This is a genomic window from Pseudomonas sp. RIT-PI-r, assembly GCF_001297015.1.
GTDB lineage: Bacteria > Pseudomonadota > Gammaproteobacteria > Pseudomonadales > Pseudomonadaceae > Aquipseudomonas.
Window position 1 is genome coordinate 57,672 of sequence record NZ_LIGE01000011.1, and the last position, 57,671, is coordinate 115,342.

Here is a 57,671-nt window from a genome sequence, read left to right on the forward strand (position 1 = left end):
TGAAGTTGTATTTCAGAACAAGGATGGACCGGATGTGCCGACCGGGTTGAGCGTCAATGGCAAATTGACGTTCACGACCGAATCTATCGGCAACAAGTATTTCAAAGTCGAGGTGATATTTGCTGTTGAGGGTTTGACTAAGGGTAAAAGGCCGCGCCAGCACGGGCACTGATCAGCGGCTGCCTTTGTGTATCGCATTGGCCAAGTGTGGGAGCCTGCTCGGGAAGATGTTGGTACAGCCACTATTTATGTGGCTACCATCTGCTGCAGTTGACCACCCAAGCGCGCCAGTCGAAATGAGAGTGGCCGCTTATACGATCACCGATTTTTAGCCAGAAAGGATGTGCTAGCCTGCAATCAATGATTTCATTGATTGCAGGGGGCATCATGGCCAGCATTACAATTCGAAACCTTGATGAAAAGCTCAAGGAACAACTGCGCATCACCGCGGCTCACAATGGGCATTCCATGGAGGAAGAAGCTCGACTCATTTTAGGCCGAGCTCTGACGACGATAGACCGTACCGGTGGTCTTGGCAGCCGAATCCGCGACAGATTCAGTGCTGTCGGCGGAGTAGACCTCGATTTGCCGGAGCGTTCAGAGAAAGCCACTGCGGTGGATTTCTTCGAATGATAGTGCTTGATACCAACGTTCTATCAGAGTTCATGCGAACCGAGCCTGAGACCCGGGTGCTCGCCTGGGTTGATGCACAGCCTGCGATGGAACTGGCTGTGAGTGCCGTGACGGTGGCAGAAATATTTCACGGTATCGCTCGGCTGCCTTCCGGAAAGCGCAAACAAAAACTTGAGGCCCATGCGATGGCGATGTTCGAAGAAGACTTTGCCGGACGTATTTTGTCTTTCGACGCTCATGCCGCTGTCGAGTACGCGACGCTTGTTGCAGATTGTGAATCAAAAGGCCGCGCGGTTTCGATGGCCGATGCGCAAATTGCTGCGATCTGCCGAACCCATGGCCTCCCCATAGCTACCCGTAACGTGAAGGATTTCGAGTTTAGCGGTGTAGAGATGATTAACCCGTGGGCAGCTTGAGCATCACAAAAGCGAAGTAGATAGCCCCTGAAAAAGCTCGCTACCCACATGGCACTGTAGGAGCTGCCGAAGGCTGCGATCTTTTGATCCTGCTTCAGATTGTTCAAAAGCGAAGATCAAAAGATCGCAGCCTGCGGCAGCTCCTACATGATGCGAGTTTTCCGGGACATCCAGGTGAAAGGCCTGACGCAATCGCGGGCAAGCCCGCTCCCACAGTTCATGAGTCGAACACAACATCTGTGAACGACTCAAAACCCTGTGGGAGCGGGCTTGCCCGCGATTGGTTTTTTGCTTCAGCGCTGTACGAAGATCAAACGCGGAAGTGGCTGACCATCTGCTGCAACTGACCACCCAAACGCGCCAGTTCAACACTCGATGCAGCCGTCTCATCACTCGCCGCAGCGGTCTGTTCAGACACATCGCGTACGTTGATGATGCTGCGGCTGATCTCTTCAGCCACGGCGCTCTGCTGTTCTGCAGCAGCAGCGATCTGCTGGTTCATCGCCTGGATGTTCGACACCGTACGGGTGATGTTTTCCAGTGTCGCGCCAGCCTTGCGCGTCAGGGCGACGCTGCTGTCGGTCAGCGCGCGGCTGTTGCTCATCACCGCCGAAACCTGCTGGGTGCCGATCTGCAGACCGGCGACCAGGCCTTCGATTTCTTCGGTGGATTTCTGTGTGCGCTGGGCCAAACCACGATCCTCGTCGGCGACCACGGCGAAACCACGACCGGCCTCCCCGGCGCGCGCTGCTTCGATCGCGGCGTTGAGCGCGAGCAGGTTGGGCTGTTCGGCAACGGCCTTGATCACGTCCATGACGCTGCCGATCTTGTCGCTTTCCTGTTGCAACACGCTCATGGCTTCGGTCGAACGCACCACTTCGCTGGCCAGACGCTCGATCTGGGCGATGGCTTCGTTGACCACTTTGTCGCCTTCACGGGCTTCGCCGTCAGCGGCGGCAGCCGCTTGCGAGGCTTCTTCGGCGTTGCGCGCGACTTCCTGCACGGTGGCAGTCATCTCGTGCATCGCGGTGGCGACCTGATCGGTCTCGACTTTCTGGCTGTTCACACCGGCGCTGGTCTGCTCGGTCACGGCCGAGAGTTCTTCGGCGGCGCTGGCGATCTGGGTGACGCCGTCGCGGATGCCGCTGATCAGGTCGCGCAGGGTCACGCCCATGCGCGCGATGCCTTGTTGCAGCACACCGAGTTCGTCGCGGCGGGTAACGGTGACGTTCTGGGTCAGGTCGCCGCTGGCGATGCGCTCGACCACAGCCAGGGTTTCCTGCAGTGGACGGGTGATCTGACGGGTGATGATCACCGCAGCAATCACGCCAACCAGCAGGGCGAGCAGGGTGCTGATCAACTGGAAGGTGCGCGCCTGGGCACTTTCGATGTCACGACGGTCGAGCTGGATCTGGTACAGCTGCTCGCTCGTGGTGACGATGGCGGCGCCTTGATCGGTCATTTCCTTACGGGCTTGCACCGCATCGGTGTTGGCGTTTTTATAGGCCATCAATGCGCTGCGATAGTTGACGAGTGCGGTTTCCAGCTGACGCAGCGCTTCTTGCTGCGAGTCAGCAAAATGCACGTTCAGTTGCTTGAGGCTGGCAATGGCGGCGTCAATCTGGCCGATGGCTTTCTGTTCGGTTTCGGCATTGGTGGTGGCGGTGTAGCCACGCACTTCGTAGCGCGCGAGGATGAACGCTTCCTTGGCGGCGGTGATCGCCTGGAACTGTTCGAAACGCTGTTCGCTCATGTCCATCTGCTGCACGCGTTTGCTGATCGACTCGATCTGGTTGTACGCGGTCTCGGCACTCACGCTCATGCTGTCGCGGGCGCTGTTGCCGGTGCGATAGGCGTTGCGCATTTTGTTCAGCGACGTCTGGTATTCAGCGATGGTCGCTGCCTGCTCCTTGAGCAGTTTGACGTTTTCCGGGCTCTTGAAACTGTTGATGAGCTTCTGCTGCTGCGCGGCAAAGCTTTCGAGGGTGGTCTGCACATTCTGTGCGGCGGTTTCATCGCCATTGGTCAGCATGTACTGCAGGCGCACCACGCGCAGTTTGGTCAGACCGGCATTGAGCTGGGTGATATCGCTCATCCAGTTGCTGCGGTCGATCAGGCCACCGAGGCTGGTCCAGCCTGTCAGGGCCAGCACGCAGGTCAGGGCCAGCACCAGGCCGAAGCCCAGGCCCAGTTTCATGTTCACGCTGATGTTGCCGAACCAGCTATTCATCAAAAATCCTCCAGAAACGTTGGGTTTCTTGTCGTCGGTTAGGCTGGAAGATTGTTGTTTTTTTGAGCCAGCAAGGGTGTTAGCAGGTTTGTATCGGCCGCATTTCCCAGAGCTGAAAGGTTTTTGTCCGACAGAATTTGTAACAGCCCCGCTGAGGCTCTTTTTCATTGAGGGTTCAGGGGCGTGCCTGCACGAGATGATCGTGTAGCGTCTACCTCAATAACCGACGAAGTAATAAGCCTGCCGCCCGACCCTCAGGGTCTTGAGCACTTTCAACGGTGCGACAGGTTCGCGGTCTGCCGCCATGACGGCGACGTGGGATGGCGAGGCTGCGAGGAAGTCTTTCAGTTGCGCGTCGGTATCCAGACCTTTCAGCACCTGTCGGGTGTAAAAAACGCTGGCGCCGCCGACGCGTTCATTGGCTTGAAACAACGCAACTTGTCGACCTTCGGCTTGCAGCATTTGAATGTGTTCGTTCAACGGCAGGAACGATAACTTTTTGTCGGCGTGGGGCAGCGCCCATTGCGCAGCCGCGAGATAACTGCCGATCACCAGCGTGAGTACGCCGACTGCCAGTGTCTGACGGTGCCGGGCGATTCGGCCTACCAATCGATTACCGGATTCGTACTGCTTCAATCGCTCGAACAGCACGCAGGCATACTCCGCTGCGATCACTGCGGCGGCCGGTGTCATCGACATCAGGTACACCATGCGTTTGCTCGAAGCCAACGTCAGCATGACGAATTGCGCAACGACCCACAGGCTGAAAAACAGCAGATAACGATTGGCCTTGAGCTGTTTGCGGAAATGCCACAGCCCCAGATACACCAGAATGTTCCACGGCAAAAACGCTTGCGGCAACTTGGCGAGGTAGTAATGGAACGGCTCGTAATGCCCGGCCTCGACGAACGACCCGCTGAAGCGTCCGACGCTGTTGGTCAGCAACACTTCTCTGACCGCTTGCGCACCGTCATGCTGATAAAGCACAACCAGCCAGATCAATAGCGGAATCAGCCCGATCAAGGTCAACAATCCCGGTCGCAACCAATCAGCGATCTTCAGGCGTTTATCGATCAAGGTATCGGCCAACAGATAAGCAAAAATCACCACCCCCGGCATCGCCAGCCCCAGGACACCCTTGCTCAATGTGGCAATGGCGATCCCGATGACAAACAGCAGCGAGTTGCCGGCGGTCGATGCACGTTGCGCCTGAAAAAACGCCAGCAATGCCATCGTCACGCCGAGGGCCAGCAGCGCGTCTTCGCCGACGCCGCGCACGTTGCTCCAATAACTGGCCATGGTCGCCAGCAAAATCCCCGCCGTCCACGCGATTCGCTTCGGCCGCTCGAAACCGCGCAACATGCCGTAGAGCACCATCACGCTGAGCAATCCGGCCACCGCCGACGCCAGCCGCACCGACCACGGCGATACGCCGAACACGCGCATGGCGCCAGCGTCGAGCCACAGACTCAACGGTGGTTTTTCCAGAAATGGTTCGCCGAACAGGCGCGGCGTTACCCAGTCATTGTCCAGGTGCATTTCCATGGCGATGCCGGCGACGCGGGCCTCGGTGGAGCCTTGCAACTGATGACCGCCCAGCGCGAAGAAAAACAACAAGGCGGCAAGCAGAAACAGCAAAGGGGCGGCACGCGACATGGTTTCAGGCTACCGAAGGGGGCGGGAGCCTCGAGCATACGTCGCCATTGCTGAACAAATCGTGAAGCTCACACCATGGGGCGTGACCAGCGCTTTTCCGGCGTTTCGAATGCGGGATTGACCAATGACGTCAGCACATGATCCTGCCAGCGCCCGGCAATGTTCAGGTAGGCCTTGGCATAACCCTCCCGCTCAAACCCCAGCTTCTCCAGCAGCCGCGCGCTGCGTTCGTTGCCGGGAATGTAGTTGGCCATGATCCGGTGCAGGTTCTGCGTGTCGAACATGTAGCCAATCCCGGCCTCCAGCGCTTCACGCATCAAACCCTGGCCCTGATGGGCTCCGTCGATGTGATAACCGAGGTAGCAGGCCTGAAACGCGCCGCGAATGATGCCACTGAAATTGCACGCGCCGATCATCTGCTCGCCATCCGGAGTCAACAGCGCGAAATGCATCGCCAGCCCGGCCTCAAAGGCGCTGGCCTGAATCTCCAGGCGGCGGCGAATCTGCTCGGTGGAAAAATATTCAGTGGTGCGGATCGGCGACCAAGGGGCGAGGTGGCGCAGGTTGCGTTGGTAGAACGCACTTTCGAGGCCGGCCTGATCCGGAGCGAGAATCGCCAGCGTCAGGCGTTGGCAGGGCAGGGACAGCAGCGGCATCGGGTGCTCCTGGGCGAAGGATCTACCGGCAGCGTCGCGCAATTGTCCGGGTGACGGCAAGTCGTGATGAATTTCAGGCAAAAAAAAGCCCGCGGGAGAGCCGCGGGCGAACCGTAGTTTCTTGAATGAGCGGGTGGACTTTACAAGGTTGGGACGCGTAGCTGCAGTGAAGAAAAATTCATATCGATGTGCGGTCTCGACGCTGTTGCGCCGGTATAAAAAGGCAGACCGGCAGCCAGTCGACCTGCGCACGTTTCACCCAGCAATAACGACCTTGAAAAGCGAGTTCCCTGATCAGTCCCTGACAGGGGTACAAAAATCAGCTGAAATCTCATTTGATAATGTTTGTCGAGGGCACTAATGTCGCGACGCTTTGTGGGTGGTCATCAAAACCCGCGAACGTCATGACAGGTGTCTCTGCCAAACAGGATCAGCCGTCGCAAACCCGGAGGATGGATCTACAAGGAGTAGTAAAAATGATGCATGGCGCGTATCCCCAGGTCCTGGCAACAGCGTGTAGCACCGGGACGGTGGTTCAGCCCCGGCGTTCAAGGCAAAGCCGGCGCTGGCGCCTCTTTGCCGCGCTGCTGCTGTCAACCGCCATGGCAGTCTGCAGCGCACCGACGGTTCAGGCACAGGCACAGACTCGGGCACCCGACGCTAGAGGGTTGATGCACGAAGCTCAACGTCTGAGCCGCGATGGCTTGCTGGCGGATGCCACGGTCGCTGCCCGGGCGGCGATGGTTGCTGGCCGAAAAGGCAGCGCCCTCGATTTTATCGAACTCGACGCGGGTGCCTTGCTCGTTGATCTGCTGCACAAACAGGCCCGATATGACGAGGCCCGCCGTGCCGCTGAGGAGCAGATTGCGTATTGGGAAAAGCAAGCCGCCGACAACGGTGCATCGGGCAAGCGCGACGCTCGGAGCACGGGCATGCTGGAGCGGGCAATCGAGGCGAGCATGATGGCGGGTGAAAGGACAGAGGTCGCCCGCCTGCAAGAAAAGCTGTTCGCGGTGACCAGCCCCGATCCCGCTTCATGGCGTTTGTCGCCGGACGAGCCCCGCTTGCGTTACGACCTCGCTGACTTTTCGATGCCCCTCACGGTGGGGGCGTGGACATTGACCAGGTTCCAGCCGGCCGAACAACGCGACTTCAACACTCTTGTTCTTTACACGCAGGCGCTCCCGGGCGGTCGCCTGACTGCCGAGATTGCCGTGTCCTATGACGAGCATCAACGCAAGATCAGCGCTGCCGAACGGCAGGCATCGCTGCAGTCCTATCAGGCGCGGCACAAGCCAAGTGCGCTGGAAATGACCATGCCCGATCTCGCCTACGACGGCCTGACCGCTTTCAAGCGCGCAGATCAGAGTGAATGTGAGGACAAGCAGTGCATCAATGCTCATTGGCTTATCTTCCGCGGCGACTGGCGGATGGATATCGATGTCAATTTCGGATTGCAAGACGAGGCCCAAATCGCGCAGCAAGTGCGCCAATTGTTCGCCGCGCTGAACTGGCGCAGCGCACCGCCGCTGTTTCGTGAACGGCCACTGGCTCAGCAGGTGCGGGATATCGAGGTGGCCGCTTCACTGCCGGACGGCGTAGCCAAGGCTGCGGCACTGGCGGAAAAGGCGCTGCCCGACGCGCACTTCCCGGACGAGATTGCGCGGATGCAGACTTACATCGGCATCGATCAATATCGGCGCGCAGATCTCGAGGCCGCACGTCGTGCACTGGGTTTGGCTGTGTCAGCCTGGGACGAACGGGTCGTCGATGAACTGCTTTTTCGCAGCGCGTTGGACTTCGCCGCGGACATCGATTATCGGCAAGGCCGAAACGAGGACGCCGTGGCGCTGAACCGCAGATTCATCGAATGGCAGATGAGCGATGCGACACTGGGCTGGCATATACCGAAGGATGAAAACGCCTTGGTCAATGAACGCCAAGGCGTGCATTTGCCGCTGCGCGTGGGCGATTACCGTCTGCGACCGAACACCCATGGGCGCTTTTACTACGAAAACCTGCAGAGCGGGGCCCAGCTCGGCCTGACCGTGGGCATGCCAGCCTCTTCTGATCAGGAGCTGGAGTCCATGCTGCGCTCCTTCATGACGAATAATCTCGGCCTGCAAGCTGCGGGTCTGAGCAAAACAGGGTTTTCAGCCAAATCGGCAGCCCATGAAGACATCCCGGCAGTCGGCCATAAATGGGAGTTCGAGGTGACGCAGTCGCCGGATGGACAAGGTTTCTCCAGCGCAGATCCTGAGACGGGCGCCTCGCGCAAAACGCCGACGAAGATGGCGTTCTGGATCGTCGATCGCAAAGAGCAACGGTCGATGTTGCGGGCACCGATTACAGACAGTGGTCGATCCAGGACTGAAGCGGAGCACGTTGCGAAAGCGTTATCGTGGTAGAGAAGGGCATGGTTCAGGGCATGTGATCGGTAGCGGCATCTGCTTGCGCACGTGCCCGCACCCACTCCTTGCGGCGGCCATGATCATGTCAATACTCCGCCACTTTGCCTGCACGTAAAACCCATCCCGCCTCTCCGGGCACCAACTTGTACTGAACCTGGCGCATCTTCCCCGTGCGACCGGTTCCGGCGTCCGCGCTGCCATACACAGGGAAGCGCTGAATGAGCGTGTTCTCCACGACAGCAAATGAGTCCTCACCCTGATAACCCTCGGCGGTTTTCGGGTTGTCGCTGATGGGCGGCAGATAGATTTCGCTCAGGGATTTTTTGTTATTCGCCGAGTAGGCGATCAGTTCACCGGGCATCCCGCGACCGGGCGAGCGAGTGAAGACGTAGAGCTCAGGCGAGCCGTCATTATTCAGGTCGCCGACCTCGGCGCGGATGATATCGCCGTTGAGTGGGCGGGTGATCACTGAGTTGTCGATCTCCAGGCCTTGGGGGTCGATACGCAATGTGGGTTTGCCATCGAGCAGATCCGCTTTCACATGAAAATCGATGCCCTGCAACGCCACGTGTTGATCGAAAGGTCGCTGGTTATCCACTGCGTCGCCGTTGGCGAGAGTGAGGGAAATCTCGTAGTTGGCCACTTCATCGCGTCGGGCAGCACTGCGCATGAGATAGACCTGCACCGTGTAATCGCCATCGGCCGGCAACGAGCCGAGGAAATGATTGCCCATGACCGAACCGTTGAACAGCGCGTAATCAGCACCTTTGGTGGCGAGGTTGAAGGCGGCGGAAAGGTTGGCAGATTTGAAGCCCACCGTCAGGATCTGCCCGGCTTTGCCGCTGAGCGTGTACTCCGCAGTTTTATAGCCCTTGATCGACTGCTTGAATTGCACGCTGCCGGGGCCACTCTTGTAGACGACCTGCTGGACTCTTGGGGGGATGTCGGTGGTCGCGGCGTGCGCAGACAGTGAAACGAGGGTAGCCAATAGGACACGCAGCCAAACGTTCATGAAAGTCCTTGGGTCATTGCCGATGGCTCAAAGCATAGTTCCGGCGCAGCACGCCAGTCCAATCGCGCTGATCCGGAAAATCCCGAACTTCAGATGCGACAAAGCCCGCACTTGGCGGGCCTTGTCGTTGAGAGTTGGTGGGCCGGGGGCATTTGAACCCGATTGTAAAATCCCCGTACTCATTGGGTTTCAGCGGGTCTGATTTTTATCGGGATACAGCAGGGGATATATGCTCCAGTCTGCTCATCAACGGTTTACCCAACCTGTCGTTCAAATGCCGTACTTGTCTCACCCGATAAAACTATTCTCAGTGTCCTTTTCGCTTGAGTTTCACAAGCTCCTCAGCAGGTTTTACCTGGAAGGGAGGTGGGCCTCCAGAGACGCGATGATGCGACTCGGGATGCTTTTAACGTACGCCATTACCTCGTGTTTAGCCTTCTTGACCATACGAAAATCCTCCATAGTGAGAGTTGATAGATAAGAGATGATTTCTGAAATTACAAAACCTGCGATGAAACCTGTAGGACCTATAACCAAAAAAACAGAGCTCGCCATCATCAGTCTCAGGAGGCCACCTCTGAGAGACATACTTGCTAAGTACGTTTCGGCATAGAGATGCTAACCGAAAACTGCGGGGGCCCCTAGGAACATTTGAACGTCACGGGGTCGGAAACCCGCGAGGTTTCGTTAGTGGGAGGACTCAAGAGTTACTGAAATTTCAGTCATTGAAATTGAAAGAATCACGTTGAAAAACAGCCATCGTTACCGTTTCGGTAATGGTGAACCCAAAGACGTCATTCCGTAGGGCAAATGCACAGGTGAATCGGCAGTTCACCGGGTTCACCTGTTCACTAAGCTGGGAGTTCTCCCGCTAACAAGGTCCTGCGGGTTTCCGACCCCGTGTCTAAAGGAAAACCTCAGGGGCCCAGGCGCACGGAGGGACACACACCTGACGTTCGCTGGTGGGATTGATGCTTCCGGGGTGCGGGGGATACATCCCTCCAAATGTGGTGTAACTCATGTAACTGGTGTAACGAGTACTGTTAAGTGATTGTATTTGTTTAGTATTTTGTAAGTTACACCGACTTCGTACACCAGTCGTGAGGCGTGTAACTCTGCTATCGGGTGTAACACTTTTGATGCATGAGAAATGAATGAGCGAAGTCATGCATATGATGCAGAAGGACAGAGTGTTCCCGCTCCCGGCCTGCCCGATAGACACGGTTAGCGGTCTTTAAATCATCAGGTCGCCAGCTGTGCGAGCGATTAGTTGGTAGGAGCAACAGGCCGCTTTCGGCCAGAAGCAGTCCCTTACAATCGACCGCTTGTGTCCAAACGTATGCGAGGCCGTAGGTCGCAGTTCGTAGATGGTCATTCGGGAAATCAAGGACGGTCCAAGTTATTCATTTTAAAAACCTAGATGTTCAGGTGGGTTTTGTTAATGCGACCTGTACTCACAGAACGTAGTTTGGGCGCTTTGTCCGCTATGGGCAGATAGCCAGTAAGCACGTATTCTGGCGTACATTGGCCACGCGGTGAGGGCCTCAAAAGGTGCAAGGGACTGATGGATATCCTAAATTTTCAGAGTGAAAACCCTTCGGGCGTTGATGTGTTTAAAGGCGAGAGCCACGATCGCGTCGCCCAAGCTATGCACGATTACATCAAGTGCAAGAAGAATCACCGTGTAATCGGCCTTGATGGCGAATTCGGATCAGGAAAAAGCTCGATCTTACAGATGCTTGAGAAAAAAATATCCTTAGAAGGGTCAAACACAAAGTTGTGGATATTTGACTGCGAGCAAAATTATCAGGGCTCGATCAAAAGTAATTTCATCGAATTATTTACAGACCAAATCACGTCCCTGCTCAAAGACCTGCACCGAGAAAATGATGTCGTCGACGTCGTAAAGAATCGCGACATTGCGCTGGGTCGACACTTCAGTTACACGAAAGACACTCGAAGCCACATAAGCATATGGGCAGTATTGTTGATTGCAAGCGGAGTCTTAAGCCCCACGTTTATTCGAGACTATCTTCCACAATTACGCGGGAGTATCGAGCTCGAATGGTGGAAACACATGTCTTATCTGGCTGCCAGTTTGGCTCCTGCCATCATCTTGGGCTTAGCATTTTTCTTTAATCGCAAAAATCAGCCTGGAAAAAAACGATGGAACATATCCAGTCTGCTGAAGGGTAGTTCTGATGACCATATCAGCGAAACTATTGAGATAAGTAAAGAAGTTAGCCCGCTAGATTTGAAGCGTGCGTTAGCTAAGCATCTGCACTCGGTGAAGGATCACCATTTCATAATCGTGATTGATAATCTGGATCGACTGCCTCGCGACGTCCTGCGGTCGGTATGGAGCGATCTGGAAATATTTACATCAGTGACAGGCACTGAAAATCTCAGCGTCATCGTCCCTTTCTGCTCTAGTAAGGTCTCGAAGTACCTGAATGGTGAGGGCGAGCAAAGCTATGACTCAAAGGACTTCATAGCCAAGAAATTTCCAGTGGTTTTCAGAACACCACCGATCATCACGTCTGGCTGGAAAGATGCATTCAGAACACTCTGGTCTCAAAGTTTCGGCGCGAACAATATAAAAGACGCTGATACCTGTAGCGTAATCCTGCAGAGACACAGTCCGATGGCCGGAGGGCTGGTCACACCTCGCCTACAAAAGCGATTCATCAACGATATTGCTACTACTCTATTGGTTACTGCCGACAAGCCGAGTGTTGTGTGCATCGCCGCGTACATCGCTATCTGCAAGTACAACAACATATCCATCGAGGCTATGCTAAAGAGGCCAGATTCAGCAAAGTCAGACAACAATGTGCCAATCGGCGAGACTGAAGCGGCACAGGTCGCAGCGTTGAATTTGGTACTCAGCATTGACAAGACCAAGCTGACGCTCAAGGCATTGTTGGGCGAAGATATGAAGGCAGGGTGGCCGATCCAGATTTTGCAGATCCACTTCCAGACATCTGCCGACATTGCAATCGCCGAATTGATCGACCAACCGTTGGCAAATGCTTTTGAGTCTCAAGACGGTAAGAAGCTTGCCTCATTAATTCCTTACTTTGGATTTATGGATTCTTTCGTTCGTGGTCTGGATGGGGGGGGGGCGCCCAGTAATATTTTTCAGACTCTTTATCAGGCATCCAAAATTGAAGACTGTAGCATTGATGCCTTACTTCCCTACGTCAGCGATAAATTCAGCAGCAGCGATCAATTGACAAAAATATCGCCGGAAAACGGTTATTTTGACGCGATCAAGGGATTGATTAGTCTGGGTCTGCGAAAGTCGATATTTGAAAGCTCACTTGCAGATGCTAAGAGGGCGTTCGAACAGATCAATAATGAGGCGTTTAATGTAGAATCGGTCGACTCATATCAAGCAACAATTTCGCGATATGATCACTATTTGGATTCAATGGGTAATCGCTTCGAGCCGTTGACTCTGGATAGTTCGGAAGTATTGTTTCACATGATTGTGCCAGATCCAGATCTTAAAGTTATCAATCCCAATAATATTGCTTTCAGTAGTAAAGGTCTCAGAGATGCTGTATTACAAATTGCATCTACTGAGGCAGTAGATTTTGTTATGACTCCATTGAATGAGGAAGACTGGCAACATTGTCTAGTCGCCTATTTTGGCAAAGTTCGCTTGTCATTAGCGGCTAGGAACTACTTCCTTAATGATGAGCAGACTGCTTCTGTAACGACAGCAATAGATATAAATCCTGCAGAAGAAAGGCTCTGGCTGGCAGCAGTATTTTTCAAAGAGTACACCAGTTCAGTCCCAGTTATGATTCAGAGGCATTTGTCTGCGGTTACGTCGCCCTATATCAAAATCGCGATGGCCGTAATCTATATGCGGCAGAACTTAGGAGCGCCCCTTAGCGAGATCCCTGCGATCGAGAAGGCATTTGAAGAGGAACCTGAGTTTCTGGAGGCTTTAGTACGAGCAGCCACCACATCTGACAATCTTTTGAAATTAACACTTCAAGGGGAATCCTCTCATTTGGTTGCTCCAATACTTGCGAAACTTATTAAGGACGAAGCGATCGCCAACGTCTACTCTCGCGAGATATTCGCAAGCTTCACAGAACTCTGTGAGATCCTTTTTGAGTACGATATATCAAGAGATGAGTTTTTGAGTTGGTTTACATCATTCCACCTAAATCCAACTAATCTGCCATCGCTTGGAAGTCTGGATTCACTGATCCTGAAAGAAATTCTTGTTGCTTCCAACGCCACACTTCTTCAGTTGCGAGGAGCGTTGTTGGACAAGCACTTTGGGCCACAAGTCGATGCGGCTTCATGGTTGAAAATAATTGAAAATGCCGACGCGAACGAGGAAGCAGTTCTTAGATTCATGGTCGACATGAAACTAGATTTTTTAGGTGAGAAATTCTCTCGCATAGCTGTGTCCTCTTTTCTATCAACCACTGTAAAGACTGTGCCATTCGTAGCTCCTTCGGTGGCAGCGGTCAGCAACACAAAATCAGTGCTACAGCTTTTTGATAATGACACTTGTGCCGTTTTGGGAACGGAACTTCGGGCCTTTGTTTTTGACCAAAGCACTAGTGTTGAGTCCTCTATTTTTATTCTATCCGAATTTGGCGCACTGCTGTCTAGTGTTACGCCAAGGACGGCCGTAGAGGAGGAGAGGCTTCTTCAAATATTGGCAGCTATGCACAGCAATCCGGAAACAACGTCTGCGACTTCAGACTTTCTGGACTCGAGAGCCGCACAACTTGCAAACTGGACAATCTCTAAGGATTATAAAGATACCTACGCATCTCTCGTGACAAAACTCAAAGCACGTATGCCAAAAATCTATGAGGATCTATCAACTCGGCACGGATTTAGAACTCGGATGAACGATTTGGCAAAAGCAATATTAGGTAAGTAATGACAAGTTTCTATACTGTCTATCATTATAAAGAGTCTAGAATTGTTTGGTATGGGGAATTAGCATGGAAGTTAAAGAAGTAAATTTGATTTTGCGCTTGGAAGGTGGGGTTGCTGATGAAGGGCTTCTGGATATTTATGACGCTGCGAACACCATTACAGGATTGGCCAGAGCCGTTAACTTGGTTGCGCATTCTTTTGTCAATGACGAGGAGGTAAGGACAAAAAATCAAAGTGCAAAAGGCGCTCAAGCATTTGTCCATTCATCGAGGAAGGGTTGTTTTGAGGAGCAGGTGGATATCAGATTTTGTGAAAAGACCGCTAAGAAGGTTGGCAACACAGTTCTGGTAAATGTTTTTTGGGATTATTTAACTTGGGTTTTATCTAGTGCTGTGGGATTAGAGGTTGAGCCTACGACTTCATATGTTAAAAAAATAGCTTCGAAGAATGAGCTGTTTATTCATGAGGTATCCGATGCGCTTGAATCTCCCATGCTCTTGATACATAGAGCAATTGTTCGTGATGATAAGGTCAAGGTTTTTTTTAATCGGCCTAGAGTGGGTGATGCTTTAGTTTTGGGGAGCGAGACGCTAGATTATGTGACGACTAGAGAAGTTCAAATTGGAAGTGAATATATTGTGGGGAATGTTACTAAGGTAAATGTGCTTAGCCATTTTGGACGCCTGTTTTCTGATGAGGAAGATAAAGTTGTATCGTTTGCTCTCGCACACCCCGATGACCACAGGCTCAAAGGTCTTTCATTGAAGTCTATGCAAGAACATAATGATGGTCTGCCAGGTAAGGTTCACCTTAAAGTTAAGAAGATTGTAAGTGCGCACGGTGTGGTAAAGCGTTACATTGTTGAAGATATATTAGAGATTTTATAATGTCCGAACCTTCGCGCTATTGTATGGCTTTGATTGATACTTGTTTGACGATGGCGGAATGGGCCTCTTGTTGGCAGGCAGTGGGCGTCATTGCGATGGTGTTTTTTGGAACTATTGGTCTATATAAGATTTATCAGGAGCTGCGCAGGCTTGATGAGCAAAGGCTCAAGGACCTACATGATAAAGAAATTTCTGCGCGCCTAAAAAGAACAGAGTTTTTTTTGGCGCAACATCGGCGTTTATTTGATGATAAAGATCTTTACGAGGTCTTATGTCTTATTGACTCTGATGACATTCGGTTAGCGGATGAAGATATGTGGGATAAAAAGCGTAAACTCATGGCGTTCTTTGAGGAGATAGCGCTGCTTGTTCGATCCAGGCAGATTGATGAGTGCGTGGCATTTTACATGTTTGGATACTACTCTTATTGTGCTATGTATGGCGAAAATTTCAAACATGGTATCAATGTTTGCGAGGAGTATTGGGGGCTTTTTTTTGAGTTCGCTACAAATGCTAAAGTTCACAATGACAGTATGAGTGGTCCTCCACCATCTATGTCTTTGTGATATTTATGCAGTAGTCGTTTGGTCAGATTTTATGAATTATTTATACCATATCGAATTTGGTTAAGTGGCAAGGTTATTTGCTACCAACAACGGCATTTGGTCGAAAGTAAACCCGCGGGCGTCATATTGAGCCGAAATCCGCCAGTGTTTAGATGGTTGGCGCGTGAGGCGGATTTTGCCTCGGTCTGGCTATTTGCTATCACTCGACTAACTCACCGCAGCGGTTATCCTCTCTCATCGAAATTATTACCCTGCAAATGTGCTGGCTCGGCGGCCTGCCTTGCTGCTCACCGCAGTGTTTCGCCTGCACCATGCTGTCTTTCAGATGAAAAGGATTCAGGAATCAAGGAATGAGTGGATACGTCCCTAACCCACCGAAGGGTTACCGCAATATCGGCACCGAGCCCGTCGATATACACGCTCAGCGCTGGGCTGAATACAAAGATCTCCCGACGAAGAACGAGACGAAACCTGCCAGCAAAGGCTGTGTATTCGCCAAGAGCTGCGATCTCGCGGACGGTGTGATCGATCCCAAAAAGCCTGCCGGATTTATCCCCGTCGGGAGCCTGGCCAACTACGGAGAGTTCTCTCTCCTCGGCGGTCGCGAGACTGATGCCGCAGGAAATATCCCACTGAAAAAATCAGCGGTAATGCCTTACCCGCCACCCTGGGAACTCTCCTATTGGGTGGCGCGGGCGCTGCGGCTGCCTCTTGTGGCGGGCTGTGTACGGCTGGAGCTGCTGGAGGCGCGAGTGTTGCAACCGGCTCTGCTGCAACGGGGGCTACTGGTGCTACCGGCGTTCTCACAGCCGGTGTGGCCGCTGGTACATTGGCGGGGATAGTCGCTTTACTGTGGCCGTCGAACCTTGGTGACAGCTCCCTCTACACGGAAGACCAGCTTCAGTCGCTGGAGAAGGCCCGTACTCGCGTCCGCCTACACGTTGAGGAGCAGGATGACGGAACACTGAAGGGGTACCCTCGCGAGGTCGTAAATCTCACGACACATTCCTCTTACGCGGCTGGTCTGCTCAATGATTCCTTTCCGCTCCATTGAGCGAAGAAAGTCCATCCATTCCATTGGAAGAATTTCGCGGTACGAGCGAGTTCCGAAAACCGGGAAGACATGCAGCTCCAGTGCGCCGATGGTTCGGACTGCTGTTCCTGCGGTCCAACCTTTACGTTTCGACGCATACCATTCCCGAGCAAGTTTTTCGAAGGTATTACTGGCGCTTTCCAACGCAGCGGCTTTTTTGGGCCCGCATTGTTGCCAATGGGTTGCTCCCATCAGCAGTGCTTGCCCGCAGGTCGACTGCTTTCTGTCGCGCAGCAGATCCGGAGACCGTTGGATAACTGCCCAACCCTATCCATGACCACTTTCCGTCAGCTTTCTTGTAGCGAAGCTGCCACGACTTCTTCCCGTCTGGCCGGACACGGAGGTACACGTTGTTCCCATCGTGCTCGCGGTACTCTTTGGAGTCAGCTTCCAGGCTCGCTATGACTGTCAGCGAGAGGGCGCCGTTTGATTTCAGTCCTTTTCATTTCCTTGTACCCATCAGTTTCAATCTGTATCCGAGGTACACGAAAGGATACAGCGCACATTGGGATAGGGGTAGACAAGGACGGATAGCCAGAAACAAGAAAGCCCGCACAGGGCGGGCTTCTTGGGGTGTTTCGTAGACTGTCTGAGACAGGTCTAGATTGCTATTTGGTGGAGCCGGGGGGATTTGAACCCCCGTCCGCCAGTACTCCGCTGTCGGTACTACATGCGTAGCCGTTTCTATTAAGTTAACCCTCAGCGACCCGAAGGGCAGGGTGCTTTGGGCGAGTTGTGTAAGTTTTAGCCGCTTCGTCCACAACGTACTGCACGGCGATTCTGTTCTATATGACAATCATTTTGGGTTTACAGACATCCCCTGATGATTGCTGGACCCGAAGGTACCAGGAGCATTGTCAGCTGCAATTAAGCAGCGAGAGCAACACCGTATTGGTCGTCATTGGCAACTATAAGTAGTTGCAACAGTGGATTTACGACTTCTGTTACCAAGTCGGCATGCACCTAGAGTTTCGCAACCGGCGTCGAATCCTAAACGGCCCCGAACTCATTGCTCAGTACATCTGTTTGAGCAACAAGCCTGCGCAGTGTACGCCAATCAGCCCACAAGGCCAACCCGAAGGTTGGCCTGGACGCTGATCAGTTGTTGGTGCCGGTGGCTTTGCGCAGTTCGACGATGGTTTGCGAGGTTTCCGCTACACAGTCATCGATCTTGCCCTCGGCCTTGAGCGACTGAGCTCTGGTCACACTGGCTTCAGCGCGCTGGCTCAGCTCTGGATTCGCAGACAACTGCGCCTTGCCACTTTGAATGGTCTGGATATTGGCATCGCACAGGTCCGCAGGTTTGTCCGCGGCAAACGAAGTGGACGCCATCATCGATGCAGTAACGAACAGACCTAACAGTACAGAACGTTTCATGTGTATCTCCTTGAACCGAGTGGGTCCAGACTTCGCTGGCCGTCAGGACGGGCAACCGAATGGATGAAAAACCCCGATCAGTCGGGGTTAATCTGTGGACTACAGTCGAACTCAAGGGTTCTATTTTTCTTCAGCAGGCCTTTGCCCGGGTCACTCGATCCACCAGATAGACCAGCCCGTGATAGTCGATTCCGCCATGTTGTGTCAGGCCGATCTCACAGGTTCGGCTGGTGGAAATTCCCTCGCTGCAATGCTGCACGGCCTCCTTGAGCGTGCGCAGTGAGTGGCTGTTCAACTCTGGCGTGGTAAAGCCCTTGTCACCGGCAAATCCGCAACAATGAATGCCCTCCGGGATCACCACGGTCTTGCTGCACTTGCGCGCCAGATCGATCAACGCCTGGCTTTCGCCCAGATGTTGCGTGCTGCAGGTCACGTGCACGGCAATCGGTGCGTCTTGCGGGGTGAAATCCAGTCGTTCGAGAAGATGCGTACGGATGAAACGCACCGGGTCGTACAGATCCAGACGGGTTTCTCCTACGTCCTGCACCAGCCGCAACGTGCATGGGCTGGTGTCGCAATAGATCGGGTCGAGCCCGCCGCGACTGGCGTGCAGCAGTGCGCTGATCAGCTCCTGGCGTTTGTGTTCGGCTTGCTCGGCATAGCCTTTGGAGGCGAAAGGCTGACCGCAGCAGAGGTTGTCCTGGTTGTCCGGGAAGACCACTTGGTAACCGGCCTTTTCCAACAGGCCAAGGGTTTTGTCGTACAGCGACATCTGCTCTTTATCACCCGCCGCCGGGCCCATGACCCGCGACACACACGCGGCCAGATACACCACGCGCGGGCGTTCGTCCGACATGCTCGGACTAAAGCGAATGGCTTTCTCCGGTTGTGGCATCGCATTCGTCCACAGTGGTACCTGGCCCTTGGACAGGCGCGTAATCGTTGCCGAAAGTTTCGCCAGGCGCGGTGCGCCGAGCATCATCCGTGCACCGTTGGCCACATGCAGGGTGAAGCGTGCGCCTTGCAAAGTCTTGGCGAAGTTTCCTTCGATCCAGTCAGCGGTTTTCTGATGCTTCGCGTGTCGGCCACGGAGCTTTTTCACCAGCTCGCCGGTATTGATGCCTACAGGGCAACGCTGTGCACACAGACCCGTCGCGGCGCAGGTGTCGATGCCTTGATACTCGTAGGCTTTTTCCAGTTCGGTGGTGTCGACGCCGGCACGTTTCTTCGCCTGTATATCGCGCCAGATCACGATGCGCTGGCGTGGACTCAGGGTCAGGCCTTTCGACGGGCAGACCGGCTCGCAGAACCCACACTCGATGCACTTATCCACAATCTCGTCGGCCGCCGGCAGCGGTTTCAGGTGTTTGAGGTGGATCTGCGGATCTTCGCTGAGCACCACGTCCGGGTTGAGAATGCCGTTCGGATCGAGCAGACGTTTGAGCTGCCACATCAGTTGATAGGCGTCGCTGCCCCATTCCAGTTCCACGAACGGCGCCATGTTGCGTCCGGTGCCGTGTTCGGCTTTCAGCGAACCACCGAATTCCACCGCCACCAATTGCGCGACGTCGTCCATGAACGCTTGATAGCGGGCGACTTCTTCCGGGTTGTTGAAGCCTTGAGTGAAGACGAAGTGCAGATTGCCTTCCAGTGCGTGTCCGAAAAGGATCGCTTCATCGTAGGAATGTTTGTCGAACAGCTCGATCAAGCGATTTACGCCGATGGCCAGTTGTTCGACCGGGAAGGTCACGTCTTCGATGATCACCGTGGTGCCGGTTTTTCGCACGGCGCCGACGGCGGGGAAGGTGTCTTTGCGGATCGCCCACAGCTTGGCGTTTTCCACAGGGTCTTCGCTGAAGTCGACTTGCTTCTCCACCGGGAAACCGCTGAGCGACGCCATGATCTGCGCCAGTTGTTCCTGTAGCAAAGAAGAAGATGCAGCGCGGGATTCAATCAGCAGCGCGCAGGCATTATTCGACAGCTGTTGTACGAAAGCGGGCATGCCGGGTTTGTCCTGCACCGAGCGAAGACTGCGCCGGTCCAGCAACTCTACGGCGGAAACCGCTTGGCTTTTCAGCACGGTGACTGCGTTGCAGCAGGTTTCCACATCGGGAAACACAATCAGCGCCGAGGCTTTGTTCGGGTGATCGATCACGGTGTCGTACGTCACCGCGCTGATGAAGCCGAGCGTGCCTTCGGAGCCGACCAGCAAGTGGCTCAAGATATCCACAGGCTCATCGAAGTCCACCAAGGCGTTGAGTGACAAGCCGGTGGTATTTTTCAGACGGTATTTGTGGCGGATTCGTGCAGCCAGTTCGGCGTTGGCGCGGGTTTCGCGGCCCAACGTCGTCAGGCGTTCGAGCAGATCGCCGTGACTGCTGCGAAACGCCGCAACACTGGCGGCATCTTCGGTATCCAGGCGTGTGCCATCGGCCAGCACCAGACGAATGCCGGCCAGCGTGTGATAGGTATTTTGCGCGGTGCCGCAGCACATGCCGCTGGCGTTGTTGGCGACGATGCCGCCGATTTTGCAGGCGTTGATCGACGCCGGATCCGGGCCGATCTTGCGTCCGAACGGCGCCAGCCACGCATTGGCTTGCGCACCGATTACCCCCGGTTGCAGACGGATCTGCGTACCTTGGCCACGAATCTCGCGCGCGTTCCAGTTATCCCCAAGCACAATCAACACCGAGTCGCTGATTGCCTGGCCAGACAGACTGGTACCCGCCGCGCGGAACGTCACCGGAACATGATCGCGCTGAGCCAGTTTCAGCAGTGCCACCACTTCATCTTCAGATTCGACGCGAATCACCAGTTGCGGAATCAGCCGATAAAAACTCGCGTCGGTGCCGAAAGCCAGTGTCGATAACGGATCATCAAAGCGGCGCTGGGCCGGAATCAATTGCTGCGCATCACGCAGGAAACTCACTGGGAGCATCATTGGTCCTCCAGAATCAGTACCACCAGATCTTTCGGACCGTGGGCGCCGTAAGCCAGTACTTGCTCGATGTCTGCAGTTTTCGACGGGCCGGACACCAGCAACGCGTTGGTCGGCATGCCTTGCGCCCATTCGAATTGCTGTTGCACCTGATAGAAGTTGTCGCGGATTTCACTGGCCTTGAGCAAAGCGAAATGCACCGGTGGCACCAGGCTCATCAAACGCGGTTCTTCGCGGGTTGGCCACAGAATCAGGCTGCCGGTTGCGGCGATGGCGCCGAGGGTTCCGGTGATACTTGCCGGGGTATCGTTGAACAGTTCGGCTTTCCACTCTTCCATTGGTCGGTCGTAGGATTTCAGCGTCGGCAGCTCGGGATTGTTCGCCCAGTGCTGTGTGATTTTCTGCCCGTGGGCGGTAGTCGGTGCAATCAACAGGCTCGGCAACTGACGATCGCGGAGCAATTGTGCGAGCAGTGCCGGCCATTCTTCGCCCGAGGTCAGGTGGATTTCGGTGTGCACTGCTTCCATCAATTTGCGCAGTTGCGGAATGCGCTGTTCGGCAGTGTAGGTGTAAGGCTGCGTCACCAGATCGACATCGAAGTCGTCGGCAATCGGCGTGGTGCCCGTCAGACTTTTCCGCAGTTTGCCGAGGATATTTTGCTTGGCGCTCATCAACGGTCTCCCTGTTTGGCCAGATGCTCACGGGCCATGTCGTGCAGTGAGCGCGCGGCGGGTTTCGGTGCGCTGTGATTTTGCGTCCACGGGCCGACGTTATTCGGAGTCAGCGCACGCAGGCGCGTGGCGAAGAAACCGAACAGTCGATACAAGGTTGGCGAGCTGTTGAGTCTCGCCCAGGCGTTCCAGATAAAGCGTTCCTTGCGCGAATACTTGCTGCCCTGACCGCGCATCACTTGATTCGGGCTGTCAGGGGCTTTGACGTTCTCTTCGCGCAGGCGCCGCAGGATCGCGGGGATAGGAATTTTTACCGGGCACACTTCACCGCAGGCGCCGCACAGCGACGAAGCGCTCGGATGATCCGGAACCTTGGCCAGACCAACCATGTGCGGGGTGATGATTTTGCCGATCGGTCCAGGGTAAACCTCGCCATAGGTGTGGCCACCGACGCGGGTGTAGACCGGGCAATGGTTCATGCAGGCGCCGCAGCGGATGCAGTTCAGGGTCTGGCGCAATTCGCTGTCGGCGAAAGCCTGGCTGCGACCGTTGTCGAGCAGCACCAGATGCACTTCCTGCGGGCCGTCGAGTTCGTGCTCCTTGCGCGGGCCGGAGATCATGTTGACGTAAGTGGTGATCGGAATGCCCAGCGCCGAGCGGGTCAGCAGTGACAGCAGCGGCACCACGTCTCGGAGGTTTTCCACGACTTTTTCGATGCCGGTGACGGCGATGTGCACCGGCGGCACGGTGGTGGTCATGCGGCCGTTGCCTTCGTTTTCCACCAGCAGCAAGGTGCCGGTTTCGGCCACGGCGAAGTTGACACCGGAGACGCCGATGTCCGCTTCGAAGAATTTCTGCCGCAGGACTCTGCGACCGATCTGAATGAGTTGGTCAACGTCCTTGGTGTATTCCACGCCAAGTTTGTCGTGGAACAAGGACGCGACCTGACCGGCATTCTTGTGGATCGCCGGCATAATGATGTGTGAAGGCTTCTCGTGGTCGAGCTGGACGATGTATTCCCCCATATCGGACTCCAGACATTCAATGTCCCGAGCCCCGAGGAAATGGTTCATCTCCATCTCTTCGCTGACCATCGATTTGCCCTTGATCACTTGCCGCGCCTCGTGAGCGCGGATGATCGATAAGACGATGCCATTGGCCTCGTCCACCGTTTCCGCCCAGTGCACTGTCACACCGTTGCGGGTCAGGTTCTGTTCCAGTTGCTCGAGCAGGTCGGGCAACTTGGACAGCGCGCGGGCTTTGATCGAATTGCCCAGTGCGCGCAAATGTTCTCTTTCATGGGGATCACTGAAAGCGGCTGCCCGCTTGACCATCAGTGAATCCATGGCAGTGCGGAAGTTGTTCCGCAACTGCTGATCACCCAGGGCATTGTGTGCCCGGGTGCGGAAATCTTCTTCTACGGCGACCGTAGGAATAATCGCGGAAGTGCTCATTGCGCACCACCGGTTCGTTGCCACAAGAAGCTGGCGAGATGTTGCCCGCGCAGCGCTTCTTTTTGTTTCTCCAATGCGCCGTTGATGTTCATCAAACAGCCACAGTCGGCGCTCAATACCTTGTGCGCGCCGGAATCCTTCAGCGCTTTGGTCTTGTCAGCCACCATCGCGCCGGAAATGTCTGGCATACGGACGCTGAATGTTCCGCCGAAGCCACAGCATTCGCTTTCATGGTCATGATTGACCCGTTCCACGTTGCTCAACTGCGCCAACAACTCGCGGCCGTGCAGGTGGGTGTTCATTTCGCGGCGTGCCGAACACGAAGTGTGCAGCGCGACTTTGACCGGTTCGCCGCTGTCCTTGAGCTGCACCTTGCAGACGAACAGCAGAAACTCGGCCAGTTCATAGGTACGGGCTGCGAGGGCCTGAACCTGTTTCAACGTGTCCGGCTCGTCCTTGAACAAGTCGGCGTAATGCTCACGCAGCATGCCGGCGCAGGAACCCGACGGCACCACCACCGGAAAATCCCCGGCAAACAGCGCCAGTTGCGAGCGCGCTACCGTCCGCGCCTGCTCGGTATAACCCGAGGTGTAGGCCGGTTGGCCGCAGCAACTCTGCCCTTGCGGATACTCGACCCGAATGCCTTCGCGCTCCAGCAAGTGGATCGCGTCCATCCCGGCTTCGGGGTAGAACAGGTCGACTACGCATGTGCCGAACAGGTAGACCCGTGGCGGTTTCTCGCTAGGGTATTGCCGAGGTTCGGGCAGTGGCGGTGCCACGCGGGTCGCGTTTGGCACGGCGTTGTAAAAAAGCTCGCTCATCAGGCGTGTCTCCGGGTGGGCCCGGTTATCCGTCTGTTGCGGCTGCTGAATATAGAGAGCAATGCTTTCAGCAGCCTTACAGACCGGGTTGTGAGTTGCTGACGCCGGCATCACCAACCGGCGTCGGTTTTTTCTGTGCTTCTTGTAGGCGTCTTGCAGGTTTAGTGCACCAGCATGCCGGTGAACCAGTAGGCCTGAGCCAGGGTGATCAGGCCGACAATCGTTGCAAAGAATAGGCTGTGCTTGAGGGTGAAGCGGAACAGATCCGATTCCTTGCCCACCAGGCCGGTCGCTGCGCAGGCCACGGCGATCGATTGTGGCGAGATCATCTTGCCGGTCACGCCGCCACTGGTATTGGCCGCCACCAGCAAGGTGTCGTTGACGCCGATTTGATGCGCAGTGGTCGCCTGCAACGAACTGAACAGGGCGTTCGAAGAGGTATCCGAACCGGTGAGGAACACGCCCAACCAACCAAGGAATGGCGAGAAGAACGGGAACGCCGCGCCCGTGCCGGCCAATACCAGGGCCATGGTCGAAGACATGCCGGAGTAGTTGGTGACGAAGGCAAACGCCAGCACCATGCCGATCGACAGGATTGGCCAGCGCAGTTCGTAGAAGGTTTCTTTGAAAGTGGTAAGACCAGTTTTGAAATTGATCTTCAGCACCAGCATCGAGATCAGCGCAGAGAAGAAAATAGCGGTGCCGGTCGCGGAAATCGGGTCGAGTTTGAACACGGCCGGGATTGCTGTTGGAGCAGCTACGATCGGTGCGGTTTTGATCACCAGTTGATCAAGGTGCGGAATCGCGAAGTTGAACACCCAGCTGTACATCGAGCCGCCGGCGGCGAACATCGCTTTGAAAGGTTTCAACGTCCAGATCGTTACCAGCACGGTGAGGATCAGGAACGGCGACCAGGCCTTGAAAATTTCCCCGAGACTGTAAGGCGACGCCACGGTCGTACGCTTCTGGCCGAAGCCACCGACGCTGGCGGTGATTGCAGCACTGGATGTGGCGCCAGCGATCTGCGCACCTGCTGTGCGTTTCGGCTGCCAGACTTTCAGGAACAGGGTCAGGGAGATCAGGCTCGCTAGCGCCGAAGTGATGTCCGGCAGCTCTGGGCCGATGAAGTTCGAGGTGAAGTATTGAGTGATGGCGAAGCTCAGGCCGGCAATCAGTGCCGCGGGCCAGGTTTCGCGCACGCCACGCAGACCATCCATCATGAACACCAGCCAGAACGGCACGAACAGCGACAGCAGCGGCAACTGGCGACCGGTCATGGCGCCGATTTTGAATGCATCGATGCCGGTCACCTGGCCTGCGACGATGATCGGAATCCCCAAGGCGCCGAATGCAACCGGCGCGGTATTGGCGATCAGGCACAGGCCGGCGGCGTACAACGGATTGAAGCCCAGCCCGACAAGAAGTGCGGCAGTAATCGCCACCGGAGCGCCGAAACCGGCGGCACCTTCCAGGAACGCACCGAAGCAGAAACCGATCAGCAGCACTTGCAGGCGCTGGTCGTCAGTAATCGATAACACCGAGCTGCGAATGACCTCGAACTGACCACTTTTGACCGTCAGTTTGTAGAGGAACACCGCTGCGACAATGATCCAGGCAATCGGCCACAGACCGTAGGCGAAACCATAACCGGCGGCGGCGAAAGCCATGTCCACCGGCATCTGAAACGCGAAGATCGCCACGGCAATCGACAGGGCGAGGGTAATGCTGCCGGCCACGTGGCCTTTGAGGCGGAACACCGCCAGCGCGAGAAAGAAGAAAACGATGGGAATGACGGCCGCGAGTGCGGACACGCCGAGACTGCCGAGCGGGCTGTAGAGCTGTTGCCAGGTTTGCATATGGGGTGGCCCCTAATTGTTGTTGGTCAGGCACTGTCAGCGTTCTTGGATAATTGGTAAGACCAATTTACAATCGCTGTTGGCTAGGGTAAAAGCCTTGATGTCGGTGTGTCAATTTGCCGCGCTGAAACTTTTGTCGAACAAGCGGTGCAGATGGCAACTGATCCGGTTTCGGCAAGTGGCGTCTGGTAGGTGTCGACAAGGCGCCGATAGGCCAGAATAGAGAGCCCGGCGAGCGGTCGGGATCGTGGAGAAATGAGTTATGGGGTTTGATCAGATTCGGCAGCGCCGTTTGTCTGACGATATTGTTGAGCGGCTTGAGGGGATGATCCTTGAGGGCACGCTGAAGTCCGGTGAACGGCTTCCGGCTGAGCGCACGCTGGCCGAACAATTTGGCGTATCACGGCCGTCGCTGCGTGAAGCGATCCAGAAACTGGCGGCGAAAGGCCTGCTGGTCAGCCGGCAGGGCGGCGGCAATTACGTGGTCGAGAGTCTGGGCTCAACGTTCAGCGATCCGCTGCTGCAATTGCTCGAAAGCAACCCCGAGGCACAGCGTGATTTGCTCGAATTTCGCCACACCCTGGAGGCATCGTGCGCCTATTACGCAGCATTGCGTGCGACTGATGTTGATCGCGAGCGGCTGACGGCGGCGTTTGAAGAATTGCAGGATTGCTACTCGCGTCACGACGAAGTCAGTCGAGCGGAAGAGGGGGCGGCAGATGCGAAGTTTCACCTGGCGATTGCTGAAGCCAGCCATAACGCAGTGCTGCTGCACACCATTCGTGGCTTGTTCGATCTGCTCAAGCGCAACGTGGTGACCAACATCGGCGGCATGTACAAGCAGCGCACGGAAACCCGTGACATGCTGATCACTCAGCATCGGGAATTGTATCTGGCGATCGTCGAAGGACGCGCGGAGCAGGCGCGGGAAGTCTCTAGCCGACATATTTTGTATGTGCAGGAAGTGCTGGAAGAGGTGCGCCAGGAGGTTCAGCGCATGGCTCGAGCGGAGCGGCGCAAGGGGATGTGATTTTTTAAAGCAAAAGATCGCAGCCTGCGGCAGCTCCTACACAGAAATTTGCGTTTCCCTGTAGGAGCTGCCGAAGGCTGCGATCTTTTAGTCTTCCTTGCCCTTGTTGCGTACTGCACGCTGCAGTTCACGACCGGCATCGCGCTCACGTTCGGTATCACGCTTGTCGTATTCCTTCTTGCCCTTGCCCAGAGCAATCTCGCACTTGACCATGTGCTTGCTCCAGTACCAGGACAGGCAGACGCAGGCGTAACCCTTCTGCTGCACCATCGCTGCAAGCTTTTCCAGCTCGCGGCGGTTGAGCAGCAGTTTGCGTGTGCGCACCGGGTCGGCGATGACGTGGGTGCTTGCGGTCATCAGAGGCGTGATGTGGCTACCCAGCAGCCACGCTTCGCCATCCTTGAGCAGGACATAGCTGTCAACCAGCTGTAGCTTGCTTGCCCGCAGACTTTTTACTTCCCAGCCGGCCAGGACCAGACCAGCCTCGAACTTGTGCTCGATGAAGTAATCGTGTCGCGCCTTTTTGTTCTGCGCGATGGTCCCTGTTGGGTGTTTCTTCTGTTTAGCCATAGGGGCGGCATTATATGGAGATAAACGGCTGTCGGCTACGGTGATGCTGCGTGCTTGAGCAGGTTGAGTGAATCCCGGACAATGCGGCCTCTTTTTCTAACGCTTGGGCGTGATAAACGATGTCGACAGACAAGGTTTCTGTCCACGGCAGTTGGGCTAGCCGCTGGGTATTCATACTCGCCGCGACCGGTTCGGCCGTGGGACTGGGTAGTATCTGGAAGTTCCCCTACATGGTCGGGGTCTACGGCGGCGGTGCGTTTGTACTGATGTTTCTGGCGTGCATCGCACTGATCGGCATCCCGGTCATGCTCGCTGAAACCCTGATCGGTCGGCGCGCCCGGCAAAGTCCGGCGAACGCCTTGAAGGTGCTGGCGCTGGAAGCCGGGCACTCGGGCAAATGGTCGTGGGGGGCGTTTGCCGGGATGATCACGGCGTTGCTGATCCTGTCTTTCTATAGCGTGGTTGGCGGTTGGTCGCTGGACTACATCGTCGACATGGGCCGCGGTGATTTCCAGGGCGCGACGGCCGATCAGGTCGGCGCTTATTTCGGCAATGTCATCTCCAACCCATGGCGCCTGACACTTTGGCATACGATTTTCATGCTGTTGTCGGCCTTCGTCATCGCCAAAGGCGTGGTCGCCGGGCTTGAGCGCAGCCTGCGCATCATGATGCCGCTGCTGTTCGTGATGATCCTGGTGCTGCTGGGTTACAGCATGACCACCGGGCATTTCATGGAGGGCGTGCATTTCATGTTCGACTTCCACCCGGAAAAAGTTCTCGATGGTCTGTTGCCAGCGATGGGGCACGCGTTCTTCTCGCTGAGCGTTGGTGTCGGCTCGATCATGATCTACGGCGCTTACATGCCGAAGAGTTCGTCGTTGTCGGGCACGGTTGTCGGTGTAGCACTGCTGGATACCTTTGTGTCGCTGGTCGCCGGTCTGGCCTTATTCCCGATTGTGTTTGCCGGAGGCCTGAATCCTAGTGAAGGGCCTGGCTTGATGTTCGTCAGTCTGCCATTTGCCTTTGGTAATGTGGCTTTCGGTCAGTTGATGGGCGTGGTGTTCTTTGTGCTGGTGGCGATTGCGGCATGGAGTTCGGCGATTTCGTTGCTCGAGCCGATGGTTGCCTATCTGGTTGAGCGCACGAAAGTCAGTCGCGCATGGGTGACTTTCTGGCTGGCGTTCATCTGCTGGTTCGTCGGTCTGGGCACGGTGTTCTCCTTCAATATCTGGAAGGAAGCCAAATTTTTCGTGAACGAAGGCGGGATGTTCCACCTCTACCAATGGGGTGCGCAGGGTGGTCTGGACTTCTTTGGCGTGATCGATTTCTTCACCTCGCGGATCATGTTGCCGCTCGGTGGCCTGTGTTTTGTGCTGTTTGCCGGATGGGTGATGGGGCGTGAAGCGGTACGCGACGAACTGTCGATCCGTAACCCGGCGCTGTTTGCCCTGTCTTTGTTCTTGATGCGCTACGTGGCGCCCATCGGCATTCTTGTAGTGTTTGCCGCTCAGCTCTGGAAGTAACGCTTACATGACGACACATATTCAACGATCAGCGCTGCTGCCGTACCCGGCGCAATTTCTCTATGACCTGGTCAACGACGTGGCGCGTTACCCGGAATTTCTGCCGTGGTGCTCTTCGGCTGAGGTGCTGGAAAGCTCGCCGGAGCATATGCGCGCCAGTGTTGGCGTGGCCAAGGGCGGTCTCAGTCAACATTTTGTGACGCGCAATACGTTGGTGCCGGGGCAGTCGATCGAAATGAACCTGGAAGAAGGGCCGTTCAATCAACTGCACGGCGTCTGGGTGTTCAAGGTGTTGAACGAGAAGGCCTGCAAGATCAGCCTGGATCTGTCGTTCGACTATGCCGGGCCGCTGGTGCGCGCGACGTTGGGGCCGCTGTTCAATCAGGCCGCGAATACGCTGGTGGACGCGTTCTGTCAGCGCGCCAAGCAGATGCATGGTTGAGTCAGTGATCGAGATAGAGGTGGTATACGCGGCTGTGAATCGTCAGGTTTTACGCGCTGTCAGCGTAAAAGAAGGCGCGACGGTGCGGGCTGCGGTGTTTGCATCGGGTATTGATAGCGAATTTCCTGAGCTGAATCTGGCGGAGTGCCCGCTGGGCATCTTTGGAAAAGTAGTCTCTGACCCGGGTTCGCGGGTGATTCAGGCGGGAGATCGCATCGAGATTTATCGCCCATTGCTCGCCGATCCTAAAGAGGTTCGACGCTTGCGAGCGGCCAAGGCTGCCGAAGCCAAGACTAGAAACGCGTAAAAAGCCAAATCGCAGACAATAAAAAACCCGGAGTTTCCGGGTTTTTTATTGCGTCGCAAATTATTGCGGCGAGGTGTCCAGGGGCTCTGGCGTTGGAACCGGAACGGTTTCCACGCCATCGACGTCCTTCTGGATCTGATCCAGCAAGGAACCTGGCTTGACCGGTTTTTCCGGTTCTGGCTTCTCGGCGTTTTCAGCAGGAGCGGTCACAGAAGTGCCGCTGTCCTTGCCGAGAATGGCTTCGTCACGGCTGACGCCGGGCATGAAGTCACCCGACAGGCTGACAAGCTGGTCGTTTGAGTTGAAAATAACGCTGACGCGTTCCTGTTGGCGTTCACCGCCACCCGGTTGCAGGCTGTACAGATAATCCCAGCGATCGGCATGGAACGTGTCGGTCAGCAGGGGGTTACCCATGATAAACCGTACTTGCGGCCGGGTCATTCCCGGGCGTAACTGGTCTATCATATCCTGCGTGACGACATTGCCCTGCTGGATGTCGATTTTGTAAACCCCGGGGAATGAACAACCGGCGAGTGCGAGCAGTCCCACAAAGGTGAAACTGGTTAGCAAGAGCTTGGTGTTTTGCATCGGTGGGCGACTTCCACTATCTTGGCTGGGACAACGTAAACGCCGATCATACCCGCATTAAGAGAAGCTGCGAAGCAGCATCGCGAGAAAGCTGACCATGGTTGAAAATAGCGAACTACGCAAAGCCGGCCTTAAAGTGACCCTGCCACGGGTCAAGATCCTGCAAATGCTCGACTCCACCGAGCAGCGTCACATGAGTGCCGAGGACGTCTACAAGGCGTTGATGGAAGCTGGCGAGGACGTCGGTCTGGCCACGGTTTACCGTGTTCTGACCCAGTTCGAAGCGGCTGGCCTCGTGGTCCGTCACAACTTCGACGGCGGCCACGCGGTCTTCGAGCTGGCTGATGGCGGTCACCACGACCATATGGTCGATGTGGAGACCGGTGAGGTTGTCGAATTCGTCAGCCCGGAAATCGAAAAACTCCAGAAGGCAATTGCCGAGGAGCACGGTGTCGAGTTGGTGGATCACAACCTGGTGCTGTACATCCGCAAGAAAAAGTAAGCATGTCGCGCGAATTTCAGATTCGCGAAACGAACGAAGGCGACCCCAGGGTCGCCTTCGTGCTTTCTGTCGTTTTCAAACCTTCGCGGTAATGACCATCTTCTTCGCATGGGCGAGTGATTCCTTGGTCAGATCGATACCACCAAGCATCCGCGCAACTTCTTCTATGCGATCGTTCTTGCTCAGTTTGGATACGGCAGTGTGCGTAGCCTGTTCGCCGCGCACCTTGTGCACAAACAGATGCTGATGGCCTTGCGCCGCGACTTGCGGCAAGTGCGTCACCGTCAATACTTGTCCGCGCTCACCGAGTCGACGCAACAATTGGCCGACAATTTCAGCGGTCGGGCCACCGATACCAACGTCGACTTCGTCAAAAACCAGCGTTGGAACGCGGGACGTCTGCGCGGTAATCACCTGAATCGCCAGGCTGATCCGCGACAGTTCACCGCCGGAAGCGACTTTCGCGAGCGCCTTTAGAGGCTGGCCCGGGTTAGCGCTGACGAGCAACTCGACCTGCTCCAGTCCATTGGGCAGCAACTCGTCGCTACTGTTGGCCTTCAATTCGATAGTGAATCGACCGCCAGGCATGCCCAGTCGCTGAATCTCCTGTTCAACCGCGCTGGCGAGACTGCCAGCAGCCTGGTGGCGCAGATCGCTCAGTTCCCGAGCCTTTTCTTGATAGTGCCGGGCATAGGAGGCCAGCTCTTCACCCAAGCGCTCAATGGATTCGTCATTTGCGTTGAGGGTTTCGATTTCATCCAGCAACTTTTGCTGCATTTCTGCGACTTCTGCCGGTTGAATCCGGTGTTTGCGCGCCAGGGTATAGATAGCGTCGAGGCGCTCTTCCAGATACTGCAGACGCGCCGGATCGGCATCGAAGTTATCGAGGAAACGATTGAGTTCGCCGACGGCCTCTTCGACCTGAATCTGCGCGCTGGTCAGCAGGCTGCTGGCCTCACCCAGTGCGCCAACCGAGTTATTCACGCTCGACAGGCGATTGAGGCTCGCAGTCAGAGCGTTCAAGACATTGCCGGAATCGCTTTCACTGCATTGCTCGACCACTTGCCGGCAAATGCCCAGCAAGGTCTCAGCGTTGGTCAGGTTTTTGTGTTCCTGCTCCAACTGCTCAAGCTCGTTATCGCCGAGGCCGAGGTTTTCCAGCTCTTCGAGCTGGTAGCTGAGCAGTTGATGGCGCGCGCGTTGTTCGTCGCCGGAATTGGAGAGACGCTCCAGCTCCTGGCGGGTCTGGCGCCAGCGCTGGGCGGCGAGGTGCACCTGGCGCGCCAGATCGGTGGCACCGGCGTATTCATCCAGCAAGCGCCGATGGGTATCGGTTTTCAGCAGGGACTGGTGTTCGTGCTGGCTGTGGATATCTATCAACAATTCGCCGAGTGCTTTCAGATCGCCAAGCGGGCAGGGTGTGCCGTTGATATAGCCGCGCGAACGACCTTCGCTGGTAATGACGCGGCGCAGGATGCACGGCCCGTCGATGTCCAGATCGCGCTCGGCCAGCCAGGCGCTGGCTTCGGGAATGTCGACCAGATCGAAAGTCGCGAGAATGTCGGCCTTGTCAGCGCCGGGGCGAACCACGCCACTGTCGGCGCGATCGCCGAGCGTCAGGCCCAGCGCGTCGAGCATGATCGACTTGCCGGCGCCGGTTTCCCCTGTGATCACGCTCATCCCGCGATCAAGTTCGAGATCGAGATGTTCAACGATGGCGTAGTTGTGTACGGACAGGTGCACCAGCATAAAGGCCGCTCCCAGGCTTTAGGTCTGGTTATTTATACAGTGTTTTGTTTCTGGCTGACAATGCCTGCCCTTAGCTCGATTTGCTTGAACTGAAAATGTTCTTAGTGCATCGGGGAATGAGAATGCGGCACTTTTTTGTAGGGTTAATGCTTGAAGACCCTTGAAGCCTGATTTTGCGGCCCCATATATCGGGGCAGAAGCGCGAGTCAGGCTCGCGGACGAAATTGAAAGGAGAATTCTATGGCTGACGAACAGACAGTAGATACGCAAAACCCAGAAGCCAATCAGGCGCCCGAAGGTTCGGGTGATGACCTGGCGACCCGTGTACAAGTGCTCGAAGAGCAATTGGCCGCCGCGCAGGATCAGTCTCTGCGTGTAGCTGCCGATCTGCAGAATGTCCGTCGTCGGGCCGAGCAGGACGTCGAAAAGGCGCACAAGTTTGCCCTGGAAAAATTTGCCAGCGACCTGCTGCCGATCGTCGACAGCCTGGAGCGCGGCCTTGAGCTGTCGAACCCGGACGATGAAAGCATCCGTCCGATGCGCGAAGGCATCGAGCTGACGCTGAAAATGTTCCATGACACCCTCAAGCGTTATCAGCTTGAAGCGATCGATCCGCATGGCGAACCGTTCAACGCCGTTCACCACCAGGCGATGGCCATGCAGGAAAGCGCCGACGTAGAACCGAACAGTGTTCTGAAGGTGTTTCAGAAGGGCTACCAGCTCAACGGTCGCCTGTTGCGCCCGGCCATGGTTGTGGTCAGCAAGGCGCCTGCGCCAATTTCGCCTTCGATTGACGAGAAGGCTTGAAATTAGCCGCAAGGCCCCCATTTAGAAGTCAAGCGTTTAAGTATTACCGCAGTTAGCCACCACTGCTGCGGCAACAAAATCAAAAGTTTCGGGAGAGTTAACATGGGCAAAATTATCGGTATCGACCTGGGGACCACCAACTCCTGCGTCTCCGTGCTGGAAAACGGCAAAGCAAAAGTTATCGAAAACGCTGAAGGCGCGCGTACCACGCCGTCGATCATCGCTTACGCCAACGATGGCGAAATCCTCGTAGGTCAGTCGGCCAAGCGTCAGGCCGTGACCAACCCGCACAACACTCTGTACGCAGTAAAGCGTCTGATCGGTCGTCGTTTTGACGAAGAAGTTGTGCAGAAAGACATCCAGATGGTCCCTTACAAGATCGTCAAGGCTGACAACAACGACGCCTGGGTAGAAGTGAACGGCCAGAAAATGGCACCGCCACAAATCTCGGCTGAAATTCTGAAGAAAATGAAGAAGACCGCCGAAGACTACCTCGGCGAGCCAGTGACTGAAGCGGTGATCACCGTTCCGGCCTACTTCAACGACAGCCAGCGTCAGGCGACCAAAGACGCCGGCCGCATCGCCGGTCTGGACGTAAAACGTATCATCAACGAACCAACCGCAGCTGCTCTGGCTTACGGTATGGACAAGGCCAAGGGCGATCACACCGTGATCGTTTATGACCTGGGTGGCGGTACGTTCGACGTTTCCGTGATCGAGATCGCTGAAGTTGATGGCGAGCATCAGTTCGAAGTACTGGCGACCAACGGTGACACGTTCCTCGGCGGTGAAGACTTTGACATTCGTCTGATCGACTACCTCGTCGACGAATTCAAGAAAGAAAGCGGCATGAACCTCAAAGGTGACCCGCTGGCCATGCAGCGCCTGAAAGAAGCCGCTGAGAAAGCCAAGATCGAGCTGTCGTCCGCTCAGTCGACCGACGTCAACCTGCCGTACATCACTGCAGACGCAACCGGTCCTAAACACCTGAACGTGAAGATCTCGCGTGCCAAGCTCGAAGCACTGGTTGAAGACCTGGTTCAGCGCACCATCGAACCTTGCCGCATCGCCATGAAAGACGCCGGTCTGGATGTTGGCGCGATCAACGACGTGATTCTGGTCGGTGGTCAGACCCGTATGCCGCTGGTACAGAAGCTGGTTACTGATTTCTTCGGTAAAGAAGCGCGTAAAGACGTTAACCCGGACGAAGCTGTTGCCATGGGTGCTGCGATTCAGGGCGCTGTTCTGGCCGGTGACGTGAAAGACGTTCTGCTGCTCGACGTCAGCCCGCTGACCCTGGGTATCGAAACCATGGGGGGCGTGATGACCGCGCTGATCGAGAAAAACACCACGATTCCTACCAAGAAATCGCAAGTGTTCTCGACTGCCGACGACAACCAGGGCGCTGTGACCATTCACGTGCTGCAGGGCGAGCGTAAGCAAGCCACTCAGAACAAGTCCCTGGGCAAGTTCGACCTGGCCGACATTCCACCTGCTCCACGTGGCGTGCCGCAGATCGAAGTGACCTTCGACATCGATGCTAACGGCATCCTGCACGTTGGTGCGAAAGACAAGGCCACCGGCAAGACTCAGTCGATCGTGATCAAGGCCAACTCCGGCCTGTCCGACGAAGAAATCGAGCGCATGGTGCGTGACGCCGAAGCCAACGCTGAGGAAGATCGCAAGTTCGAAGAACTGGCCGCTGCCCGTAACCAGGGCGACGCACTGGTTCACTCGACGCGCAAAATGATCTCCGACGCGGGCGACAAGGTCACCGCTGAAGAGAAGACTGCGATCGAAGCTGCTGTGGTTGCTCTGGAAGCCGCTGTCAAAGGCGACGACAAGGCCGCTATCGAAGCGAAGGTTGAAGAGCTGTCGAAAGTCTCCGCTCCGGTTGCTCAGAAGATGTACGCCGAACAGGCTCAGCCAGCTGATGGCGCAGCCCCGCAAGGCGAATCGGCTGAGAAGGCTGACGACGTTGTCGATGCAGAGTTCGAAGAAGTCAAAGACCACAAGTAAGTTGTTGGTCGGCCGGTTGACTGCCTTCAGGCAGTGACTGGTAGGATGTCGCCGCGCGGGAGCTAGCTCCCGCGTTGGCGTATCTGGAATACGCGAATTTTTACAGCATGCGACAACGTTCGGATGCTGGCGGTATGGCTGAAGATGCTCCTGCTTTTCACGCCGAAAGTACCGCAGAATCAAAGACCAGGATCGTTGAATTGACGTGAGTTGGGTCCGGGCCTGTATTGGGGCTCAACGAGTTTGGCGATCCTCAGGAGGGGTTTGCCGAACGTCCTCAAGAGTGCAGAAGACTTATGGCAAAGCGTGACTATTACGAAGTGTTGGGTGTTGAGCGTGGCTCAAGCGATGCGGACCTGAAAAAGGCTTACCGTCGTCTGGCGATGAAGCACCACCCGGACCGTAATCCCGATGACAAAGCGTCGGAAGAACTGTTCAAAGAGGCCAATGAGGCCTATGAAGTGCTGTCTGATTCCAGCAAGCGCGCAGCGTACGACCAGTACGGTCATGCCGGCGTCGACCCGAGCATGGGTGGCGGCGGTGCCGGTTTTGGCGGCCAGAACTTCTCGGACATCTTTGGTGATGTCTTCAGTGATTTCTTCGGTGGCGGTCGCGGCGGTTCCCGTGGCGGTGCTCAGCGTGGCAGCGATTTGCGCTACACCCTGGAACTGAATCTGGAAGAAGCGGTGCGCGGCACGACCGTGAATATCCGCGTTCCGACATTGGTCAACTGCAAACCGTGCGATGGCTCTGGCGCGAAGAAAGGCTCGTCGCCGTCGACTTGCCCAACCTGCGGCGGCATTGGTCAGGTGCGCATGCAACAAGGCTTCTTCTCGGTGCAGCAAACCTGCCCGCGCTGCCATGGCCAAGGCAAGATCATTTCCGATCCGTGCGATTCCTGCCACGGTGACGGTCGCGTCGAAGAGTACAAAACCCTGTCGGTCAAAGTGCCGGCTGGCGTCGATACCGGCGACCGCATTCGTCTGTCTGGCGAGGGCGAAGCGGGTACGCAAGGCGGTCCGACTGGCGACCTGTATGTGGTCATCAATGTCCGCGAGCACGCCATCTTCCCGCGTGACGGCAAGCATCTGTTCTGCGAAGTGCCGATCAGCTTCGTCGACGCGGCGCTGGGTGGCGAGCTGGAAATCCCGACCCTCGACGGTCGCGTCAAACTGAAAATCCCTGAAGGCACGCAGACCGGCAAGCAGTTCCGTGTCCGCGGTAAAGGCGTGGCGCCGGTGCGTGGCGGCGGGGCGGGCGACTTGATGTGCCGCGTTGCGGTCGAGACGCCGGTCAACCTGAACCGTCGTCAGCGTGAATTGCTGGAAGAGTTCCGCAGCTCGCTGGCGGACGACAACAGTCATTCGCCGAAAACCACCGGTTGGTTCGACGGTGTGAAGCGCTTCTTCGGCGATCTGTAAGGAGTCGGCATGCGACGTATAGCTGTGATGGGCGCTGCTGGGCGCATGGGTAAGATTCTGGTCGAGGCCGTGCAGCAGCGCGCGCCGCTGACCGGTTTGACCGCTGCCGTGGTTCGTCCTGGCAGCACGCTGATCGGCGTCGATGCCGGTGAGTTGGCCTCGCTGGGTCGCATCGGCGTGCCGCTGTCCGGGCATATCGAGGCGGTTGCTGAAGAGTTCGACGTACTGATCGACTTCACCTTGCCGGAAGTGATGCTGAAAAACCTCGCCTTCTGCCGCAAGGCTGGCAAGGCCATGGTTATCGGCACCACCGGGCTGGACGCGGCGCAGAAGCAGTTGCTGGTCGAGGCGGGCAAGGACATTCCGATCGTATTCGCGGCCAATTTCAGTGTCGGTGTCAATCTGTCGCTGAAGCTGCTGGATATGGCGGCGCGCGTACTGGGCGATGAAGCGGACATCGAAATCATCGAAGCCCATCACCGTCACAAGATCGATGCGCCGTCGGGTACGGCCCTGCGCATGGGTGAAGTGATCGCCAGTGCGCTGGATCGTGATTTGCAGAAAGTTGCGGTCTACGGTCGCGAAGGTCATACCGGTGCTCGCGAGCGTGAAACCATCGGTTTTGCCACCGTGCGTGGTGGTGATGTGGTGGGTGATCACACCGTGCTGTTCGCCTGCGAAGGTGAGCGTCTGGAGATCACGCATAAGGCGTCGAGCCGCATGACGTTCGCCAAGGGCGCGGTGCGTGCGGCGCTGTGGCTGGACGGTCGTGAACCAGGTTTGTACGACATGCAAGACGTGCTCGATCTGCGCTGATTCATTGCTGAACCCGGCGCAAACGCCCTGTTTGCGCTGGTTTTTCTCCGCTTGCCGACGTCCTGTCGCATTCTCCGGCCTTTTAGGCTCTTTAGCGGTGGACCAAAAAAGCCTTTTTCTGTAAGCTACAGCTTTAGTGTGTCCACTAAAAGCGCGCAGAATAATTCAGTGAAGAAGCGGGGTGACGTGTCCATACGTCACTCCGCTTTTTTACAACCTGCGATCGCCCTTTCATGCGTTATTTACGGGAGGTCTTCTTGACTAAGCCAGCCATACTTGCCCTTGCTGATGGCAGCATTTTTCGCGGCGAAGCCATTGGTGCCGACGGTCAAACCGTTGGTGAGGTGGTGTTTAACACCGCAATGACCGGCTATCAGGAAATCCTTACCGATCCTTCCTACGCCCAACAGATCGTTACCCTGACTTACCCGCACATCGGCAACACCGGCACCACGCCGGAAGACGCCGAGTCCGACCGCGTCTGGTCCGCTGGCCTGGTCATCCGTGACTTGCCGCTGGTGGCGAGCAACTGGCGTAACACGATGTCCCTGTCCGACTACCTGAAAGCCAACAACGTTGTGGCAATCGCCGGTATCGACACCCGTCGCCTGACCCGCATCCTGCGTGAAAAAGGCGCTCAGAACGGCTGCATCATGGCCGGCGACAACATCTCCGAAGAAGCGGCCATCGCCGCTGCGCAAGGCTTCCCGGGCCTGAAAGGCATGGACCTGGCGAAAGTCGTCAGCACCAAGACCCAATATGAATGGCGCTCGACTGTCTGGGATCTGAAGACCGACAGCCACGCGACCATCGACGCTTCCGAGCTGCCTTACCACGTGGTTGCCTACGACTACGGCGTCAAGGTGAACATCCTGCGCATGCTGGTCGAGCGCGGCTGCCGCGTCACCGTGGTGCCGGCTCAGACTCCAGCTGCCGACGTACTGGCACTGAAGCCGGACGGCGTGTTCCTGTCCAACGGCCCGGGTGATCCGGAGCCGTGCGACTACGCGATCAAGGCGATCAAGGAAGTGCTGGAAACCGAAATTCCGGTATTCGGTATTTGCCTCGGTCACCAACTGCTGGCACTGGCCTCCGGCGCCAAGACCCTGAAAATGGGTCATGGCCACCACGGTGCCAACCACCCGGTGCAGGATCTGGATACTGGCGTTGTGATGATCACCAGCCAGAACCACGGTTTTGCGGTAGACGAAGAAACCCTGCCAGCCAACGTGCGTGCGATCCACAAATCGCTGTTCGACGGCACCCTGCAAGGCATCGAGCGCACCGACAAGAGCGCGTTCAGCTTCCAGGGTCACCCTGAAGCGAGCCCGGGCCCGAACGACGTCGCGCCACTGTTCGACCGCTTCATCAACGAGATGGCCAAGCGACGCTAAGCGTTCGCCTTGAGACTGTAGAGAGAAGCCCTCGAGGGCGGCCCCGGCACCGGCGGCCCCTTCGAGACTTCAGAAATCGATCAAGACGGCTTGCCGACTGACCTGCGGATTTGAGTGACAAACCCATGCCAAAACGTACAGACATTAAAAGCATCCTGATTCTCGGCGCTGGCCCGATCGTTATCGGCCAGGCCTGCGAATTCGACTACTCCGGCGCCCAGGCCTGCAAAGCCCTGCGCGAAGAGGGTTACCGCGTCATCCTGGTGAACTCCAACCCGGCCACCATCATGACCGACCCGGACATGGCCGACGCCACCTACATCGAACCGATCAAGTGGCAGACCGTTGCCAAGATCATCGAAAAAGAGCGTCCGGATGCGGTGCTGCCAACCATGGGCGGCCAGACCGCTCTGAACTGCGCCCTGGACCTGGAGCGCGAAGGCGTTCTGGAGAAGTTCGGCGTAGAAATGATCGGTGCCAACGCCGACACCATCGACAAGGCTGAAGACCGTTCGCGTTTCGACAAGGCGATGAAATCCATCGGCCTGGCGTGCCCGCGTTCCGGCATCGCCCACAGCATGGAAGAAGCCAACGCGGTCCTCGAAACCCTGGGCTTCCCGTGCATCATCCGTCCTTCCTTCACCATGGGCGGCACCGGTGGTGGTATCGCGTACAACCGTGAAGAATTCGAAGAAATCTGCGCCCGTGGTCTGGACCTGTCGCCGACCAAAGAGCTGCTGATCGACGAATCGCTGATCGGCTGGAAAGAATATGAGATGGAAGTTGTCCGCGACAAAAAGGACAACTGCATCATCGTCTGCTCGATCGAAAACTTTGACCCGATGGGCGTGCACACCGGTGACTCGATCACCGTGGCTCCAGCGCAGACCCTGACCGACAAGGAATACCAGATCCTGCGTAACGCCTCCCTGGCGGTACTGCGCGAGATCGGCGTCGAGACTGGCGGTTCCAACGTGCAGTTCGGTATCTGCCCGAACACTGGCCGCATGGTCGTGATCGAAATGAACCCGCGCGTATCGCGTTCCTCGGCGCTGGCTTCGAAAGCCACCGGTTTCCCGATCGCCAAAGTCGCGGCCAAACTGGCTGTAGGCTACACCCTCGACGAACTGTCGAACGACATCACCGGCGGCAAGACCCCGGCGTCCTTCGAGCCGTCGATCGACTACGTCGTCACCAAGCTGCCACGTTTCGCCTTCGAGAAATTCGCCAAGGCAGACGCGCGCCTGACCACTCAGATGAAGTCGGTCGGTGAAGTCATGGCTATCGGCCGTACTTTCCAGGAATCCCTGCAGAAAGCTCTGCGCGGTCTGGAAGTCGGCGTTTGCGGTCTGGACGAGAAGCTTGACCTGAGCAACCCGGAAAGCATGAGCGTGCTCAAGCGCGAACTGACCGTGCCGGGCGCCGAGCGTATCTGGTACGTCGCTGACGCTTTCCGCGCCGGCATGACTGTCGAAGAAATCTTCGGCATGAACATGATCGATCCGTGGTTCCTGGTGCAGATCGAAGATCTGATCAAGGACGAAGAGAAGGTCAAGACCCTCGGTCTGTCCGCGATCGACCGCGATCTGATGTACAAACTCAAGCGCAAAGGCTTCTCCGATCAGCGTCTGGCCAAGCTGCTGGGCGTGACCGAGAAGAATCTGCGCACGCACCGTCACAAGCTGGAAGTGTTCCCTGTCTACAAGCGCGTTGACACCTGCGCCGCCGAGTTCGCCACCGACACCGCTTACCTCTATTCGACTTACGAAGAAGAGTGCGAAGCCGCGCCGTCGGGTCGCGACAAGATCATGATTCTGGGCGGTGGCCCGAACCGTATCGGCCAAGGCATCGAGTTCGACTACTGCTGTGTTCACGCTGCTCTCGCGCTGCGCGAAGACGGCTACGAAACCATCATGGTCAACTGCAACCCGGAAACCGTTTCCACTGACTACGACACCTCCGACCGTCTGTACTTCGAATCGGTAACCTTGGAAGACGTGCTGGAAATCTGCCGCGTCGAGAAGCCGAAAGGCGTAATCGTCCAGTACGGCGGTCAGACTCCGCTGAAACTGGCGCGCGCTCTTGAAGCCGCTGGCGTGCCAATCATCGGCACCAGCCCTGATGCGATCGACCGCGCTGAAGACCGTGAGCGCTTCCAGCAAATGGTTGAGCGTCTGAACCTGCGTCAGCCACCAAACGCCACCGTGCGCAGCGAAGATGAAGCGATTCGTGCTGCCAGCAAGATCGGTTATCCGCTGGTGGTGCGCCCATCCTATGTACTGGGTGGCCGCGCAATGGAAATCGTCTACGAAGAAGAAGAGCTCAAGCGCTACCTGCGTGATGCGGTGAAAGTGTCCAACGACAGCCCGGTGCTGCTCGACCACTTCCTCAACTGCGCCATCGAAATGGACGTGGATGCGGTCTGCGACGGTAAAGACGTCGTCATCGGCGCAATCATGCAGCACATCGAACAGGCTGGCGTTCACTCCGGTGACTCCGCGTGCTCCCTGCCGCCGTACTCGCTGCCTGTGCATATCCAGGACGAGATGCGCGAACAGGTCAAGAAAATGGCCCTGGAGCTGGGTGTTGTCGGTCTGATGAACGTACAGTTGGCGCTGCAAGGCGAAGACATCTACGTCATCGAAGTCAACCCGCGCGCTTCGCGTACCGTACCGTTCGTATCGAAGTGCATCGGTGTTTCCCTGGCCATGATCGCTGCTCGCGTGATGGCTGGTAAAACCCTGAAAGAAATCGGCTTCACCAAAGAAATCATCCCGAACTTCTACAGCGTGAAAGAGGCGGTCTTCCCGTTCGCCAAATTCCCTGGCGTTGACCCGATCCTCGGCCCAGAGATGAAGTCGACCGGTGAAGTGATGGGCGTGGGTGACACCTTCGGTGAAGCATTCGCCAAAGCCCAGATGGGCGCCAGCGAAGTGCTGCCGACCGGCGGTACTGCATTCATCAGCGTGCGCGACGACGACAAGCCACTGGTTGCAGGCGTGGCCCGTGATCTGATCAACTTGGGTTTCGAAGTGGTTGCCACTGCCGGGACTGCCAAGCTGATCGAAGCCGCAGGCCTGAAAGTGCGCCGTGTGAACAAGGTGACCGAGGGTCGTCCGCACGTGGTCGACATGATCAAGAATGACGAAGTCACCTTGATCATCAACACCACCGAAGGTCGTCAGTCGATCGCTGATTCGTACTCCATTCGTCGTAATGCCTTGCAGCACAAGATTTACTGCACCACCACCATTGCTGCTGGCGAAGCTATCTGTGAAGCGCTGAAGTTCGGTCCGGAGAAGACCGTGCGCCGCTTGCAGGATCTACACGCAGGATTGAAGGCATGAGCATAACCAAGTACCCAATGACTGTTCAGGGCGCTCGCGCCCTGGAAGAAGAGCACACTCACCTGACCAAGGTCGTACGTCCGAAGCTCAGCCAGGACATCGGTACGGCCCGCGAGTTGGGTGACTTGAAAGAAAACGCTGAATACCATGCTGCGCGCGAACAGCAAGGCATGGTCGAGGCGCGGATTCGTGATATCGAAGGCCGGATTCAGAATCAGGTCATTATCGACGTCACGACCATTCCTCACACCGGCAAGGTGATTTTCGGCACTACCGTCGAAATCGCCAACGTCGAGACCGATGAAAGCGTCACTTACCACATCGTGGGTGAGGACGAGGCTGACTTCAAACTCGGCAAGATTTCCGTCGGCTCGCCTTTGGCCCGTGCCTTGATCGGTAAGGAAGAGGGCGATGTGGTCGCTGTGAAAACGCCTGGTGGCGTGATCGAGTACGAGATTGTCGAAGTCCGTCACATCTGAAAAAGGGCGCCCGCTGCATGCGGGCGCCATGCTTTGGCAGCTGACCCAGATGCTTTGGGTCGGCGGTCTATGGCTGATTCATCTCGGTTTGCAGCCGGCGCTGGGCAAGATTGGCCTGGCACCGTTGCTGATCGATGAAGTCGCCAGTGCATTTGAACTGCTGGTGGTGGGTTTTGCCGCCGCGTGCGTTATTTTTCAGGCTTTGGTGCTGGTACAGGCCGAGGGCCTTGCCAGTCTATGGCGGGATTTTCGCGGTCAGGTGCTGCTGATGGCGTTGTATGCGTGTGCGATGTTTGTCGCAGTGCGTGTCGGCTGGCCGGATGCGCAGCGCTGGCAGGTGTTCAGTTATCTGGTTCTGGGATTTTCCGGGCTGGTGCTGGTGATGCAGCCGGTGCCGGGATGGAGTGGCAGGGTGCGCGAAGCACACCCTTGACCCTTGTCATCACTTGAAGCGATGAACGTTCGACAGCTGCTTGTTGGCGCTGAAGTTCTTGCGGTAAACCAGTGCCATCTTGCCGATGACCTGTACCAGGTCTGCTTTGCCAACCTTGCACAGCTCTGCGATGTGCGCCAGGCGCGACTCGCGATCGAGGATGTTGAGCTTGATCTTGATCAGCTCGTGATCCGCCAGGGCGCGTTCAAATTCGGCTAAAACACCTTCAGTCAAACCGTTGTCAGCCACCGTCAAAACCGGCTTCAGGTGGTGGCCAATGGATTTGTACTGTTTCTTCTGCTCTGGAGTGAGCGGCATAATCTGACCCTTTCGTCTGGATTCTGTAAAATGGCGGCCATTTTACCCGAGGGTTCGTGGATCCGCCCAATTAATCACGACCCTTATCATCGAGGTGCCCAATGGCGCGTTCCAAGACAAGCCTTGGTTGGCTGAAACGACATGTCAACGATCCTTATGTGAAGCAAGCGCAGAAGGATGGCTACCGCTCGCGTGCGAGTTACAAACTTCTGGAAGTCCAGGAGAAATACAAGCTGATCCGTCCTGGCATGAGCGTTGTCGACCTGGGTGCAGCCCCCGGTGGCTGGTCGCAGGTTACCAGTCGTCTGATCGGCGGTCAGGGGCGTTTGATTGCCTCGGACATTCTGGAAATGGACAGCATCCCTGACGTGACTTTCATTCAGGGTGACTTCACTGAGGACGCAGTGCTCGCGCAGATCCTTGAGGCCGTGGGTAATTCGCAGGTCGACCTTGTGATTTCCGATATGGCCCCCAATATGAGTGGTACGCCTGAAGTGGATATGCCAAAAGCCATGTTCCTTTGCGAGTTGGCGCTTGATCTGGCGGAGCGGATCCTCAAGCCCGGTGGTAATTTCGTGATCAAGATTTTTCAGGGCGAGGGGTTTGATGTCTACCTGAAGGAGGCTCGCAAGAAGTTCGACAAGATCCAGATGATCAAGCCGGACTCCTCTCGTGGCAGCTCCCGCGAGCAATACATGCTGGCTTGGGGTTATCGCGGGCGTAATGAGTAATACGAGGTTTTTATGCGGGGTGATAGGTTTTTAGTATTTCGCCCGGCTAGCATTAACGAATATTGTGTAGAAAGTGTTTCACAAAGGGTTACAGACGGCGCCTGCCAGAGTCGTAGGTAATGTAGTAAGTTAGGCCGGTGAATATCATGCGAAGCGCGCGCCAGTAGCGGAGCTTGCTTCAGAGGGTAGTTAATTGAACGATATGGCAAAGAATCTGATCCTGTGGTTGATCATCGCGGCTGTCCTGGTGACGGTGATGAACAACTTCTCCAGCCCTAACGAGCCGCAGACCCTCAACTATTCCGACTTCATCCAGCAGGTCAAGGATGGCAAGGTCGAACGCGTAGCGGTTGATGGCTATGTAATCACCGGCAAGCGCAACGATGGCGACAGCTTCAAGACCATTCGTCCGGCGATTCAGGACAATGGCCTGATCGGCGATCTGGTCGACAACCACGTTGTGGTTGAAGGCAAGCAGCCTGAGCAGCAAAGCATCTGGACCCAGCTTCTGGTGGCCAGCTTCCCGATCCTGGTGATCATCGCGGTGTTCATGTTCTTCATGCGCCAGATGCAGGGTGGTGCTGGTGGCAAGGGCGGGCCGATGAGCTTCGGCAAGAGCAAGGCGCGCCTGCTCTCCGAAGATCAGGTGAAAACCACATTGGCTGACGTTGCCGGTTGCGACGAAGCCAAGGAAGAAGTTGGCGAGCTGGTCGAGTTTCTGCGTGATCCGGGCAAGTTCCAGCGCCTGGGTGGCCGCATTCCTCGCGGCGTGCTGATGGTCGGTCCTCCGGGTACCGGTAAAACCTTGCTGGCCAAGGCGATTGCCGGCGAAGCCAAGGTTCCGTTCTTCACCATCTCCGGTTCTGACTTCGTCGAGATGTTCGTTGGTGTTGGCGCCAGCCGTGTTCGTGACATGTTCGAGCAGGCCAAGAAGCACGCGCCTTGCATCATCTTCATCGACGAAATCGACGCCGTCGGTCGCCATCGTGGCGCTGGCATGGGCGGTGGTCATGACGAGCGCGAGCAGACCCTCAACCAGTTGCTGGTTGAGATGGACGGCTTCGAGATGAACGACGGCATTATCGTTATCGCTGCAACCAACCGACCTGACGTGCTCGACCCGGCGCTGCTGCGTCCGGGCCGTTTCGACCGTCAGGTGGTGGTCGGTCTGCCGGATATTCGTGGTCGCGAGCAGATTCTCAAGGTTCACATGCGCAAGGTGCCAATGGGTGACGACGTCGCTCCGGCCGTAATCGCGCGTGGTACTCCGGGCTTCTCCGGTGCTGACCTGGCCAACCTGGTCAACGAGGCGTCGCTGTTCGCTGCACGCAGCGGCAAGCGCATCGTTGAAATGAAAGAGTTCGAACTGGCCAAAGACAAGATCATGATGGGCGCCGAGCGCAAGTCCATGGTCATGTCCGAGAAAGAGAAGCAGAACACCGCTTATCACGAAGCGGGTCACGCCATCGTGGGTCGCGTCGTGCCTGAGCATGATCCGGTCTACAAGGTGTCGATCATCCCGCGTGGTCGTGCGCTGGGTGTGACCATGTTCCTGCCGGAAGAAGATCGCTACAGCCTGTCCAAGCGCGCGCTGATCAGTCAGATCTGCTCGTTGTACGGCGGTCGTATCGCTGAAGAAATGACTCTGGGCTTCGACGGTGTAACCACCGGTGCCTCCAACGACATCATGCGTGCCAGTCAGATTGCACGGAACATGGTGACCAAGTGGGGCTTGTCGGAAAAACTCGGTCCTTTGATGTACGCCGAAGAAGAGGGTGAAGTATTCCTTGGTCGCGGCGGTGGCGGTCAGGCTGCCAGTTTCTCCGGCGAGACAGCCAAGCTGATCGACTCCGAAGTGCGCAGCATCATCGATCAGTGCTACGGCACAGCCAAGCAGATCCTCACGGACAACCGTGACAAGCTCGACGCCATGGCTGACGCGCTGATGAAGTACGAGACGATCGATGCTGAGCAGATCGACGACATCATGGCGGGTCGCGCGCCTCGCGAGCCCCGCGACTGGTCGGGTGGTACAGGTACGCCTCCACCTCCAGTGGTTCGGGATGAGCGTCCGGAAACACCGATTGGCGGTCCGGCTGCTGACGTTTAAGGTTTGAAATGACTTCTGTACAGTCCCTGACCCGGTTGCCTTGCGGCAACCGGGTTCTTGATTTGGCCCGGACGCATGTCATGGGCATTCTCAATGTAACCCCTGATTCCTTCTCTGATGGTGGCCGATACAGCCAGCTCGATGCAGCCTTGCGTCACGCGCAAGCCATGGTGGAGGCGGGAGCGACGCTTATCGACGTCGGCGGCGAGTCAACCCGGCCGGGTGCGCGCGCGGTGTCGCCGCTCGAAGAGCTTGAGCGTGTGGCGCCGATCGTCGAGCTGATCAATCGTGAGCTGGATGTAATCATCTCGGTCGACACTTCGACACCAGCCGTCATGCGCGAAACTGCGCGGCTGGGTGCCGGGTTGATCAACGATGTCCGTTCGCTTCAGCGCGATGGGGCTTTGGATGCGGCTGCAGCCACAGGCTTGCCGGTATGCCTGATGCATATGCTGGGAGAGCCCGGCGATATGCAGGACGACCCGCACTATCAGGATGTCACCCGCGAGGTGACCGAGTTTCTTGCCGTTCGTATGGCTAAATGTGCGCAGGCGGGAATTCCGGCCGAGCGCATCATCCTTGATCCTGGCTTCGGTTTCGCCAAAACCCTGCAGCACAATCTAAGCTTGTTCAAGCATATGGAAGCCTTGCACGCGTTGGGTCGACCTCTTTTGGTAGGTGTTTCCCGAAAAAGCATGATCGGCCATGCCCTGAATCGCCCGGTGGGTGAGCGTTTGCATGGTGGTCTTGCACTGGCGGCACTGGCATCCGTCAAGGGTGCGCGTATATTGCGCGTCCATGATGTGGCGGAAACGGTAGACGTGGTGCGGATGATCGCGGCCGTGGAATCAGCCGAATAAGAATGACGGAGCACTTATGAGCAAGAAATACTTTGGTACTGACGGTATTCGTGGCCGGGTCGGAGAATACCCGATTACTCCTGACTTCATGCTCAAGCTCGGTTGGGCTGCCGGCATGGCGTTTCGCAAGATGGGTGCCTGCAAAGTGCTGGTCGGCAAGGACACGCGAATTTCCGGTTATATGTTCGAGTCGGCACTTGAGGCTGGTCTGACATCGGCCGGTGCCGATGTGATGCTGCTGGGTCCTATGCCGACGCCGGCCATCGCTTACCTGTCGCGCACGTTCCAGGCTGAGGCCGGTATCGTGATCAGTGCCTCGCACAACCCGCATGACGATAACGGCATCAAGTTTTTCTCCGGTAAAGGCACCAAGCTGCCGGATGAGCTGGAGCTGATGATCGAAGAGCTGCTCGATACCCCGATGACCGTGGTTGAATCAAGCAAGATCGGCAAAGTGTCGCGGATCAACGATGCTTCAGGTCGTTATATCGAGTTTTGCAAAAGCAGCGTGCCAACGGGCACCAGTTTCTCTGGCCTCAAGATCGTTATCGACTGTGCGCATGGCGCGACCTACAAGGTAGCTCCGAGTGTCTTCCGGGAGTTGGGTGCGGAAGTTGTCGTGTTGTCAGCCCAGCCTAACGGTCTGAACATCAACGAGAATTGTGGCTCGACCCATATGGGGCAGTTGCAGGCTGCGGTGCTGGCAGAGCACGCCGATCTGGGTATCGCTTTTGATGGCGATGGCGATCGGGTTTTGATGGTCGACCATACCGGTGCCATTGTTGATGGTGATGAGCTGCTGTTCATCATTGCTCGCGATCTGCATGAGCGCGGGAAGTTGCAGGGCGGCGTGGTTGGCACCCTGATGAGTAATCTGGGGTTGGAGCTCGCGCTTGCAGAGCTTTCGATTCCATTTATTCGTGCCAATGTCGGCGACCGTTACGTGATCGCCGAGTTGCTCGAGCGCAACTGGCTGGTCGGCGGCGAGAATTCGGGGCATATCGTTTGCTTCAATCACACCACGACCGGTGATGCGATCATCGCAGCTTTGCAAGTGCTGATGGCCTTGAAGACCCGTAATGAAGGTTTGGCGCAAACGCGTCAGGCGTTGCGCAAGTGTCCTCAGGTGTTGATCAATGTGCGTTTTGGTGGTGGCGAAAGTCCGCTTGAGCATCCGGCTGTCAAGGAAGCCAGTGCGCGTGTAACCCAGGCTATGGCGGGTCGCGGTCGAGTGCTTTTGCGCAAGTCCGGGACAGAGCCTCTGGTGCGCGTAATGGTCGAAGGCGAGGACGAAGCTCAGGTTCGCGGTTATGCCGAAGAGCTGGCAAAACTGGTAAGTGAAGTTTCTGCCTGATACGGCTTGCAAGGCATGATTGTGTTGGGTAACATCTGCGCCCACTTTGACCGACGAGGTACAGCATGCGTCGCCCTATGGTAGCTGGTAACTGGAAGATGCACGGTACCCGCGCCAGCGTCGCTGAGCTGATCAACGGCCTTCGTCATCTGGCCTTGCCAAGCGGTGTTGATGTCGCGGTATTCCCGCCTTGCTTGTATATCAATCAAGTGATTGATGGCTTGAAAGGCAAGTCGATCTCGGTCGGCGCGCAGAACTCTGCGGTGGAATCGATGCAAGGTGCATTGACCGGTGAGATTGCACCGAGTCAGTTGGTGGATGCAGGTTGTTCCCTGGTGCTTGTCGGGCACTCCGAACGCCGCCAGATAATGGGTGAGCGAGACGGGATGCTGAATCGCAAGTTCGCAGCGGCACAGGCATGCGGCTTGATTCCGGTGTTGTGTATAGGGGAGACCCTGGAGCAGCGCGAAGCCGGAAAAACTCTTGAGGTTGTCGGGCGTCAGCTGGGCAGTATCATCGAGGAGCTGGGTGTAGGTGCTTTTGCCAAGGCAGTGATTGCTTACGAGCCGGTCTGGGCTATTGGTACCGGACTGACTGCAACGCCGCAGCAGGCGCAGGATGTGCATAAAGCCATTCGCGAGCAGCTGGCGGCAGAGAATTCTGAAGTCGCACGAGGTGTGCGGCTTCTATACGGCGGCAGCGTGAAGGCGGCCAATGCGGTCGAACTGTTCGGCATGCCGGATATCGATGGGGGGCTCATTGGTGGAGCTTCCCTGAATGCAGATGAGTTCGGTGCGATCTGTCGCGCCGCGGGAAACTGAAAAAATGCTGGAAACAGTCGTAGTCGTTTTTCATCTGCTGGGTGCATTGGGCGTAGTTGCTCTGGTTTTGCTGCAGCAGGGTAAGGGTGCGGACGCTGGCGCGTCTTTCGGAGCAGGTGCTTCAAATACTGTGTTCGGAAGCCAAGGTTCCTCTACCTTTCTTAGTAAGTTTACTGCTATACTTGCCGCCGGTTTCTTCATAACCAGCTTGGGGTTAGGTTACTTTGCTAAAGAGAAGGCTCATCAGCTGACTCAGGCAGGGCTACCAGATCCAGCAGTGTTGGAAGTGCCTAAGCAACAACAACCGGCTTCTGATGATGTCCCGGTGCTTCAAGAGCAAAAGTCGGCTACTCCAGCGACTGACGTACCTCCAGCTCAAGAGCAGAAGTAAGAAGGGTTTCAAACGTAGTTTTGCCGAGGTGGTGGAATTGGTAGACACGCAACCTTGAGGTGGTTGTGCCCATAGGGTGTAGGGGTTCGAGTCCCCTTCTCGGTACCAATTAGTCAGGAGAGCCCGCTGTTGCGGGCTTTCTTGCAGGTGGAAGGTTACATTGACCCTTTAAGGGATCGGTCGTATACTTCCGCCCCAGCTTTGTCGCGGGGTGGAGCAGTCTGGTAGCTCGTCGGGCTCATAACCCGAAGGTCGTCGGTTCAAATCCGGCCCCCGCAACCAGTTTAAGGAGCCCCTTTTAAGGGGCTTTTTGTTAGCTGGACACTTTCAACGCCGCTGTTCGACGGCGTTTCAAGGATGGGCGTTTCGCCCATTTTTTTATTTTGCAAAGCATGCACATATCATGCACTAGGGGGTTCAGGTGTCGAGCAAGCTAGAAGAGTTGCAGGCCTTGCTGGCCCCGGTGGTCGTGGCCCTGGGCTATGAATGCTGGGGTATCGAGTTTTCGGCTCAGGGTCGTCACTCGATGTTGCGCGTTTATATCGATAAAGAGGGTGGCGTGCTGGTGGACGATTGCGCCATTGTCAGCCGTCAGATCAGCGGTGTACTGGATGTTGAAGATCCAATCACCGTGGAATACACCCTTGAAGTTTCCTCGCCTGGCATGGAGCGCCCACTGTTCACTCTTGAGCAGTTTGCAAAATTTGCCGGTGAACAAGTGAAGATCAAGCTGCGCTCGCCTTTTGAGGGTCGACGCAACTTTCAGGGCCTTCTGCGCGGTGTAGAAGAACAGGATGTCGTGGTGCAGGTAGAAGACCATGAATTCCTGTTGCCGATCGATATGATCGACAAGGCCAACATTATTCCCAGTTTTGACTGAGACGCGGATCCCGCGGATCCAATGGCTTGCGAAAGGCGAGGCGTACGATGAGCAAAGAAGTACTGCTGGTTGTTGAGTCGGTATCCAATGAAAAGGGCGTACCGGCAAGCGTAATTTTTGAAGCGCTGGAGCTGGCTTTGGCCACTGCTACCAAAAAGCGTTTTGAAGACGAAGTTGACCTGCGTGTGGAAATTAACCGCCACACCGGGGCATACGAAACTTTCCGTCGCTGGACGGTCGTCGAAGAGAACGATCTCGACGATCCGGCCATCGAAACCTGGCCGAGCAAGGTTGCTGAAACGCATCCGGGTGCCAACGTTGGCGACGTCGTTGAAGAAAAAATCGAATCCATCGAGTTCGGCCGTATCGCTGCACAGACTGCCAAGCAAGTCATCGTGCAAAAAGTACGTGAAGCCGAGCGCGCTCAAGTGGTCGACGCCTATCGCGAACGCCTGGGAGAAATCATCTCCGGCACCGTGAAAAAAGTCACCCGCGACAACGTGATCGTCGATCTGGGCAACAATGCTGAAGCATTGCTGGCCCGCGAAGACATCATTTCTCGCGAAACTTTCCGTGTTGGCGTGCGTTTGCGTGCGCTGCTCAAGGAAATCCGCACCGAGAACCGCGGCCCGCAGTTGATCCTGTCGCGTACCGCGCCGGAAATGCTGATCGAGCTGTTCCGTATCGAAGTGCCGGAAATTGCTGAAGGCCTGATCGAAGTAATGGCTGCCTCCCGTGATCCGGGTTCGCGCGCCAAGATCGCCGTCCGCTCCAAGGACAAACGCATCGACCCGCAAGGCGCTTGCATCGGTATGCGCGGTTCGCGCGTCCAGGCAGTGTCGGGTGAGTTGGGCGGTGAGCGTGTTGATATCGTTCTGTGGGACGACAACCCTGCTCAGTTCGTGATCAACGCCATGTCCCCGGCTGAGGTTGCGGCAATTATCGTTGACGAAGATGCCCATGCAATGGACATCGCCGTTGGCGCAGACAATCTGGCTCAGGCCATCGGTCGCGGTGGTCAGAACGTGCGTCTGGCTAGCCAGTTGACTGGCTGGACCCTGAACGTGATGACCGAATCGGACATCCAGGCTAAGCAGCAAGCAGAAACCGGCGACATCCTGCGCAACTTCATCGACGAGCTGGAAGTCGACGAAGACCTGGCACAGGTGCTGGTAGATGAAGGCTTCACCAGCCTGGAAGAGATTGCCTACGTACCGTTGGAAGAAATGCTCAACATCGACGGCTTTGACGAAGATACCGTCAACGAGCTTCGTGCTCGTGCCAAGGATCGTTTGTTGACCAAAGCCATCGCTACTGAGGAAAAGCTGGCAGACGCCCATCCGGCCGAAGACCTGCTCTCGCTTGAGGGTATGGACAAGGATTTGGCGATGGAACTGGCGGTGCGCGGCGTAATTACCCGCGAAGACCTGGCCGAGCAGTCTATTGACGACCTGCTCGACATCGACGGCATTGACGATGATCGTGCCGGCAAGTTGATCATGGCCGCCCGAGCCCACTGGTTCGAGTAATTAGGCGCGGCCTGAGGAGAGAAGTGCATGACGCAAGTCACGGTGAAACAACTGGCCGATGAGGTCAAAACACCGGTAGAGCGCCTGTTGCAGCAGATGCGTGAGGCAGGTCTGCCGCACACCGCCGCCGAAGAAAATGTGACTGACAGTGAGAAGCAGTCCCTGCTGACTCACTTGAAAAGCAGCCACAAGGCGAAAGTGGAAGAACCACGCAAGATCACGCTGCAGCGTAAAACCACCAGCACCCTGCGTGTGGCTGGTAGCAAAAGCATCAGCGTAGAAGTCCGCAAAAAGAAAGTTTTCGTACAGCGTAGCCCGGAAGAAATCGAAGCCGAACGCAAGCGTGAACTGGATGAGCGTCGCGCAGTAGAAAATGCTGCCCGTCAGAAGGCTGAAGAAGAAGCCAAGCAACGCGCCGAAGAAGAAGCGCGTCGCCAGCCTGCTGCTGCGCAAACCGCTACCAACGCCGCTTCGGCGCCGGCTGCAGTTGCCGAACCTGTTCGCGAAAGCGCACCGGTGGTAGCCGCTGCTCCAGCACCGTCAGCTGACGTTCGCAACAAGCAGAACGAACAGCGCCGTCCGGACAAACCACGTGCCGACGACAACAATCGTCGCAGCGGTGGTGGTGATGGCGAGCGCAAAAACGCTCCGCACCGCGCCTCGGTCAAAGAAAAAGCGCCGGCTCCACGCGTGGCGCCACGCACTACCGACGAAGAAAGCGATGGCTTCCGTCGCGGCGGTCGCGGCAAGGCCAAGCTGAAGAAGCGCAACGCTCACGGTTTCCAGAGCCCAACCGGCCCTGTCGTGCGTGATGTGCAGATCGGCGAGACCATCACTGTTGGCGATCTCGCCAATCAGATGTCGGTCAAGGCTGCTGAAATCATCAAGTTCATGTTCAAACTGGGTACTCCAGCGACCATCAACCAGGTGCTTGATCAGGAAACTGCTCAACTGGTAGCCGAAGAACTGGGCCACAAAGTGACCCTGGTCAGCGACACCGCCCTGGAAGATTCCCTGGCCGAGTCCCTGAAGTTTGAAGGTGAGTCGTTCTCCCGTGCGCCAGTCGTGACTGTAATGGGCCACGTTGACCACGGTAAAACTTCCCTGCTCGACTACATCCGTCGTGCCAAGGTTGCTGCTGGCGAAGCCGGTGGTATCACCCAGCACATCGGTGCATACCACGTTGAAACCGAACGCGGCATGGTCACCTTCCTCGACACTCCGGGTCACGCCGCGTTTACCGCAATGCGTGCTCGTGGTGCCAAGGCGACTGACATCGTGATTCTGGTGGTTGCAGCGGACGACGGCGTGATGCCGCAGACCATTGAAGCGGTTCAGCACGCAGTAGCGGCTGGCGTTCCACTGGTTGTAGCGGTGAACAAGATCGACAAGCCGGGCGCTGATCTCGATCGCATCCGTAGCGAACTGTCGGTTCACGGCGTGACCTCCGAAGAGTGGGGCGGTGATACGCCGTTCGTTCCGGTTTCGGCGAAAGTCGGTACTGGCGTGGACGAGCTGCTTGAAGCCGTTCTGCTGCAAGCTGAAGTTCTCGAACTGAAAGCGACTCCGTCGGCTCCTGGCCGTGGCGTTGTGGTTGAATCGCGTCTCGACAAAGGTCGTGGCCCGGTGGCAACCGTTCTGGTTCAAGACGGTACCCTGCGCCAAGGCGACATGGTCCTGGTCGGTTCGAACTATGGCCGCGTTCGCGCCATGCTCGACGAGAACGGCAAGCCAATCAAGGAAGCCGGTCCATCCATCCCTGTCGAGATCCTCGGCCTGGACGGTACCCCGGACGCTGGCGACGAGATGAGTGTGGTTGCTGACGAGAAGAAAGCCCGTGAAGTGGCTCTGTTCCGTCAAGGCAAGTTCCGCGAAGTCAAACTGGCTCGCGCTCACGCCGGCAAGCTGGAAAACATCTTCGAAAACATGGGTCAGGCCGAGAAGAAGACGCTCAACATCGTCCTCAAATCCGACGTCCGTGGTTCGCTGGAAGCGTTGAACGGTGCCTTGAATGGCCTGGGCAACGACGAAGTACAAGTGCGCGTTGTGGGTGGCGGTGTCGGTGGTATCACCGAGTCCGACGCTAACCTGGCACTGGCTTCGAACGCTGTACTGTTCGGCTTCAACGTGCGTGCCGATGCTGGCGCACGGAAGATCGTCGAGCAGGAAGGTCTGGACATGCGTTACTACAACGTGATCTACGACATCATCGAAGACGTCAAGAAAGCCCTGACCGGCATGCTCGGCAGCGATGTTCGCGAGAACATCCTGGGTGTGGCCGAAGTACGTGACGTGTTCCGTTCGCCGAAGTTTGGCGCGATCGCCGGTTGCATGGTGATCGAAGGTGTTGTGCACCGTAACCGTCCGATCCGTGTACTGCGTGAAGACATCGTTATCTTCGAAGGCGAGCTGGAATCCCTGCGCCGCTTCAAGGATGACGCTTCCGAAGTACGTGCCGGCATGGAATGCGGTATCGGCGTGAAGAGCTACAACGACGTTAAAGTCGGCGACAAGATCGAAGTCTTCGAGAAGGTTCAGGTTGCTCGCAGCCTCTAACTCGCGCACTTCAGGAGCCGTGATGGTCGCCCGTACTCAACCGTGCGGCGCATCACCCGGACTCTAAACGCAACGCCCGGTCTGGCTTTTGTCAGGCCGGGCGTTTGCCGCTTTCAGACCTTGCGGGTTTCGCCGCAGGGCAGTAACAGGTAACAAATCATGGCAAAAGAATACAGCCGTACCCAACGTATCGGCGATCAGATGCAGCGCGAGCTTGCCCAACTGATCCGTCGTGAAGTCAAGGATCCACGTGTGGGTCTGGTCACCATTACCGCTGTGGAAGTCAGCCGTGACGTCGGTCACGCAAAGATTTTCATCACCGTGATGGGCCAGGACAACGCAGAAGACATCGCGCAAAGCATCAAGGTGCTCAATTCCGCTGCAGGTTTCCTGCGCATGCAATTGGCCCGTGAAATGAAACTGCGCAGCGTGCCGCAACTGCACTTCCACTACGACGAATCCGTCGTCCGTGGCGCGCACTTGTCGGCGCTGATCGAGCGTGCCGTTGCTGAAGACAATCAGCACCCGGTCGTTGCTGAACCTGAAGACACCAAGGAGTAATTCGGTGGCTCAGGTCAAACGTATCCGTCGTAACGTCAGCGGCATCATCCTGCTCGACAAGCCGTTGGGGTTCACCTCCAACGCTGCGTTGCAGAAGGTTCGCTGGTTGCTCAACGCCGAGAAGGCCGGCCACACCGGCAGTCTGGATCCGCTGGCCACCGGCGTCTTGCCGCTGTGCTTCGGTGAGGCGACCAAGTTCTCGCAATACCTGCTCGATTCCGACAAGGGTTATGAAACCCTGGCGCAACTGGGCAAGACCACCACCACGGCAGACGCCGAGGGTGAAGTTCTGCAGGAGCGCCCGGTGACCGTTGGTCGCGCCGATGTCGAAGCGGCCTTGCCGAAATTTCGTGGGCAAATCAGTCAGATACCGCCGATGTACTCGGCGCTCAAGCGTGATGGCCAACCGTTGTACAAGCTGGCTCGTGCAGGCGAAGTAGTGGAGCGCGAACCGCGTTCTGTTACTATTGCGCGCTTGGAATTGCTGGCCTTCGAAGGCGATACTGCGCGTCTTGCGGTGGATTGCAGCAAGGGCACCTATATTCGCACCCTGGTGGAGGATATCGGTGAGCAACTCGGTTGTGGTGCGTACGTCGCAGAATTGCGTCGTACCCAGGCCGGGCCTTTCACCCTGGCGCAGACAGTTACCCTCGAAGAACTGGAAGCGGTACATGCCGAAGGCGGCAATGAAGCGGTTGATCGCTTCCTCATGCCATCGGACAGCGGCTTGCTCGATTGGCCGTTGCTGCACTTCTCGGAAGCGAGCGCGTTCTACTGGCTCAACGGTCAGCCGGTGCGTGCTCCGGATGCTCCGAAGTTCGGCATGGTACGGGTACAGGATCACAATGGTCGCTTCATCGGTATCGGTGAAGTGAGCGAAGACGGGCGCATCGCGCCACGTCGTTTGATTCGGTCAGAATGACCGGAACCGGCCTGTGTAACAGCAGGTCGGCGAGTGTGGCTGTTAACAGGCACGGTCACGACTCATTTATAGATACAGGGATTTGTCCCTGGCCTGTTGAAGCTGTTTCCCTGAAACAGTTTCCTGATAAAAGGATTGCCTCATGGCTCTCGACGTTCAAGAAAAAGCTCAAATCGTTGCTGACTACCAGCAAGCTGTTGGTGACACTGGTTCGCCAGAAGTGCAAGTTGCACTGCTGACCCACAACATCAACAAACTGCAAGGTCACTTCAAGGCCAACGGTAAAGATCACCACTCCCGTCGTGGTCTGATCCGCATGGTAAACCAGCGTCGCAAGCTGCTGGACTACCTGAAAGGCAAGGACGTGAGCCGTTACAGCGCTCTGATCGCTCGCCTGGGTCTGCGTCGCTAATCAGCGATTGCGCTATGAGGTTGGTGGTCTGTCGGACGTCAGCGGTTTACCGCCGGCGTCTTGCAGGCTCCCAGCCTCAAGTTTTATCTGGATGCATGTTTTACCCTGGACAGGCGTTGGGCCGATTCCCGACATTGCCCAAGAATTCGCAAGAAACCAGTTCCCCCAAGAGCCACAAAGAAGGTAGGACACCGTGAACCCGGTAATCAAAAAATTCCAGTTCGGTCAATCGACCGTTACCCTCGAGACTGGCCGTATCGCCCGTCAGGCCTCCGGCGCAGTATTGGTCACCGTTGACGACGACGTCAGCGTATTGGTGACTGTAGTCGGTGCAAAACAAGCCGATCCAGGCAAGGGCTTCTTCCCTCTGTCGGTTCACTACCAGGAAAAGACTTACGCTGCCGGTAAGATCCCTGGCGGTTTCTTCAAGCGTGAAGGCCGTCCTTCCGAAAAAGAAACCCTGACTTCCCGACTGATCGACCGTCCGATCCGTCCGCTGTTCCCAGAAGGTTTCATGAACGAAGTGCAGGTTGTCTGCACCGTTGTTTCCACCAGCAAGAAGACCGATCCGGACATCGCTGCGATGATCGGTACCTCGGCTGCCCTGGCCATTTCGGGCATTCCGTTCGACGGCCCGATCGGCGCCGCTCGAGTTGCCTTCCACGAAAGCACCGGCTACCTGCTGAACCCGACTTACGAGCAGCAAGCTGCTTCGAGCCTGGACATGGTCGTTGCCGGTACTTCCGACGCCGTACTGATGGTTGAATCGGAAGCCAAAGAGCTGACCGAAGACCAGATGCTGGGCGCCGTACTGTTTGCTCACGACGAGTTCCAGGTGGTGATCAACGCCGTCAAAGAACTGGCCGCTGAAGCTGCCAAGCCAACCTGGAACTGGGCTCCGGCGCCAGAAGCCACCGAACTGCTGGGCGCTATCCGTGCCGAGTTCGGCGACGCAATCTCCCAGGCTTACACCATCACCATCAAGGCCGACCGTTACGCTCGCCTGGGTGAGCTGAAGGATCAGGTGGTTGCCAAGCTGTCCGGTGAAGAAGGCCAGCCTTCGTCCAGCGAAGTCAAAGCCGCTTTCGGCGAAATCGAATACCGCACCGTTCGCGAAAACATCGTCAACGGCAAGCCACGTATCGACGGTCGCGACACCAAAACCGTACGTCCGCTGAACATCGAAGTCGGCGTTCTGCCGAAGA

47 protein-coding genes, 2 tRNA genes, 2 other RNA genes and 3 pseudogenes (2 of these 54 cut by a window edge) are annotated in these 57,671 nt (G+C 56.5%); 36 read left to right on the forward strand and 18 right to left on the reverse strand.

All coding sequences use genetic code 11. The annotated features are described in order from the left end of the window. The 3 genes from AK821_RS01680 to AK821_RS01690 all read left to right on the forward strand — a co-directional run. On the forward strand, positions 1-172 hold the final stretch of the coding sequence (locus AK821_RS01680; protein ID WP_105709261.1) for a hypothetical protein. 308 nt of this gene lie to the left of the window's left edge; 172 of the gene's 480 nt are visible here — the last part of the coding sequence; the start codon falls outside the window, past its left edge; its stop codon occupies positions 170-172. Positions 173-387: 215 nt separating this feature from the next. Next, positions 388-633 (forward strand): FitA-like ribbon-helix-helix domain-containing protein, encoded by a 246-nt coding sequence (locus AK821_RS01685; protein WP_064387938.1) that lies wholly within the window; start codon positions 388-390, stop codon positions 631-633. Continuing rightward, a complete protein-coding gene (locus AK821_RS01690; RefSeq protein ID WP_064387854.1) occupies positions 630-1,049 on the forward strand; it encodes a type II toxin-antitoxin system VapC family toxin in 420 nt (139 codons plus the stop codon). Before AK821_RS01685 ends, AK821_RS01690 begins: the two co-directional genes overlap by 4 nt. A gap of 310 nt (positions 1,050-1,359) precedes the next feature. Here AK821_RS01690 and AK821_RS31275 read toward each other — a convergent pair whose 3' ends face one another. The 4 genes and pseudogenes from AK821_RS31275 to AK821_RS01705 all read right to left on the reverse strand — a co-directional run bounded on the left by AK821_RS31275 (position 1,360) and on the right by AK821_RS01705 (position 5,591). Beyond that, on the reverse strand, positions 1,360-2,223 hold the full coding sequence (locus AK821_RS31275) for a methyl-accepting chemotaxis protein (protein WP_442965572.1): 864 nt from the start codon (positions 2,221-2,223) through the stop codon (positions 1,360-1,362). Beyond that, positions 2,218-3,447 (reverse strand): annotated as a pseudogene (locus tag AK821_RS31280) (methyl-accepting chemotaxis protein); the annotation flags it as partial. The gene AK821_RS31275 and the pseudogene AK821_RS31280, both read right to left, overlap by 6 nt. A 48-nt stretch (positions 3,448-3,495) precedes the next feature. Continuing rightward, on the reverse strand, positions 3,496-4,935 hold the full coding sequence (locus tag AK821_RS01700; protein ID WP_064387856.1) for an ArnT family glycosyltransferase: 1,440 nt from the start codon (positions 4,933-4,935) through the stop codon (positions 3,496-3,498). 68 nt (positions 4,936-5,003) lie between these two features. Then, positions 5,004-5,591 (reverse strand): GNAT family N-acetyltransferase, encoded by a 588-nt coding sequence (locus AK821_RS01705; protein WP_064387857.1) that lies wholly within the window; start codon positions 5,589-5,591, stop codon positions 5,004-5,006. A 671-nt stretch (positions 5,592-6,262) separates the two neighbouring features. On the opposite strand from AK821_RS01705, the gene AK821_RS01710 reads away from it, so the two are divergent. Then, on the forward strand, positions 6,263-7,999 hold the full coding sequence (locus AK821_RS01710; protein WP_064387858.1) for a hypothetical protein: 1,737 nt from the start codon (positions 6,263-6,265) through the stop codon (positions 7,997-7,999). An 88-nt stretch (positions 8,000-8,087) separates the two neighbouring features. Here AK821_RS01710 and AK821_RS01715 read toward each other — a convergent pair whose 3' ends face one another. Then, the gene (locus tag AK821_RS01715; RefSeq protein WP_064387859.1) at positions 8,088-9,014 is read right to left on the reverse strand and encodes a hypothetical protein; all 927 of its coding nucleotides are present in this window, start codon (positions 9,012-9,014) and stop codon (positions 8,088-8,090) included. Positions 9,015-9,555: 541 nt separating this feature from the next. Beyond that, an RNA gene (locus tag AK821_RS01720) (hammerhead ribozyme type II) lies at positions 9,556-9,624 on the reverse strand. Between the two features lie 954 nt (positions 9,625-10,578). Between AK821_RS01720 and AK821_RS01725 the strand changes: the two genes are divergently transcribed. The 4 genes and pseudogenes from AK821_RS01725 to AK821_RS30985 form a co-directional block, all read left to right on the forward strand. Continuing rightward, positions 10,579-13,932 carry a P-loop NTPase fold protein gene (locus AK821_RS01725; RefSeq protein ID WP_064387860.1) on the forward strand — a complete coding sequence of 1,118 codons (3,354 nt, stop codon included), beginning with the start codon at positions 10,579-10,581 and terminating at the stop codon, positions 13,930-13,932. Between the two features lie 64 nt (positions 13,933-13,996). Next, on the forward strand, positions 13,997-14,818 hold the full coding sequence (locus AK821_RS01730; RefSeq protein WP_064387861.1) for a DUF7946 domain-containing protein: 822 nt from the start codon (positions 13,997-13,999) through the stop codon (positions 14,816-14,818). Then, positions 14,818-15,384: a hypothetical protein gene (locus AK821_RS01735; protein WP_064387862.1), complete on the forward strand. Its 567-nt coding sequence runs from the start codon at positions 14,818-14,820 to the stop codon at positions 15,382-15,384. The genes AK821_RS01730 and AK821_RS01735 overlap by 1 nt, the downstream gene beginning before the upstream one ends. 350 nt (positions 15,385-15,734) lie before the next feature. Further along, positions 15,735-16,360, forward strand: a pseudogene (locus AK821_RS30985) (S-type pyocin domain-containing protein); the annotation flags it as partial. Here the strand turns inward: AK821_RS30985 and AK821_RS01745 are convergent. From AK821_RS01745 to AK821_RS01780, 8 genes and pseudogenes are all read right to left on the reverse strand, one after another. After that, positions 16,358-16,923: pseudogene (locus AK821_RS01745) on the reverse strand (tyrosine-type recombinase/integrase); the annotation flags it as partial. The pseudogenes AK821_RS30985 and AK821_RS01745 overlap by 3 nt on opposite strands. A 167-nt stretch (positions 16,924-17,090) precedes the next feature. Further along, positions 17,091-17,479: a transfer-messenger RNA gene (gene ssrA, locus AK821_RS01750) on the reverse strand. A 96-nt stretch (positions 17,480-17,575) separates the two neighbouring features. Next, positions 17,576-17,854, reverse strand: coding sequence for a hypothetical protein (locus tag AK821_RS01755; RefSeq protein WP_064387864.1), 279 nt, complete (start codon positions 17,852-17,854; stop codon positions 17,576-17,578). A 130-nt stretch (positions 17,855-17,984) separates the two neighbouring features. Continuing rightward, a complete protein-coding gene (locus AK821_RS01760) occupies positions 17,985-20,795 on the reverse strand; it encodes an FAD-binding and (Fe-S)-binding domain-containing protein (RefSeq protein WP_064387865.1) in 2,811 nt (936 codons plus the stop codon). Continuing rightward, on the reverse strand, positions 20,792-21,463 hold the full coding sequence (locus tag AK821_RS01765; protein ID WP_064387866.1) for a LutC/YkgG family protein: 672 nt from the start codon (positions 21,461-21,463) through the stop codon (positions 20,792-20,794). Before AK821_RS01765 ends, AK821_RS01760 begins: the two co-directional genes overlap by 4 nt. Continuing rightward, complete coding sequence (locus tag AK821_RS01770) at positions 21,463-22,917, reverse strand: LutB/LldF family L-lactate oxidation iron-sulfur protein (RefSeq protein ID WP_064387867.1); 1,455 nt, start codon at positions 22,915-22,917, stop codon at positions 21,463-21,465. The genes AK821_RS01765 and AK821_RS01770 overlap by 1 nt, the downstream gene beginning before the upstream one ends. Beyond that, positions 22,914-23,738, reverse strand: a complete 825-nt coding sequence (locus tag AK821_RS01775; protein ID WP_064387868.1) for a (Fe-S)-binding protein — start codon at positions 23,736-23,738, stop codon at positions 22,914-22,916. The genes AK821_RS01770 and AK821_RS01775 overlap by 4 nt, the downstream gene beginning before the upstream one ends. A 161-nt stretch (positions 23,739-23,899) precedes the next feature. Further along, positions 23,900-25,594, reverse strand: a complete 1,695-nt coding sequence (locus AK821_RS01780; RefSeq protein WP_064387869.1) for a lactate permease LctP family transporter — start codon at positions 25,592-25,594, stop codon at positions 23,900-23,902. Between the two features lie 262 nt (positions 25,595-25,856). Here AK821_RS01780 and AK821_RS01785 point away from each other — a divergent pair, with 262 nt between their 5' ends. After that, positions 25,857-26,624, forward strand: coding sequence for an FCD domain-containing protein (locus AK821_RS01785; RefSeq protein ID WP_064387870.1), 768 nt, complete (start codon positions 25,857-25,859; stop codon positions 26,622-26,624). 87 nt (positions 26,625-26,711) lie between these two features. Here the strand turns inward: AK821_RS01785 and smpB are convergent, their stop codons facing one another. Next, the gene (smpB, locus tag AK821_RS01790) at positions 26,712-27,194 is read right to left on the reverse strand and encodes an SsrA-binding protein SmpB (protein ID WP_008088297.1); all 483 of its coding nucleotides are present in this window, start codon (positions 27,192-27,194) and stop codon (positions 26,712-26,714) included. A 119-nt stretch (positions 27,195-27,313) separates the two neighbouring features. Here smpB and AK821_RS01795 point away from each other — a divergent pair, with 119 nt between their 5' ends. Genes AK821_RS01795 through AK821_RS01805 form a run of 3 tightly spaced genes read left to right on the forward strand, consistent with a single transcriptional unit; the run spans position 27,314 to position 29,466 of the window. Then, positions 27,314-28,717, forward strand: a complete 1,404-nt coding sequence (locus tag AK821_RS01795) for a sodium-dependent transporter (RefSeq protein ID WP_064387871.1) — start codon at positions 27,314-27,316, stop codon at positions 28,715-28,717. A 7-nt stretch (positions 28,718-28,724) separates the two neighbouring features. Continuing rightward, positions 28,725-29,159 (forward strand): type II toxin-antitoxin system RatA family toxin, encoded by a 435-nt coding sequence (locus AK821_RS01800; RefSeq protein WP_016986510.1) that lies wholly within the window; start codon positions 28,725-28,727, stop codon positions 29,157-29,159. Then, positions 29,152-29,466, forward strand: coding sequence for an RnfH family protein (locus AK821_RS01805; protein WP_064387872.1), 315 nt, complete (start codon positions 29,152-29,154; stop codon positions 29,464-29,466). Before AK821_RS01800 ends, AK821_RS01805 begins: the two co-directional genes overlap by 8 nt. Positions 29,467-29,526: 60 nt before the next feature. Here AK821_RS01805 and AK821_RS01810 read toward each other — a convergent pair whose 3' ends face one another. Beyond that, positions 29,527-30,054: an outer membrane protein assembly factor BamE gene (locus AK821_RS01810; RefSeq protein ID WP_064387873.1), complete on the reverse strand. Its 528-nt coding sequence runs from the start codon at positions 30,052-30,054 to the stop codon at positions 29,527-29,529. Positions 30,055-30,151: 97 nt separating this feature from the next. Here AK821_RS01810 and fur point away from each other — a divergent pair, with 97 nt between their 5' ends. Continuing rightward, positions 30,152-30,556 carry a ferric iron uptake transcriptional regulator gene (gene fur, locus AK821_RS01815; protein WP_064387874.1) on the forward strand — a complete coding sequence of 135 codons (405 nt, stop codon included), beginning with the start codon at positions 30,152-30,154 and terminating at the stop codon, positions 30,554-30,556. A gap of 75 nt (positions 30,557-30,631) precedes the next feature. Here fur and recN read toward each other — a convergent pair whose 3' ends face one another. After that, on the reverse strand, positions 30,632-32,305 hold the full coding sequence (gene recN / locus AK821_RS01820; protein WP_064387875.1) for a DNA repair protein RecN: 1,674 nt from the start codon (positions 32,303-32,305) through the stop codon (positions 30,632-30,634). Positions 32,306-32,545: 240 nt separating this feature from the next. On the opposite strand from recN, the gene grpE reads away from it, so the two are divergent. The 8 genes from grpE to AK821_RS01860 all read left to right on the forward strand — a co-directional run bounded on the left by grpE (position 32,546) and on the right by AK821_RS01860 (position 43,021). Next, positions 32,546-33,112: a nucleotide exchange factor GrpE gene (gene grpE / locus AK821_RS01825; RefSeq protein WP_064387876.1), complete on the forward strand. Its 567-nt coding sequence runs from the start codon at positions 32,546-32,548 to the stop codon at positions 33,110-33,112. 102 nt (positions 33,113-33,214) lie between these two features. Then, positions 33,215-35,131: a molecular chaperone DnaK gene (dnaK, locus tag AK821_RS01830; protein WP_008088314.1), complete on the forward strand. Its 1,917-nt coding sequence runs from the start codon at positions 33,215-33,217 to the stop codon at positions 35,129-35,131. 296 nt (positions 35,132-35,427) lie between these two features. Then, positions 35,428-36,552 (forward strand): molecular chaperone DnaJ, encoded by a 1,125-nt coding sequence (gene dnaJ, locus AK821_RS01835; protein ID WP_064387877.1) that lies wholly within the window; start codon positions 35,428-35,430, stop codon positions 36,550-36,552. Positions 36,553-36,561: 9 nt separating this feature from the next. Beyond that, positions 36,562-37,368 carry a 4-hydroxy-tetrahydrodipicolinate reductase gene (gene dapB, locus AK821_RS01840; protein ID WP_008088318.1) on the forward strand — a complete coding sequence of 269 codons (807 nt, stop codon included), beginning with the start codon at positions 36,562-36,564 and terminating at the stop codon, positions 37,366-37,368. Positions 37,369-37,625: 257 nt separating this feature from the next. Further along, the gene (gene carA / locus AK821_RS01845; protein WP_007915228.1) at positions 37,626-38,762 is read left to right on the forward strand and encodes a glutamine-hydrolyzing carbamoyl-phosphate synthase small subunit; all 1,137 of its coding nucleotides are present in this window, start codon (positions 37,626-37,628) and stop codon (positions 38,760-38,762) included. A 125-nt stretch (positions 38,763-38,887) separates the two neighbouring features. Next, positions 38,888-42,109 carry a carbamoyl-phosphate synthase large subunit gene (carB, locus tag AK821_RS01850; RefSeq protein ID WP_064387878.1) on the forward strand — a complete coding sequence of 1,074 codons (3,222 nt, stop codon included), beginning with the start codon at positions 38,888-38,890 and terminating at the stop codon, positions 42,107-42,109. 2 nt (positions 42,110-42,111) lie between these two features. After that, positions 42,112-42,588 (forward strand): transcription elongation factor GreA, encoded by a 477-nt coding sequence (gene greA, locus AK821_RS01855; RefSeq protein ID WP_064387939.1) that lies wholly within the window; start codon positions 42,112-42,114, stop codon positions 42,586-42,588. Positions 42,589-42,616: 28 nt separating this feature from the next. Next, on the forward strand, positions 42,617-43,021 hold the full coding sequence (locus AK821_RS01860) for a hypothetical protein (protein WP_064387879.1): 405 nt from the start codon (positions 42,617-42,619) through the stop codon (positions 43,019-43,021). Between the two features lie 9 nt (positions 43,022-43,030). Here AK821_RS01860 and AK821_RS01865 read toward each other — a convergent pair whose 3' ends face one another. After that, the gene (locus AK821_RS01865; RefSeq protein ID WP_064387880.1) at positions 43,031-43,339 is read right to left on the reverse strand and encodes a YhbY family RNA-binding protein; all 309 of its coding nucleotides are present in this window, start codon (positions 43,337-43,339) and stop codon (positions 43,031-43,033) included. A gap of 101 nt (positions 43,340-43,440) precedes the next feature. Here AK821_RS01865 and rlmE point away from each other — a divergent pair, with 101 nt between their 5' ends. The 15 genes from rlmE to pnp form a co-directional block, all read left to right on the forward strand. After that, positions 43,441-44,070 carry a 23S rRNA (uridine(2552)-2'-O)-methyltransferase RlmE gene (gene rlmE / locus AK821_RS01870; protein ID WP_064387881.1) on the forward strand — a complete coding sequence of 210 codons (630 nt, stop codon included), beginning with the start codon at positions 43,441-43,443 and terminating at the stop codon, positions 44,068-44,070. Between the two features lie 202 nt (positions 44,071-44,272). After that, complete coding sequence (gene ftsH / locus AK821_RS01875) at positions 44,273-46,180, forward strand: ATP-dependent zinc metalloprotease FtsH (protein ID WP_064387882.1); 1,908 nt, start codon at positions 44,273-44,275, stop codon at positions 46,178-46,180. Positions 46,181-46,188: 8 nt separating this feature from the next. After that, the gene (folP, locus tag AK821_RS01880) at positions 46,189-47,040 is read left to right on the forward strand and encodes a dihydropteroate synthase (RefSeq protein WP_064387883.1); all 852 of its coding nucleotides are present in this window, start codon (positions 46,189-46,191) and stop codon (positions 47,038-47,040) included. Between the two features lie 16 nt (positions 47,041-47,056). Then, complete coding sequence (gene glmM / locus AK821_RS01885) at positions 47,057-48,394, forward strand: phosphoglucosamine mutase (RefSeq protein WP_064387884.1); 1,338 nt, start codon at positions 47,057-47,059, stop codon at positions 48,392-48,394. 65 nt (positions 48,395-48,459) lie between these two features. Beyond that, the gene (gene tpiA / locus AK821_RS01890; protein ID WP_016986498.1) at positions 48,460-49,215 is read left to right on the forward strand and encodes a triose-phosphate isomerase; all 756 of its coding nucleotides are present in this window, start codon (positions 48,460-48,462) and stop codon (positions 49,213-49,215) included. Positions 49,216-49,219: 4 nt separating this feature from the next. Next, a complete protein-coding gene (secG, locus tag AK821_RS01895; protein WP_027610782.1) occupies positions 49,220-49,606 on the forward strand; it encodes a preprotein translocase subunit SecG in 387 nt (128 codons plus the stop codon). Positions 49,607-49,628: 22 nt separating this feature from the next. Further along, positions 49,629-49,714 (forward strand) — tRNA-Leu (locus AK821_RS01900). Between the two features lie 97 nt (positions 49,715-49,811). After that, positions 49,812-49,888, forward strand: a tRNA-Met gene (locus AK821_RS01905). 139 nt (positions 49,889-50,027) lie between these two features. After that, a complete protein-coding gene (rimP, locus tag AK821_RS01910) occupies positions 50,028-50,486 on the forward strand; it encodes a ribosome maturation factor RimP (protein WP_064387885.1) in 459 nt (152 codons plus the stop codon). Between the two features lie 47 nt (positions 50,487-50,533). Next, positions 50,534-52,015, forward strand: coding sequence for a transcription termination factor NusA (gene nusA, locus AK821_RS01915; protein WP_008088341.1), 1,482 nt, complete (start codon positions 50,534-50,536; stop codon positions 52,013-52,015). A gap of 27 nt (positions 52,016-52,042) precedes the next feature. After that, positions 52,043-54,571, forward strand: a complete 2,529-nt coding sequence (gene infB, locus AK821_RS01920; protein ID WP_064387886.1) for a translation initiation factor IF-2 — start codon at positions 52,043-52,045, stop codon at positions 54,569-54,571. A gap of 159 nt (positions 54,572-54,730) precedes the next feature. Continuing rightward, a complete protein-coding gene (rbfA, locus tag AK821_RS01925) occupies positions 54,731-55,132 on the forward strand; it encodes a 30S ribosome-binding factor RbfA (protein ID WP_016986495.1) in 402 nt (133 codons plus the stop codon). Positions 55,133-55,136: 4 nt separating this feature from the next. Next, the gene (gene truB, locus AK821_RS01930) at positions 55,137-56,054 is read left to right on the forward strand and encodes a tRNA pseudouridine(55) synthase TruB (protein WP_034154423.1); all 918 of its coding nucleotides are present in this window, start codon (positions 55,137-55,139) and stop codon (positions 56,052-56,054) included. A 142-nt stretch (positions 56,055-56,196) separates the two neighbouring features. Continuing rightward, positions 56,197-56,466 carry a 30S ribosomal protein S15 gene (rpsO, locus tag AK821_RS01935; RefSeq protein ID WP_003197723.1) on the forward strand — a complete coding sequence of 90 codons (270 nt, stop codon included), beginning with the start codon at positions 56,197-56,199 and terminating at the stop codon, positions 56,464-56,466. A 193-nt stretch (positions 56,467-56,659) separates the two neighbouring features. Continuing rightward, on the forward strand, positions 56,660-57,671 hold the beginning of the coding sequence (pnp, locus tag AK821_RS01940; RefSeq protein ID WP_008088348.1) for a polyribonucleotide nucleotidyltransferase. Its footprint extends 1,094 nt past the window's final position; only the first 1,012 of its 2,106 coding nucleotides appear in the window; its start codon is at positions 56,660-56,662; its stop codon lies beyond the right edge, outside the window.

Excerpts from the sequence above, each read along its gene's own strand:
- AK821_RS01685 (WP_064387938.1), top strand. The coding sequence starts at position 388 with ATGGCCAGCATTACAATTCGAAACCTTGATGAAAAGCTCAAGGAACAA.
- AK821_RS01690 (WP_064387854.1), top strand. The coding sequence starts at position 630 with ATGATAGTGCTTGATACCAACGTTCTATCAGAGTTCATGCGAACCGAG.
- AK821_RS31275 (WP_442965572.1), bottom strand. The coding sequence starts at position 2,223 with ATGGGCGTGACCCTGCGCGACCTGATCAGCGGCATCCGCGACGGCGTC.
- AK821_RS01700 (WP_064387856.1), bottom strand. The coding sequence starts at position 4,935 with ATGTCGCGTGCCGCCCCTTTGCTGTTTCTGCTTGCCGCCTTGTTGTTT.
- AK821_RS01705 (WP_064387857.1), bottom strand. The coding sequence starts at position 5,591 with ATGCCGCTGCTGTCCCTGCCCTGCCAACGCCTGACGCTGGCGATTCTC.
- AK821_RS01710 (WP_064387858.1), top strand. The coding sequence starts at position 6,263 with ATGCACGAAGCTCAACGTCTGAGCCGCGATGGCTTGCTGGCGGATGCC.
- AK821_RS01715 (WP_064387859.1), bottom strand. The coding sequence starts at position 9,014 with ATGAACGTTTGGCTGCGTGTCCTATTGGCTACCCTCGTTTCACTGTCT.
- AK821_RS01725 (WP_064387860.1), top strand. The coding sequence starts at position 10,579 with ATGGATATCCTAAATTTTCAGAGTGAAAACCCTTCGGGCGTTGATGTG.
- AK821_RS01730 (WP_064387861.1), top strand. The coding sequence starts at position 13,997 with ATGGAAGTTAAAGAAGTAAATTTGATTTTGCGCTTGGAAGGTGGGGTT.
- AK821_RS01735 (WP_064387862.1), top strand. The coding sequence starts at position 14,818 with ATGTCCGAACCTTCGCGCTATTGTATGGCTTTGATTGATACTTGTTTG.
- AK821_RS01755 (WP_064387864.1), bottom strand. The coding sequence starts at position 17,854 with ATGAAACGTTCTGTACTGTTAGGTCTGTTCGTTACTGCATCGATGATG.
- AK821_RS01760 (WP_064387865.1), bottom strand. The coding sequence starts at position 20,795 with ATGATGCTCCCAGTGAGTTTCCTGCGTGATGCGCAGCAATTGATTCCG.
- AK821_RS01765 (WP_064387866.1), bottom strand. The coding sequence starts at position 21,463 with ATGAGCGCCAAGCAAAATATCCTCGGCAAACTGCGGAAAAGTCTGACG.
- AK821_RS01770 (WP_064387867.1), bottom strand. The coding sequence starts at position 22,917 with ATGAGCACTTCCGCGATTATTCCTACGGTCGCCGTAGAAGAAGATTTC.
- AK821_RS01775 (WP_064387868.1), bottom strand. The coding sequence starts at position 23,738 with ATGAGCGAGCTTTTTTACAACGCCGTGCCAAACGCGACCCGCGTGGCA.
- AK821_RS01780 (WP_064387869.1), bottom strand. The coding sequence starts at position 25,594 with ATGCAAACCTGGCAACAGCTCTACAGCCCGCTCGGCAGTCTCGGCGTG.
- AK821_RS01785 (WP_064387870.1), top strand. The coding sequence starts at position 25,857 with ATGGGGTTTGATCAGATTCGGCAGCGCCGTTTGTCTGACGATATTGTT.
- smpB (WP_008088297.1), bottom strand. The coding sequence starts at position 27,194 with ATGGCTAAACAGAAGAAACACCCAACAGGGACCATCGCGCAGAACAAA.
- AK821_RS01795 (WP_064387871.1), top strand. The coding sequence starts at position 27,314 with ATGTCGACAGACAAGGTTTCTGTCCACGGCAGTTGGGCTAGCCGCTGG.
- AK821_RS01800 (WP_016986510.1), top strand. The coding sequence starts at position 28,725 with ATGACGACACATATTCAACGATCAGCGCTGCTGCCGTACCCGGCGCAA.
- AK821_RS01805 (WP_064387872.1), top strand. The coding sequence starts at position 29,152 with ATGGTTGAGTCAGTGATCGAGATAGAGGTGGTATACGCGGCTGTGAAT.
- AK821_RS01810 (WP_064387873.1), bottom strand. The coding sequence starts at position 30,054 with ATGCAAAACACCAAGCTCTTGCTAACCAGTTTCACCTTTGTGGGACTG.
- fur (WP_064387874.1), top strand. The coding sequence starts at position 30,152 with ATGGTTGAAAATAGCGAACTACGCAAAGCCGGCCTTAAAGTGACCCTG.
- recN (WP_064387875.1), bottom strand. The coding sequence starts at position 32,305 with ATGCTGGTGCACCTGTCCGTACACAACTACGCCATCGTTGAACATCTC.
- grpE (WP_064387876.1), top strand. The coding sequence starts at position 32,546 with ATGGCTGACGAACAGACAGTAGATACGCAAAACCCAGAAGCCAATCAG.
- dnaK (WP_008088314.1), top strand. The coding sequence starts at position 33,215 with ATGGGCAAAATTATCGGTATCGACCTGGGGACCACCAACTCCTGCGTC.
- dnaJ (WP_064387877.1), top strand. The coding sequence starts at position 35,428 with ATGGCAAAGCGTGACTATTACGAAGTGTTGGGTGTTGAGCGTGGCTCA.
- dapB (WP_008088318.1), top strand. The coding sequence starts at position 36,562 with ATGCGACGTATAGCTGTGATGGGCGCTGCTGGGCGCATGGGTAAGATT.
- carB (WP_064387878.1), top strand. The coding sequence starts at position 38,888 with ATGCCAAAACGTACAGACATTAAAAGCATCCTGATTCTCGGCGCTGGC.
- AK821_RS01860 (WP_064387879.1), top strand. The coding sequence starts at position 42,617 with ATGCTTTGGCAGCTGACCCAGATGCTTTGGGTCGGCGGTCTATGGCTG.
- AK821_RS01865 (WP_064387880.1), bottom strand. The coding sequence starts at position 43,339 with ATGCCGCTCACTCCAGAGCAGAAGAAACAGTACAAATCCATTGGCCAC.
- rlmE (WP_064387881.1), top strand. The coding sequence starts at position 43,441 with ATGGCGCGTTCCAAGACAAGCCTTGGTTGGCTGAAACGACATGTCAAC.
- ftsH (WP_064387882.1), top strand. The coding sequence starts at position 44,273 with ATGGCAAAGAATCTGATCCTGTGGTTGATCATCGCGGCTGTCCTGGTG.
- folP (WP_064387883.1), top strand. The coding sequence starts at position 46,189 with ATGACTTCTGTACAGTCCCTGACCCGGTTGCCTTGCGGCAACCGGGTT.
- glmM (WP_064387884.1), top strand. The coding sequence starts at position 47,057 with ATGAGCAAGAAATACTTTGGTACTGACGGTATTCGTGGCCGGGTCGGA.
- tpiA (WP_016986498.1), top strand. The coding sequence starts at position 48,460 with ATGCGTCGCCCTATGGTAGCTGGTAACTGGAAGATGCACGGTACCCGC.
- secG (WP_027610782.1), top strand. The coding sequence starts at position 49,220 with ATGCTGGAAACAGTCGTAGTCGTTTTTCATCTGCTGGGTGCATTGGGC.
- nusA (WP_008088341.1), top strand. The coding sequence starts at position 50,534 with ATGAGCAAAGAAGTACTGCTGGTTGTTGAGTCGGTATCCAATGAAAAG.
- infB (WP_064387886.1), top strand. The coding sequence starts at position 52,043 with ATGACGCAAGTCACGGTGAAACAACTGGCCGATGAGGTCAAAACACCG.
- rbfA (WP_016986495.1), top strand. The coding sequence starts at position 54,731 with ATGGCAAAAGAATACAGCCGTACCCAACGTATCGGCGATCAGATGCAG.
- rpsO (WP_003197723.1), top strand. The coding sequence starts at position 56,197 with ATGGCTCTCGACGTTCAAGAAAAAGCTCAAATCGTTGCTGACTACCAG.